The sequence below is a fragment of the Pseudomonas mangiferae genome (genome assembly GCF_007109405.1).
Taxonomy (GTDB): domain Bacteria; phylum Pseudomonadota; class Gammaproteobacteria; order Pseudomonadales; family Pseudomonadaceae; genus Pseudomonas_T; species Pseudomonas_T mangiferae.
Window position 1 is genome coordinate 1 of sequence record NZ_VJOY01000006.1, and the last position, 57671, is coordinate 57671.

Here is a 57671-nt window from a genome sequence, read left to right on the forward strand (position 1 = left end):
TGTGGATTCACGCCGAGAAGAACCAGGACATCGAGGTCGAGCACGACGAGACCCACTGGGTGGGCAACGACCGGCGCAAGACCATCGACCGTGACGAGACGACCCAGGTCAAGCGCGACCGCACCGAGACGGTGGACCGGCACGAGACCATCACGGTGCACGGCAACCGCACGGAGGAAGTGGATGGCAACGAGAAGATCACCATCCACAAGAACCGCACCGAGGAAGTGGACGGCAACGAGAAGGTGACGGTGCACCAGAACCGCACCAAGACCATCGACCGCAACGAGACCGACGACATCGGCAGGAACTGGTCCATCTCGGTCGGCCAGTTCAAGACCGAAACCGTCAAGCTCGCCTACATGCAGTCGGTGGGCATGGGCAAGATGGTCAACATCGGCCTGGGCTACAACCTCAACGTCGGCATGGCCATGGTCACCACGGTGGGCATGAGCCGTAACGACAACATCGGCCAGAACCACACCGCCTCGGTGGGCAAGGTCTACACCCTGACCGCGGGTGGGGCCAGCACGGTGGTGATGGACGACAAGAGCATCCTCCTGCAGGTGGGCAAGTCCAAGGTGGTGCTGGAAGCCGATGGCACCATCACCCTGGAAGGGGTGAAGATCGCGGTCAACGGCAAAGAGCTGGTGGACGTCGACGCCAAGAAGATCGATCTGAACTGAGCAGGGAAGTCGTCGCGTCATGACCGTTATCGTCAGTCAGTCCCTGTACCCCGTGCAGGGCTTCGAACACCGCTTCTACCATGGCAACCGCTACCACTGCCTGTCCGCCAAGGTCACCCTGCAGTGGGACACCGAGGGGCGCCTGACGCCCCTGGCGCGTCAGCCGGACCTGGTTCTCAACGACGTCTGGCTGGACGAGGAGAACCGTTCCAGCCTGCTCTATCCCAGCGACCTGATTCCCTACAAGCCCACCACCGATGTCCTGGTCACCGGCAGCGTGCGGCCGCCGGAAGACGGCCCTCTGCCCACCTGGTACGTGGCCTTGCGCATCGGCGAGCAGGAAAAGCGCCTGCGAGTGCACGGGCCTCGCCACTGGCGGCACAGCTTGCTGGGGGGCTGGAGCCTGAGCGAGCCGGAGCCCGTCTCGGCCGTGGCCCTGCTGTACGAGAATGCCTACGGCGGCACCCTCGGTCCGCTGCGCGAGCACTACGAGGAGGGCGAATTCTACCCCCCGAACCCCCTGGGGTGTGGCTTCGTCGACCGCTCCAGGGCCGACACCGCGCAGCTTTATCCCGCCGCCCAGATCGAGGCCTGGGACGCCCCCCTGGTTGCGTTCGGCCAGGATGTGGAACCCGGCGGCTTCGGCCCTCTGCCTGGCTTCGTGCCGGCCCGCCAGCAATACGCGGGCACCTATGACGAGCAATGGCGGCAGACGGTGGCGCCGAACATTCCCCAGGACATGGACATGCGCTATTGGAACACCGCCCCGGCGGACCAGCAGCCGCCGGCCTTCCTCAAGGCCGGGGACGTGATCGAGCTGGCCGGCACCCGTCCGGGACCGCCGCTGCGGCTGGTTCTGCCGCCCTTCGACGCAGCGGGCGTCGCGCACTGGGAGGACGAATCCCGGGAAACCCACGCGATGATGCTGGACACCGTGCTAATCGACCTGGACCGGGATCGCGTGACGCTGCGCTTCCACGGCCTCGTCGACTTCGACGAGCGTATCAAGCGCATCAATGTGTACTGCGCCCCCACCACCTACCCGGCAGGAAGTTGAGCCATGGGCGATCCCATCAAGGCGGAACGGACACCCAAGCATTTCGCGGCCGTGGTTTCCCCGGCACTGGCCGCCACGCCGTTCGGGACGCGCCCGGTGCCCAGTACGCCCGCGGTCAGTTTCGCGATGGCCGAAGGCGTCGCCCAGCGGACCTATGGCAACAGTGCCAACCTGTTCCTGCTGCGCTCGACGGCCATCGACAGCGGCAAGATGTTCAAGCCCACCGAGTTCCTGCCCCAGAACCCGGTGGAGGGCAGCTTCTCCACCAGCCATGGCCACGTGGGCGTCATCAGCGGCCCGAGCATTTCCCCCTGTCCCGGGGCGATCAACTGCGGCGTGCTGCCGGGGCCCAATGCCAAGTGTTCCGCCGAACTCGAAGGGCTGCTGGAAGCGCTGGCCGACCGAATGGCCAACGAGTTCATGAACAACCCGCTGTCGTTCCTGCTGGGCTTCAAGTCTGCCCACGACAAGGTGGTGGCGGACCTGGTGGTGGAAAAGGGCAAGGGCTACTGGGATTCGATCAAGGGCGGTGCGCAGTGGGTCTGGGGGGGCGTCACCAAGAGTGCCGACTACCTGGCCAACAATGACATCGGCACCATCGCCAACGATGCCAAGGAAGGGGTCGAGAAGGCCTACGACGCGTCCGTCGCCTTCACCACCGATGTGATGGAGGCCATCGACGAGCTGAGCCAGCTCAGCCTTGATGAGATCAAGGCGATCATCAAGGACTGGCTGCGCGAGCTGCTGGACGACCTGGCCTGTTCGGCTCAGGAGTTGCTGGCCAGCATGCTGGCCGATCCCAAGCCCATGGCGGAGCAACTGGGGGAGGCGGCGGGTGCGGCCGAGGTGCACGTGGCCGAAACGGTGGTGATTGCCGTGGCGACCCGGGGGGCGGGCGGTGCGGCGAGCAAGGTCGGTCAGCTGATCGGCAAGACCGGCAACCGCATCGGTGACCTCTACGAGCGGCTGAAGAGAGCGACGAAGAAGCCACGCGGCACCAAGCCGTCCCACGACCCCAAGCCCAAGCCGGTGCCGAAGAAGCCCACCCCTGAGCAGGAGCGGCCCCATGACAAGGATGGGGTGCAAGGCAAGGAAAAAGGCGAGGCCAAGCCGAACTGCCTGAACTGTGCTTTGGCCACGCCCAAACCGGTAAATGCTATTTATGGCGCTAAGCTGCTGAGCGGTGGCCAAGATCTGGATTTTGTTTTAGAGGCGCCTTTGCCATTAGCTTGGCAGCGAACTTATGCGTCGAACAATCCCAACGTTTCTTGGCTAGGGCAGGGGTGGAGCGTACCCATTGGCTTTCGCCTAGACGTAGAAAGCCAAGCTATCGTCTTCGTCGACTTACAGGGTCGGCGTACCTCGTTCCCCGATATAGCGGTGGGCGAGCGGTTCTTCTCCCGCTACGAATTCACCACCTTGCAGCGCAACCAGCGCAACCAGTACGAAGTGATCGCCCCAGACGGGTTGCGCCTGATCTTCGGCCTGGCTCCGCGGGACCAGGCTGCGCTGGGCGAGCGCGAGGTCGACGAGGCGCATCGCCAGCAGCGCGAGGCGCTGGCCTGGGAGCGGCTGCTGGCCAGCCGTGCCGCCCAGGGCGAAGAGCCGCTTGCGGCACCTGAGTCCGACCCCAAGGGCTTGCGGCCCCAGGCCGATTCGTTGGTGCTGCTGGGCTTCATCGATCCCAACCACAACCACCTGCGCCTGCATTACGCCGAGGATGGGCTGCCTTATCACCTGGACACCAGCAGCGGTCGCCGGCTGGGCTTCCTCTTCGATCGCAGCCGTCCGCGGGAACCGCGCCTGACCCATGTGGTGGAGCTGTTCGGCCAGCCCGATGCGGCGGGGCACTACCCGCGCGAGCAGCAGCAGTGGCTGGTGAAGTACTGCTACAGTGCCGAAGGCGACCTGGTAGAAGTACGCGACGGTAACGGGCAGGTCTGCCGGACCTTTGCCTGGGCCAACCACATGCTGATGGAGCACACCGAGCCGGGTGGGCTGGTGTCGCGGTACGAGTGGGATCGGCTTACGCCGAAGGGCAAGGTGCTGCGCAATACCCTCTCCAACGGCCAGCGCTGGACGTTCGTTTACGACGAGTTGGCTCGGGAAACCCAGGTTACTGACGCGGAAAATCGGGTGGTCCTGTATCGCTACGATGAAGACGACCGCCTCGTGGGCAAGGTGGATGCCTTGGGCGGAGAAAGCCGCTATGAGCTCGACCCTTACGGCAATCTGCTGGCCAGCACCGATCCAGCGGGGCGTACTACACGGTTCCAATACGATGCTCGGGGCAACCTTACCTGCCTGATCCAACCGGACGGCGCGTCCTACCGCTTCACCTGGGACGAGACTTGGCGCAAGCCGACGTCCATCACCGACCCGCTGGGCCGCACCACCCAGTACCGCTACGACACGCGCGGCAACCTGGTGGAACTGGTCGAGCCGGATGGTGGCCGCACCGATTACCGCCTGGATGCCCGTGGGCTGCCCACCGCGCTGGTGGACGCCCGGGGTGGGGTGAAGACCTTCGACTTCGATGCCCAGGGCCGGCTGCTGGGCTACACGGACTGCTCCGGCAGCCGCACCGGCTATGCCTACGACGCCCACGGCAACCTCGTCAGCGCGACCGATGCCCTGGGTCACACCACCCAGTACCGCTACACACGGGTCAACCGGCGCTTCCGCCTGAGCCACGTGCGCCACGCCGATGGGGGCGAGGAGCGCTTCGCCTACGACCCGTTGGGGCGGCTGGTGGCGCACCACGATCCCTTGGGTCGGGCGACCCGCTACCGCCTGGACGCCGAAGGCCGACCCCTGGAGCGGATCGACGCCCTGGGCCACCGGCTGGGGTATCGCTACGACCTGCACGGCCGCCTGGCGACCCTCACCAACGAGAACGGTGCGCTGTACCGCTTTGCCTGGGACCCGTTGGACCGGCTGGTGGCCGAGCAGGGCTTCGACGGCCGGCGCATCGACTACCGCTACGATGCAGCGGGGCATCTGCTGGAGAGCGCCGACGGCGTACCGCTGGGCCTGCCGCTGCTGGGCGAGGGCAGTGGAGCGCCGATCCTGCGCACCCGCTATGCCCGCGACGCCATGGGGCGGATGCTGGACAAGTACAGCCTCAAGCCAGACATCACCGGCCGGCCCCAGGTCGCCCACAGCCGCTACGCCTACGACGCTGCCGGGCAACTGGTGCGCGCACGCAACCGCCAGGCCCGGGTCGAGCTGTACTACAACCAGGGCGGTCGGTTGAGCCGGGAAGTGCTGCGCGGGCGCGGCGGGCAGTTCAGCGAACTGCAGCATCGCTACGACCTGCTGGGCAACCGCGAAGCTACAGTGCTGCCGGACGGTCGGACCCTCAACACCCTGACCTATGGCAGCGGCCACGTGCACCAGATCAACCTGGACTTCCAGACGATCTGCGACTTCGAGCGCGATGCCTTGCACCGAGAAGTGGGCCGTAGCCAGGGGGCGCTGTTCACCCAGTACAGCCTGGATCCGCTGGGGCGGTTGCTGCAGAGCCAGGCGCGGCTGCAACGTGAAGCCGCCGAGCCCCTGGTCGGGCCCGGTGCCGACAGCCCGGCGAGCCAGGGCCAGCGCATCGCCCGGCGCTACCAGTACGATCTGGCGGGCCAGCTCACCGCCCTGAGCGACCGTCGCCAGGGCGTGACCCAGTACGGCTACGACGCGTTGGGTCGGTTGCGAGCAGCGCTGTCGCCGCGCGGGGAAGAACTGTTCGCCTTCGACCCGGCCCACAACCTGATGGAGCCGGATCAGGCGCAGCGGGAAGACGTGCGGGCCCGCAAGACCCAGTGGACCGAGGAGGAATGGACGGCCTACGTGCAGGCCAACCTGCACAACCCCGACTTCAACCCACTGTTGACCCCGGCCGAGGCGGCCTCCGACCCCAGTACCTGGGGCGAGAACCGACCGAACCGGCTACGGGTGTGGCAAGAGCACCGTTACGCCTACGACCAGTGGGGTAACTGCGTCGAGAAGAAGTCCGGGCCGAACCAGGTACGGCACTTCGAGTGGGACGCCGAGCATCGGCTGAGCCGGGCGACGATCGAGACGCGCAAGGATCGCTTCGTCCACCAGGAGCGCTGGGGCTACGACTACGACCCTTTCGGGCGGCGCATCGCCAAGTACCGACTTGACCGCAATAGCAGCCGCTCGCCGCGGCCTTGGCAGGACCCCGACGCCCGCCACTTCGCCTGGGACGGCAACCGGCTGCTGATGGAGCGACAAGGGCAGCGGCAGAGCCTGTACGTGTACGAGGCACCGGACAGCTTCGTGCCCCTGGCGCTGGTGCGCAGCGAAGGCACTCTTCCGGCCCGCGAGGAGGATATCCCGCTGCCGGCGGAGTGGCTGGCCCTGAAGGACCTGCACCCGGAGCAGTGGGCGGCCACCACGGGCGCGCTGCAGCGCAAGATCGAAGCCAAGCGCCAGGCGAAGCGGGAACGGCTGGGCCGCAGTGACGACGTCGAAGCCCAAGGCGACCACGGCCCGGCGGAAATCCTCTACTTCCACACCGACCACCTGGGCACGCCGCGGGAGCTGACCGACGGAGGCGGCCGGATCGTTTGGTCGGCGACCTACAAGGCGTGGGGCAACGCTTACGTTGAGCATCCCGCGCAGCCGGTGCGGCGCGTGGTGGGCAACACCCAGCTCGAGACCTGGGAGGCGACGAGCGAGCCGGTGCAGCAAAACCTGCGCTTCCAGGGTCAGTACTTCGACGGTGAGACGGGCCTGCACTACAACCGCTTCCGGTACTACGATCCGGATATCGGGCGGTTCGTGAGCCAGGATCCAATTGGACTTTTGGGAGGAGACAACAGTTATCAATATGCTCCTAACCCAATAGGGTGGATTGACCCTCTAGGGTTAAATCGGTTTAAAAGGAGCAAATGGGGTCCTTGTCAAAAAGGGACAGGTTTAGATTATGTTGTTTTTCAACAGGATATTGACTGGGACTTGGCTGTGAAAGGTAAGACAAATTTGGAGCGGGCTGCAGAGGGCGGAGCGCCATTTATCATGAAAAATGGTTCTCCTCAGCAAGTACAGTTGCACCACTCGAGGCAGCAATCTGTTGGACCTTTGTTTGAAGTAACTACTAGTACTCACCGAGCTGGGAAAGGTAAAGGAAGGGAAGCTATGCATCCATATGGCAATAGTAAAAATCCAGAATTCCCAGTAGATAGAGATGCATTTGATATAGATAGAAAACAATATTGGAAAGATCGAGCAGCAGCAGAGAAAATAAAAAGAGCTGGAGGGTGCTAAGATGACAAACAAGTCTATAGAAGATTATATTTCAAATCTAAGTGGGGATGTGCTTCGTGATGATGTCGCTGAAGCAATTACAGCATTGAATAAGTTAGGTATTAATAAGGGTAGTGATTTTTGGGAGTTTTATGTTAAGTATCAAGGTCCTTTTATTAGTCCTAGAGATAAGCCCGAATTACTGGACCTTATAGGGCCTGAAATTCCAGCAATATTGGATCAGACCGAATATGTAAAAGATAGATATGAAATTGGTGAGGAGTTTTTAGCAATTACTTCAGATGAAAGCGAAGGTATGTATTTGTATTCAATTTCAAAGGGGGACGTTTATGATTTAGATATTTCTGATTTAAAAGATTTTTTAAATGGGAAGCTAGCACCACGGTGGGGTGACTTTGGAAGTTTCTTGATTTGGTATTTTAAATTGTAATGGGACGGCAACCGGCTGCTGATGGAGCGACAAGGCAGCGGCAGAGCCTGTACGTGTACGAGGCCGGACAGCTTCGTGCCCCTGGCGATGGTGCGCAGCGAAGGCACTCTTCCGACTCCTGAGGAGGGTAATGCTGATATCGAGCATCCGGCGCAGCCGGTACGGCGCGTAGTGGACAACACGCAGCTCGAGACCTGGGAAGGCGACGAGCGACCCGGTGCAGCAGAACCTGCGCTTCCAGGGTCAGTACTTCGACGACGAGACGGGTCTGCACTACAACCGCTTCCGGTACTACGACCCGGATATCGGGCGGTTCGTGAGCCAGGATCCCATTGGCTAGCGGGTGGAATCAATAATTACCAGTACGCGCCGAATCCGGTGGGGTGGATTGATCCGTTTGGCCTTACAGGTGCACGCGGAACTTGGAAGGGGCCTCATGTGCCAGGTGGAGTACAGACAGGTCTTAGTACTGGTGAAGGGGGTACTGGTATTACAAATCCGGCGGTTCAAGAGGCCTACGACAACGTACCAGTAGAATTAAGATCGGATCCAAGAATGCATGGTAACTGCGCTGAAGCCGAGGCGCTGAGTAAAGGAGCTAATCAGGCTGGTGTTACAAACCTTGAAGAGTTAAAAGAGATTTCTAAAAATTCAACCTTTGAAGCTCAGCGCAACGACAAAAAAGGTAAACCTATGGTTGCATGCCGCTCATGTTCTGAGGTGCAAAAGCAACTCGGAATTACAGACATTGTTGGTTGTGAAAAGAAAAGGTGAGGTATGGGGGATTTCAATAGAATAGATGTTGTAGAAGGCAAGAGGTTAGAGCGTGAGTTTGAATTAGATTCAATTAGCTATACCGATTTGCAAATGATTCATTATGAATTTGTAAAAAAAATTGTTTTTGATGAGGCACTTCTTTCCGAGAAAAAAATTTCGAAACCATTGATTCTCTACGCTATAAAAGCAAATGAGAAAATCTTACACAATATCTCGGGTGATCTTTCAGAATTAGAATTTCGTGCCGAAAAGATAAATATTTGGAAATTTCAAGAATCATTGAAGGGGGAGGAAAAGAAATTTTTGAAGATTATCCTCAACGGCTTTTCCGGGAAAGAGGATTTTGAGGAGGCTATAAATAATGATTCTGCTACGGTCTCGATGTTTCTTTCAGGTGAATTTTTTGATTCATTAGCTCTTGGAGGGAGTGAGTTTTGTAAGAAACATGCTGAATTTGTCAGGCAGCATAGGCTGCTGAAGCCTTATAAAATATTTTTTTGATTTAAATTTTTAGAAGTGGAGGCGATTTAATCAACTAAATGAAAAGCTCAGTAAGGAATTTGCTTGATCGTTTGAATTTATTAAATGAACGCGACCCAGAGCGGGGCGAGCAGAGAATATTGCCGCCAGAGAAAAAAATAAAAAAATTAGGACTTTGAAGGCGGGTCAATATAGGGAGCTATCTCCTTACCTCAAAGAAAGATTTGAATTTTGCTCTTCGTGGGTAAATGCGAGGCTAAGTCAGAATTGGTTAAGTTTAGAAGAAATAGATGATTATGAAAGTGATGGGACTCTAAAAGAGTGGATTGAAATACGTAAGGAAAATTCATTTGGCGATGAGCCGCCAGGTAAAATAGCTCCTGAAAATTGCGCAATATTTTCATATAATCCATATGAGCCCGAGGAAACCTATCTGGTTTGGCAGGACGGAAAAAAGGAGCCGCTAATATGGGAGTACTTTGGCGGAGATTTTCTAAAATTTAATGATTTTAAGAGCTATTTAGAATTCATAGTAGGAGATAAAGAATCTGACGATAGCGGGCGTTTTTGAGTTTTTCGAATTTTAATGGATGTACGTGTACGTGTACGTGTACGTGTACGTGGCGTTGGTGCACAGCGAAGGCACTGTCCGGCCCCCGAGGAAGACATTCCGCTACTGGCCCTGAAGGGCCTGCACCCGGAGCAATGGGCGGCCACCACGGGCGTGCTGCAGCGCAAGATCGACGCCAAGCGCCAAGCGCCAAGCGCCAAGCGAAGCGGCTGGGCTTTAGAGGTAAAGCCGCCCCGACCAGGACGGCTACGGCCCGGCGGAAATCCTCTACTTCCACACCGACCACCTGGGCACGCCCCGGGAGCTGACCGACGACGGCGGCCGGATCGTCTGGTCGGCCACCTACAAGGCGTGAGGCAACGCTTATGTTGAGCATCCCGCGCAGCCAGTACGGCGCGTGGCGGGCAACACCCAGCTCGAAGCCTGGGAGGCGACGAGCGGACCGGTGCAGCAAAACCTGCGTTTCCAGGGGCAGTACTTCGACGGCGAGACGGGGCTGCACTACAACCGCTTCCGGTACTACGACCCGGATATCGGGCGGTTCGTGAGCCAGGATCCCATCGGGTTAGCAGGTGGGATCAACAATTACCAGTACGTGCCTAACCCGGTGGAGTGGATTGATCCTTTAGGCTTGACCTGTAAGGTTTACAGGATGATAAGACCCGATGAGAATCCAGATAATAGTTTGAGTGCAAAAATCCGGATGCCGATTATAAGCCTGAGGGACACGTTTTACATGGGAGTCGTCCAAAATTCAAATCCCAATATATATCTGCTACCAAAAGTCTTGAAGTAGCTATGGGTTGGGCTGCGGCAACTGGTAATAGGATAGTTGAGATAGACCTGAGTAAGGTGCCTGGTCCTGTATTGGATGTGAGTGGAGGTGATTGTGGCCTTCTTAAAGGAAAACAGCAAAAATTGGGTTAATAAGTCACAAGAGGTTTTAATTTTGGGCGGCGTCCCAAACAGTGCGATGAGGGTTCTGCCATGAAAAGTATTGAAAATTTAGAATCAATAATTATGGACATTTCTTCAAATATATTCTGTGGCTTAAGAGGGCACATTTTTCCTGCAGAAAAAGATTTTGAAGATTTATTTCGCTTTATGAAAGAATTAAATGGTTTAACAAGATCTCAGGATTTTGCTAGTAAAGAACTCGCCGGGGTATATTTTGATTTATCCACTGCTATCTACTCAGCTGTCGATACGTCAGGTGAAAAGGCAGATTGGCTTATGAATATGTTCGATAAATTTTGTGATATCGCCAGAGATTATTTTTCAGTAGAAGGTTGATAAATGGCTTTAGAGCTGGCCAGTAGTCGTTAGTAGAGCAAATAAATCAACGGAGTATCCTGGGACTCCAGACGGCTCCACCTGGCATCACCATCAAAATTCTGGTTATATGCAATTAGTGCCTGAAGATATACATGATGCAGTTAGGCACGCTGGCGGGATAGCCACCTCTAAATGTAAATAGGTGAAATCATGGTTTATTTGAGCGATGGATTTGGGCCGACTTCTGAAGACCGCATTAAGGTATTTGAAGGAAAGTGGAGCATACGGTTGACTGAAGATTATAAAAATTTTCTGCTAAAGAATAATGGCGGAAAGCCAGATTTAGCTAAATTCTGTTTTTTTGATAAAAATAAAAATAAAAATAAAAATAAAGAGGATGAAAGTGTAGTTAATAATTTTTATGGGCTATGCGGAGAGAAGGAGAAGAGAAGTCATCTGAGTTTAGATTTTAAAATGAAAGTTTTTATAGATAGATTTCCCGTTAAAGCTATACCTATAGCTTCTGATGTGTTTGGGAATCAATTAATTGTTGTTTCGGAAGGTGAGAGTTATGGAAAAGTATATTTTTTTGATCATGAGTATGAGGAGAATAATTTGTATCTAGTTGCTGAGAATGTCGAAGAACTATTAAACAAACTACATTAAAAATTAAAGAGGAAATTTCGGCATAGAAAAGACTATTGGTAGGCCGATAAAAATTATTTTCAGGCTTACAAAAAAATCTTATGTTGAGTAGGTGGGTAGTGGTATCAAAGTTGATTTTTCCTCTCCCAATGCTTTTTGAAGCTATGTTAGGGTTTCATCCACTTTTAGGTGTCGTTAAAAATAAAAGCAACGATAAAAGAGAAAGAGCGTGATGCAATTAAATGAAGATAGTGTGGAAGAATGGTTGAAAGAGCTGCTTAGCAAAGATTTTCTTTCTGGTTATGATGATGAAGAGAAAGTAATTGATTGTTTAGATTCGCGTGATACTGACCCATTCGATTCAGAATGGGTCAGTGTCGATAAGCTACTATCGAATGAAATTAAAAATTCTTCTGAAAAAGATAAGATTGAGTCACTGCGTGATAGATATAGAAAGTCTTTTTTTGATAAGGTAATTCGCTCCAGCGGTTCGGCTGATCTGGCGAGCTATGTATCTGAAGATATAGAACTTATTATAGGTGTTATATTTCTCTCTATAGAAAGTGATTTTATTTATTCTATGATATGCAGCTACGCTAAGGATGTTGTGCCAGATAATGATATGGAAAGATTAAAAGGTATGCCAGAGGCTTGATTTGGGTTTTAGTAAAGATTGCATGCAAATCTTGCCGGCGTGGATGCCAAAGAAAGCTTCTTAGTTAAAGCTGTTTAGTTTTAGGGGGAGAATTGAAGACGGTGCTGAATTAAATTAGATTGCTGCTGCCAGATTGACTGCTGGAGATACCCGATGGCCTCATATTTTTCTTTCAAAGAAGAGTTGTTAAATAAGATTAATAATGTTTTATCTAAATATGCTGCAGGTGTTTCCAGGTTTGCGCTTGTTTATGATTTTGGAAATCTAGATTTTTTTCCTATTTATTTGGCAGTTCTCACTAAGAAGCAGGAAGAAAATTATAGAAATAAAATGGTTTCCGATAGTGATTTTCAGTTACTTTGGAGCCCTGAAGAATTTACTGAGTATGCTACGAAAGATTTGTCCATAAACTTGAGCGCTGAAGCGGAAGACTTTATAAAGAATATTATAGAAAGTCAGGATGATTACGAAGTTTCTATCCGTGAAGCTATATGCTCAGTTTGTTTTTCCATAAATGATGGTTTAGTGAGTTCTTTCATATATGCAGTTGATCCAGAGCTTGCTGATTTGAAAGCTAATATTGGTTTAATAAAAAATATTCCTAGGAAAGAGGCTGTTGAGTTGCCGTCATGGGCTTAATTGGTTGTGTGTTTTAATTTATTTTCATGGATTAAATTAACTGAAGGGTTGTCAGTGAAATATTTTAGGTTTTTGTGAGTAATGGAAATTGAAATATAGCGAGCAGAAAAAAATTTGTGATTTAATGAGCTCAGCCTATCGGCTCGCTCCGTTAGATGCGATCATTGGTGTAGCTGTAGAGACTTTAAATTTACGCCCTATTCATGGTGTTAGGGTAAAGCCTGAAGGAAACGAGTCTGGTTGGTACATATGGGGTGGAGATTACAGTCCTAATGACGATTTTTTCAAACCTGTGCATCAGTCTCACATGAGTGATTTACTTCCATTTTTAAATCCATATTTTGCGCTTGATTATGGGTATAAATTTATTGTCAACGAACAAGATGATTATGTGGATATTTGGTATGAAGCTGAAGAGTAATTTTTCTGGCTAATGTTATTAAGGTTCGGTATGAATTTGGCTTTATTGCTAGGTGCTTATGGTTGCAGGTAGCATGGAAACTATAAAAATCTATGCTGAAAAAACCAGCAACGGGAATATCCTGAGGGAAGAGGTTCCTGTAGAGAAATTATCCAATGACAGTTATGAGTTGTTGGCCTCTCCGGGTCTAGCGCTTAACTTGGCCAAAGGCGACCGTTTTCGATTCGTGGATGAAAATACGCCAGTTGAAGTTTTGCAACGCTCAGGTAATTTGTGCATTCAGTTTTTTAGCGATGCCATTCCTGTGGCCGCGATTCGGTCTATCGAGCGTCGGGTAGCGGAAGAGCTGAATGGCACGGTCGATGGTTATACGGAAAGGAACGTCGTCATCACGGTTTCTGTCGAGTTGGGCTTCCCCACGATTGAACAAGTGGTGGGCGAGTTGGCGATACGTTTAACCTGGAGTGGTATTAGGGAAACGTCTATGACATGGACGATGGCGTGACCCCACTCAATTGGTGGGCCTAAAGAGGATGGACAGATGTTTGGCGTGAATAAGCCTTCGGCCTGACAGGCTTAAACACGTCCTGATTTGAGGGCCAATGAGAGCACTCAAAACATTCGAATAATACTATCGATTGTAGGTCGGCTATGGATGGCCAGTGGAAGAAGGCGTGAGTAATACTAGGTCAGCTGCGCTTTCAGAGACAGTACTCCGATGGTGAGATGGGCCTACACCACAATCGCTTCCTTTACTACGACCCGGATATTGGACGGTTCGTAAGCCAGGATCCGATTGGGTTGCTTGGAGGTAAAATTTTTAATTCTTTGGGTTTTCTCCAACCTGTGGGTTTTCTCCAACCCGCTCAATCGATTCTTTGTACTCATGCGTTGGAAAAGTGTATGGAGCTTAATTTTTTTAAGAACGAAAAATGTCTGGTTTATGGTCTATTGGCTACCAATTTTGTATTTTATTTTATGTGGATAAAATGAGTGGGCGATGGTGAGAAATAGTTATGACTGATGACGAGTTGGACAGGGTGGAGAGGCTCGAATGTCTTTTGTTAAAAACAATGTATCCGTTGAGGCAATAAGCAAGCAGTATGCTGTTTTCCTGATAAATATTCTGAATAATTTGGAGCTGCCTTCACAGTTTAATAAAAAAATTGGGGGGCTAAGTAGGTTGTTAAAGGATGCTGTAGAGGTAGAGAATTTTTTTAAAGAGGCGGGTGCCCTGAGTAAAGGGCAATCTATGCTGTGGGGTATAGAAAAGGACTGTAGGGATGAATGTCCAATCCTTTCCATGATAGCTCGCAGTGCTGTGTTTTGTTACTTGAACGATATGGCTTGGGAAAAAGAAAAAACGGGGGAAGAAACTCCTCTTTATTTTATTTTTTACTCTTTGGAACAGACCGATCTGCGATGTTTCGATAGTCTTGTGAAAAGCTTTGAAAGTCTGGCGGGCGGCTGAATTACATAAGCAATAAAATCATTCAGTTAGCCCTCGGTGAAAAAACGATTAGGTTGGCTCAACTGGCCAGCTCCCCCTGCAACGCCTCCACCGCCGCTATAGCCTGCCGTTCGCGTGCTTGCCAGTCGCCTTCTATCTCCACGAAAGGCTGACCGTGCTGTACCAGCCAATCCCGGCAGGCGGCGTGGAACGCGCGGCGTTCCTGCAGGTCGGGTTGGCAACGTTGGCCGTCCGGGGTCCAGGGGACGGTGTCCGGGGATAGCAGCAGGTGATGGTCGTAGCGGCGAGCGAGGAGGGCGGGTTCGATCCAGTCGGGGCAGTCGCCGAACAGCAGGCGGCTCCAGAGCAGGTTGCTCAAGAGGTGGGTGTCCAGCAGCAGGAGGGCGGGGCGGGCCTCGCGGGCGGCGTCTTCCCCCGCCAGTTGGCCCCGGGCGATGGGGTCGATGTCCGCGTAGGTGGTGTCGCGCTGATGTTCATCGATGAACTGGCGCACGTATTCGTCTACCACCCGGCCGCCGAAGCGTGCCTGGAGGCCGGCGGCCAGCCAGCTCTTGCCGCTGGATTCCGGTCCGGTGAGCACCACGACCTTCATGCGGTCTGCCGCCCGAGCGCGGAATCCTGGCGCCAGGTGCGCCAGCCCTGGATCGCCAGCAAGGTAAACAGGGCGTACAGGGCGGCCGTGAGGTACAGGCCCTTGTAGCAGAACAGGGCGACGAACAGCGCGTCCAGCAAAGTCCAGAGTGGCCAGCATTCCAGTCGTTTCTGCGCCATCCAGACCTGCGCCACCAGGCTGAAGGCGGTGAGGCTGGCGTCCCACCAGGGCAGGGCGGCGTCGGTATGGGTGGCCATCAGGTAGCCCAGGGCCAGGCTGCCCAGGGTACCCGCCAGCAGGCCCATGGCCATCCTTGCCGGGGACAACCGGCTCACCTGGCGTCCGTCGTGACGACCGCCACCGCGGGTCCATTGCCACCAGCCATAGAGCTGCAGGCCGGCGTAGACCACCTGCAGGAGCATGTCGGAATAGAGCTTCACGTCGTAGAAGATCCACACGTAGAGCAGCACCATCACCAGGCCGATGGGCCAGCACCAGACGTTCTGCCGGATGGTCAGCCAGACGGCGATCACGCCTAGGCTGGCAGCGAAGAGTTCAAGGGGCGACACGGTGGAGACTACCTGTGGCGGGAAAAGCGGGCATTGTAGCGTCGGCTCGCATCGCTGCGGTGCGGGTAATGGCCAGAATCCGAGCGCGTCCAGGGCCAACCCGGGCGAACCCGGTGCCCGCTGCGTCAGTCGTAGCCTAGGCTCTGTACGAAACGTGACTGCTCTTGGTGAGGGCTCATTAACGCGGGTTCGGAATGCTCATCTACCGTCGTAAATTCCGCTTCTGCGCCCGGTTTTATCTCGCCTGATTGTCGCTCGACGACTTTTTTCGACAGAACCTAGAGCCGCCAGGAGGTCCCGTCGTGGAAAAACTGAAGATCGCCACCTTCAACATCAACGGTATTCGCTCGCGCCTGCCGGCGCTGCTGGACTGGCTGGAGCGGGAAGCGCCCGACGTGGTCTGCCTGCAGGAGTTGAAGGCCCCGGACAAGGCGTTCCCCATCGCCGATATCCGCGCTGCCGGCTACGGGGCGATCTGGCAGGGGCAGACGTCCTGGAATGGCGTGGCGATCCTCGCCCGTGGCATGGACCCCCTGGAAATACGGCGCGGGCTGCCCGGGGGCGAGGACGACACCCATAGCCGCTACCTGGAGGCGGCGGTGCACGGCGTCATCGTCGGCTGCCTCTACCTGCCCAACGGCAACCCGCAGCCAGGGCCCAAGTTTGAGTACAAGCTGGCCTGGTTCGAGCGTTTCATCGAGCATGCCGCCGGGCTCTTCGCCAGCGGCCATCCAGTGGTACTGGCGGGCGACTACAACGTGGTGCCCACCGACGAGGACATCTACAATCCGCGCTCGTGGCGCAAGGATGCCTTGCTCCAGCCGGAAAGCCGCGCCTGCTTCCAGCGCCTGCTGGCACAGGGCTGGACGGACGCGCTGCGGGCCCGTCACCCGGACGAGCGCATCTACACCTTCTGGGACTATTTCCGCCAGCATTGGCAGAAGAACTCGGGGCTGCGCATCGACCACCTGCTGCTCAGCGCCGACCTGGCGCCGCGCCTGCTGGACGCCGGGGTCGACCGCTGGGTGCGGGACCAGCCCCATGCCAGCGATCATGCGCCCACCTGGATTACCCTGGACCGGAGCGAGGCCGAGACGGCCGCGCCCAAGGGCCGCAGGCGCAAGGCCAAGGCAACGGATGCCTGAGGCAATCAACTGCCTGTCATGGGCGCCTGCCAGCCTGTTGGCGCCGCCCGTTCGCTTCGCTCATTGAATGAATTCAGCGAGGGCGTCGGGGGACGCCGGTCTCGCCACCCAGGAGCCGTCAACGATGTACCACGGGGAAAAATTCAACGCCTGGACCCACCTGGTGGGGGCGGTGCTGGCCTGCATCGGTGCCATCTGGCTGCTGGTGGAAGCCAGCCTGGCCGGGGAGGTGCGCAAGATCGTCGCGGTGGCCATCTACGGCATCACCCTGCTGCTGCTCTACAGCATCTCCACCGTCTATCACAGCGTGCGCGGCCGGGCGAAGGTGGTGATGCGCAAGCTGGACCACCTGTCCATCTACCTGCTGATCGCCGGCAGCTACACGCCGTTCTGCCTGGTGACCCTTCGCGGGGCCTGGGGCTGGTCGCTGTTCGGCACGGTATGGGGCCTGGGGGTTGCCGGCATGCTCCAGGAAATCAAGCCGCGCTCCGAGGCGCGGGTGCTGTCCCTGGTGATCTACGCGGTGATGGGCTGGATCGTGCTGGTGGCGGTGGACCCCTTGATCGAGGCCCTGGGCATCACCGGCTTCTACTGGCTGGCGGCCGGGGGCGTGCTCTACACCGTGGGCATCCTGTTCTTCGTGCTGGACCAGCGGCTGCGCCACGCCCATGGCATCTGGCACCTGTTCGTGATGGCCGGCAGCCTGTTGCATTTCGTGGCGATCCTGCGCTACGTGGTCTAGGCGTGTGCCTTGGCTTGCGCGGGCCGGACCGCCGCGGGGCCTCGATATTCCATATGGGGGGCGAGCAACCGCGCATCTTTCTGGAACCGCCTTGGAGGATCACCCCCGATTCAGGGCCCCGGCCCCATGCCCAACCGCGTAGAATCGCCGCGCCACTGGTTTCGGGTGTAGCGGGGCGGAAATGGATTGGGACAACCTGCGGTTCTTTCTGGAATTGTCGCGGGCCGGCAAGCTGACCGCCGCGGCCCGGCGCCTGGGCGTCGACCACACCACCGTGGCGCGCCGGGTACAGGCCCTGGAGAAACTGCTGGACCGCCAGCTGTTCATCCGCACCCGCGCCGGCTACCGACTCTCCGAGGCCGGCCGCGAGCTGCTGGCCCAGGCGGAGGCCATGGAAAGCGCGGTGATGTCCATCGAGCGGGCCAGCAGCACCGCCGACACCCTGTCCGGCCAGGTGCGCATCGGTGCGACGGAGGGCTACGGCACGGTGATGCTGGCCGGCCAGCTGGCGGCGCTGACCCAGCGCTACCCGCACCTGGGAGTGGACCTGCTGGCGGTGCCGCGCACCGTGCGGCTGGCCCGCCACGAGGCCGACATCGTGATCACCCTGGAGCGCCCCGAGCGCGGGCCCTACCTGATCACCAAGCTCACTGACTACGTGCTGCGGCTGTACGCCTCGGAACGCTACCTGGCGTCCCACCCGCCGATCCGCAGCCCGGACGACCTGCGCGGCCACGTGTTCGTCAGCTACATCGAGGACCTGCTGTACAGCAAGGAGCTGCTGTACCTAGACGAGATCGCCCGGCCGCGGCAGAGCGCCCTGCGCAGCACCAGCATCCTGGCCCAGCAGGCCGCGGTGGCGGCGGGCGCCGGGCTGGCGATCCTGCCGGCGTTTTCCGCCTGCAACGAACCGCTGCTGCAGGAAGTGCTGGTGGGGCAGGTGGAGTTCGTCCGCACCTTCTGGATGCTGATGCCTACCGAGAACAAGGAAATCGCCCGCATGCGGGTCTGCTGGGATTTCCTGCGGGACGTGGCGGCGCGCAACCAGGATCGCCTGCTGGGCCGCGCCACCTGAGGCCGCGCGGCCCGTGGCTCAGAGCGGGTAGTCGCTCAGCTGGCGGGCGATCAGCAGACGCTGGATCTCGCTGGAGCCTTCGTAGATCTGGGTGATCCGGGCATCGCGGTAGTAGCGCTCCACCGGGTAGTCCTCCAGGTAGCCGTAGCCGCCATGGATCTGCATGGCTTTGGAGCAGACGAACTCCGCCATTTCCGAGGCGAACAGCTTGGCCTGTGACGCTTCCGACAGGCACGGGTGGCCGGCGCTGCGCAGGCGTGCCGCGTGCAGGATCAGCAGCCGCGCGGCGTTCAGCCGGGTGTGCATGTCCGCCAGCAGGTTGGCGACGCTCTGGTGCTCGATGATCGGCTTGTCGAACTGCACGCGCTCCCGGGCATAGCCCAGCGCCGCTTCGAAGGCCGCCCGGGCGATGCCCAGGGCCTGGGCGGCGATACCGATACGCCCGCCTTCCAGGTTGGCGAGGGCGATGGCCAGGCCCTTGCCCCGTGGCCCCAGCAGGTTGGCCTCGGGGATGCGGCAGTTCTGCAGGGTCACCGCGCAGGTGTCCGAGGCACGGATGCCCATCTTGTGCTCGCTGCGTTCCACCACGAAGCCGGGGGTGTCGGTGGGCACCAGGAAGGCGGAAAGGCCCTTCTTGCCCAGTTCCGGGTCGGTGACCGCGAAGACGATGGCCAGCTTCGCCCGGCGGCCGTTGCTGACGAACTGCTTGGCACCGTTGAGCACCCACTGGCCATTTTCCAGCACCGCCCGGGTGCGCAGGTTGTGGGCTTCCGAGCCGGCCTGGGGCTCGGTCAGGCAAAAGCAGCCGATGGCGCGGCCGCTGGCCAGGTCCGGCAGCCAGGCGTTCTGCTGCTCCGGTGTGCCGTACTTCAGCAGCGGGCCGCAGCCCACCGAACTGTGGATGCTCATCAGCGCGCCGAGGGCGCCGTCGCCGGCGGAGATCTCCTCCACCGCCAGGGCATAGGCCACGTAGTCGATGTAGGTGCCGCCGAACTGTTCCGGCACCACCATGCCCAGCAGGCCCAGGTCGCCCAGCTGGGCCACCACCGCGTCGTCGATCCAGCCGGCCTTTTCCCAGGCCTGGGCGTGGGGGACCACTTCGGCCCGGGCGAAATCCCGGGCCATGTCGCGAATCATGCGTTGTTCGTCACTGAGTTCGATGTCGTGCATCGTCGTTCCTTGAAAAAGCGAAGGATTCAGAAATCGGCGAAGAACGCCTGCACCCGTTCGGGGCTCACGTCTGCCAGGCGAGGCGGGTTCCAGCGCGGTTGCTTGTCCTTGTCGATCAGCAGGGCGCGCACGCCTTCCATGATGTCGCCGCGGTCGAACCACTGGCGATCCAAGTGCGTTTCCAGGCGGAAGCAGTCGGCCAGGCGCAAGGTGCGGCCGCGGCGCAGAAGCTCCAGGGTCACCGCCAGGGCCAGGGGCGAGCGGCCGTCCAACTGGGCGACGGTCTCCTCGGCCCAGGGGCGCAGCGCGGGATCGGTTTCCGCCAGCAGGGATGCGCGGATGGCGGCCATATCGGGCTGGGAGAAGTGCCGGTCGATGGCCGCCTGCAGCGGCGCCAGGCGTGCGGCGGGCAGTTCCCGCCGCGCCAGCTCGTCCAGCAGTCCGGCCAGGACCTGGGCGGCGGGGCGGTCCCAGGCGAGGCTGTCCAGGCGCGCCTCCAGTTCTGCGAAGCGGGTAGAAGGCAGAACATGGTCCGCCAGGCCGGCGCGCAGGGCGTCGGCGGCGCCCACGTGGGTGCCGGTGAGGCCCAGGTAGAGGCCCAGTTCGCCGGGCAGGCGTGGCAGGAAGTAGCTGCCGCCCACGTCCGGGAAGTAGCCGATGCCGGTTTCCGGCATGCCCATGCGCACCCGCTCACCCACCACCCGCAGCGAAGCGCCCTGCACCAGTCCCATGCCGCCGCCGAGGACGAAGCCGTCCATCAGCGCCAGCACCGGCTTGGCGTAGGCGTGGATGTACTGGTCGAGGGCGTATTCCTCCTCGAAGAAGCGCAGGTGCAGGTCGCCACCGGCCTTGTGGCTGTCGTACAGGGAGCGGATATCGCCGCCGGCGCAGAAGGCCTTCTCGCCGGCCCCGCGCAGTACCACCGCCTGGATCGCCGGGTCGTCCGCCCACTGCTGCAGGTGCCGATGGAGCAGCCGCACCATCTCCAGGGTCAGGGCATTGAGCCCGGCGGGGCGGTTCAGGGTCAGGTAGCCGATGCCGTTGCGGACCTCGTGCAGGATCGGGCTGTCCGTGTCGGCCCCGCTCATGCCTCCGGCTCCTGGGCGTAAAGCTTAATGATCGAGGAGAAGTCCAGACCGCCATGGCCCTGCAGGCTGAAGGCCTGGTAGAGCTGCTGGGCCAGGGCGCCGAGGATCACCGGCTGGCGCACCTGCCTGGCCGCCTCGCTGGCCAGCCCCAGGTCCTTGAGCATCAGGTCGGTGCCGAAGCCGCCGCTGTAGCCGCGAGACGCCGGGGCGTTTTCCAGCACGCCGGGGAACGGGTTGTTCACCTCCGAGGCCCAGCAGCGGCCGCTGCTGGTATTGATGATGCCGGCCAGGACCTTGGCGTCCATGCCCAGGGCGACGCCCAGGGACATGGCCTCGGCGACACCGATCATGGAAATCCCCAGCAGCATGTTGTTGGCCACCTTCGCCACCTGGCCGTTGCCGGACGCGCCGCAGTGCACGACGTTCTTGCCCATGGCGGCGAGGATCGGCTGGGCGCGCTGGAAGTCCTCGGCAGCGCCACCGATCATGAAGGTCAGGGTGCCGGCCGCGGCTCCCACGGTGCCGCCGGACACCGGCGCGTCCAGCATCGGGTTGCCGTGGGCGGCCGCCGCCTTGGCCACGTCGCGGGCGCTCAGCGGATCGATGGTGGAGGAGTCGATCAGCAGCACGCCGGCGGGCAGGTGGGCGAGCAGGCCGTCCTCGCCCAGGTAGACCGCCTTCACGTGGGCCGCGGCGGGCAACATGGTGATCACCACGTCGACCCCGGCGCCGGCCACCGCGCCCACCGAGGCGGCCTCCCGGGCGCCGGCTTCCACCAGCCCGGCGAGGGCCGGCTTGGACAGGTCGAAGGCGGTGACCTGGTGGCCGGCCTTGAGCAGGTTGCGGGCCATCGGGCCGCCCATGTTGCCGAGTCCTAGAAATCCGATATGCATGGCCGTGTCCTTGTTGTTCTTGTGGGGAAGGGCGCCGGAGCGCCATGGCGCAGCCCGCCGCCACGGGGGCGGCGGGCGCGGCTCACTTGAGGGTGATGGTGGTGTTGATGCCGCCCACGTCGTCCTCGTCGAACCAGCGCTGGGTGACGGTCTTGGTCTGGGTGTAGAACTGCACCACCTGTTTGCCGTACGGCCCCAGGTCGCCCAGCTTGGACGCCCGCGAGCCGGTGAAGGAGAACAGCGGTACCGGCACCGGGATCGGCACGTTGATGCCCACCTGGCCCACGTCGATCTCTTCCTGGAAGTGACGGGCGGCCGCGCCGGAGCGGGTGAACAGCGCGGTGCCGTTGCCGTTGGGGTTGGCGTTGACCAGGGCGATGGCCTCGTCCAGGGTCTCGGCCTCCATCACGCAGAGCACCGGGCCGAAGACTTCCTCGCGGTAGATGCTCATCTCCGGCTTCACCTTGGCGAAGATGGTGGGGCCGACGAAGTTGCCCTTCTCGAACCCGGAGACATTGGGCTGTCGGCCATCCAGGGCCAGCTCGGCGCCTTCCTCGACGCCGCGCTGGATCAGCCCGGTGACCCGGTCCAGGGCGGCGCAGGACACCAGCGGGCCGACGTCGGTGCCCTGTTCGGTGCCGGCGTTGACCTTGAGGGTCTTGGCCTTCTCCACCAGCTCCGGCAGCCAGGCGCGTGCCTCGCCCACCAGCACCAGCACCGACAGCGCCATGCAGCGCTGGCCAGCCGCGCCGAAAGCGGCGCCCACCAGGTTGTTGAGGGTCTGCTGCTTGTTGGCATCGGGCAGGATCACCCCGTGGTTCTTCGCGCCCATCATGCACTGCACGCGTTTGCCGGCCTGGCTGGCACGGTGGTAGACGTGGGTGCCGACTTTGGTGGAGCCGACGAAGGACACCGCCTTGATGTCGGGGTGGTCGCAGATCAGGTTCACCGCGTCGGCGCCGCCGTGGATCACGTTGAGCACGCCCGCCGGAATGCCGGCCTCCAGGGCCAGCTCGGCCAGGCGCATGGTCACCATGGGGTCCTGCTCGGACGGCTTGAGGACGAAGGTGTTGCCGGTGGCGATGGCCATGGGGAACATCCACAGGGGAATCATCGCCGGGAAGTTGAACGGGGTGATACCCGCGCAGACGCCCAGGGGCTGCAGCAGGGTATAGGTGTCGACGGCGTTGGCCACGTTGTTGGCCAGTTCGCCCAGTTGCAGGTTGCCGATGCCGGCGGCGTGTTCCACCACCTCCAGGCCGCGGAACACGTCGCCCTCGGCGTCCGGCAGGGTCTTGCCCTGCTCGGCGGTGAGGATCGCCGCCAGTTCCTTCATGTTGTCCCGGATCAGCTGCTGGTACTTGAGGAAGATCCGCGCCCGGGTGCCGATGGGGGTCTTGCGCCAGGTCTGGAAGGCGCGCTTGGCGCTGGCGACGGCGGCGTTCATTTCTTCGGCGGTGGCGAACGGCACCCGCGCCAAGACTTCCTGAGTCGCCGGGTTGACCACTTCGCGCCACTGGGTGGTGGTGGACTCCACCAGCTTGCCGTCGATCAGCAGTTTGACGGTGGGGACAGCATTCGCTTGGGACATGGCAGGGCCTGCTCGATTGTTGTTGTGGGGCTGCCAGGCAGCCGGTTGCTACGATCCTAACAACGCAAATTTGCCGATATCAATGCGGCTCCGCGCATAACGGGTCTGCATGAATGCACAACGGGCGGAAAATGTCGTTGCCTGGCGGCTGGAATCCGCCGCATGACGGCGTTGGGTGGGGTGCAGGCGAGGAGGCGTCGCGGCACGACCGGCGCCACGAAAAGAAACGCGGCATCGCCCAGGGCTCGGGCGATGCCGCTGCGGTGCAGGTATCAGGCGTCCAGCAGGATCGCGCGCACCCGGGTCGCCAGCATGTCGAGGCTGAAGGGCTTGGTCAGCACGTGCATGCCGGGTTCCAGATCGCCCTGGCCGATCACCGCGCTCTCGGCGTAACCGGTGATGAACAGTACTTTCAGCGCCGGTCGCAGCTGGCGCGCGGCGTCGGCCATCTGCCGGCCATTCATGCCGCCGGGCAGGCCGACGTCGCTGATCAGCAGGTCGATGCGCTGGTCGGATTGCAGGGCGCCTAGCCCAGCGGCGCCGTCGGCGGCCTCCAGGGTGGCGTAGCCGAGTTCTTCCAGCACCTCGCCGATCAACATGCGGATGGCCGGCTCATCGTCCACCACCAGCACGGTCTGGCCAGCATCGGCCCGGGGCGCCTCGGTGAAGGCGTCCGGCACGGTTTCCTCCTCGCTGTCGCCCAGGTGCCGCGGCAGATAGAGGCAGACCCGGGTGCCGGCGCCCGGTACCGACTGGATGTTCGCCAGCCCCCCAGACTGCTTGGCGAAGCCGTAGATCATCGACAGCCCGAGGCCGGTGCCCATGCCCAGGGGCTTGGTGGTGAAGAACGGGTCGAAGGCCCGGGCTGCCACCTCGGCGCTCATCCCGGTACCGGTGTCGCTCACCGCGATGGCCACGTAGGGGCCGGCCGGCAGGTCGCCCTCGCCGAGGTGCACGTTGGCGGTCTCGATCAACAGCTGGCCGCCGTCGGGCATGGCGTCCCGGGCGTTGATGCACAGGTTGAGGAGGGCGTTCTCCAGCTGGTTCGGGTCGCAGAGGATGGTCCACAGGTCGCGGGCGGCCTCGGTGTGCAGTTCGATCTGCGGCCCGACGGTGCGGCGGATCAGCTCCTCCATCTCGTGGATCAGCGAGTTGGCGCGGGTCGGCTTGGGGTCCAGGGTCTGCCGGCGGGAAAACGCCAGCAGCCGGTGGGTCAGGGCGGCGGCGCGGTTGGCCGAGGCCAGGGCGGCATCCACGTAGCGCCCGAGGCCGTCGACCCGGCCCTGGTCGATGCGTGTGTGCAGCAGGTCGAGGCTGCCGATGATGCCGGTGAGCAGGTTGTTGAAATCGTGGGCCAGGCCGCCAGTGAGCTGGCCGACCGCTTCCATCTTCTGGCTCTGGTGCAGGCGCTCCTGGGCTTCCCGTAGGGCCGCCGCCTGTTCCTTCACCGGGGTGACGTCCCGCACCGTGGCGTAGATCAGGCCGTCCCGGGGTACCGCGTTCCAGGAGAACCAGCGGTAGCTGCCGTCGCGGTGGCGGTAGCGGTTCTCGAAGGCGGTCACCGTGGTCTCGCAGGTCAGGGCGTGCATGGCCTGCTCGGAGACCGCCAGGTCGTCCGGGTGCACCAGGGCGGAGAAGCGCTGGGCCTTGATGGTGGCCTCGTCCCAGCCCAGGGTGCGCTCCCAGGCCGGGTTGAGGGTGACGAAGTGGCCGTCCGGGCGGGCGGTGCAGAGCATGTCGGGGGAGGTCTGCCAGACCAGGTCGCGCTCCCGGGTACGAGCTTCCACCCGCTGCTCCAGGGTTTCGGCGAGCTCCCGCAACTGCGCCTCGCTGGCGCGCAGGCGCTCCTCGGCGACGATGCGCTCGGTGAGGTCCACGGTCACGGTGAGCACTGCGCGTGGTCGACCCTGCTCGTCGTCCAGGCGGCTGAGGCTGCTATGGGTCCAGACGATGCTGCCATCCGGCTGCACGTAGCGCTTCTCCATGATCACCGGGCGTTCGGAGACTAGTACCTGCTCGAAGGCGGCGGCGCTCTTGGCGAGGTCCTCGGGGTGGGTGACCTGGGCACCGGTGGCGGCCAGCACCTGCTCGTGGCTCAGGCCGAGAATCCGGCAGAGTTCGGTGTTGGCGCGCAGGAAGCGGCCGTCCAGGCTGCGTTCGGAGAGGCCCACGGCGGCCTGGGCGAAGATCGCCGCGAGGCGCGCCTCGCTTTCCCGCAGGGCGGTTTCCACCCGCACCCGCTCGGTGATGTCGCGTCCCACCGAGACCAGCTGGGCCGTCCCGTCCTCGGCGCCGGCCAGGGGCGAGATCATCAGGTCCCACCATTTCGGCGTGCCCGCCTCGGTGGGCCGGAACCCCTGGAAGCGGCCGATCCGGCCGGCCCGGGCCTCGGCCACTGCGGCGCAGGCGGCCTCGTAGTCGCGGCCTTTCCAGGTCTGCAGCCAGGAGCGGCCCACCAGCGCCTCGGGGTCGCGAATCTCCATGGCCTCCACGCCGCCGGGGCTGATGAAGCGCAGGCGCCCCTCCAGGTCCAGCACCACGATGCAGTCACGGCTGGAGCCGAGGATCAGCTGGTTCAGGCCCTGGGCTTCCTGCAGGGCCTGCTCGGCGGCGCGGGTGGCGGTGACGTTGCGGGACACCGCCAGCAGGCGCTGGGGCTGGCCGTTCGCGCCGAGGATCGGCGTGACCCGCACGTCCCACCAGCTGCTGTCGCCATCGGCGAAGCGGGCGAGCCCCTGGAACTGGCCGACCCCGCCGGCGCGGGCGGTCTCCAGGGCCTCGCGGGCGACGGCGGTGTCCTGAGGCCAGAAATCCAGCCAGGGGCGGCCGCGCAGGTCGTTGCCGGGCGCCAGCTGCAGCGCGCGCCGGCCACCCTCGCTCATGAACAGCAGGGTGCCGTCCAGCTCCAGGACCTTGATGCAGTCGTCGGATGAGGCCAGGACCCCGCGCAGGAATTCCGCGTCCGCCCGCTGGGCCTCGGTGGCCTGGCGCTGGTCGGTCTGGTCGCGGAGCACCTTGAGGAAGCCCAGGTGCCGGCCTTCGCCATCGCGCAGGGCGAGGGTCTCGCCGCTGGCCCAGAAGGGGCCGTCGTCCCGCAGGTACCAGCGTTCGCCCTGGACACGGCCCTCGTTCAAGGCGCGCTGGCACTCCTCGGCGCACCCACCGGCCTGGCGCTGTTCGAGGGGGTCGCAGAACGCCAGGGGCTGGCCCAGCAGGTCGGGAGCGGCGCGGCGGAACAGTCGCTCGGCACCGCCGTTGCAATCGACGATGGAGCCCTCGCGGTCGGTGACCAGCAGGGCCACGTCAAGGGTGTTGGCGAACAGCGCGCGGTGACGGTCGGCATCGGCCCGCAGGCGGGCGTTCTCCGTCTCCAGCGCGTCGAGTCGGCGGCGCAGGCGTTCGAGTTCTGTATCAGGCATGCGGTCTGTCCTACTTCCGGGATGGACGGGCCGGACGATACGGTCGGCCAGCGTTCGCGGTGTCGCGCCTCAGCACCGCTGAGGGCAGGTCACGAAACGAAAGTCGAGCGAGATGGAATAGTTGAGCGCGGCAGTATGGCGTGGGACGCGCGTCCTGTCACCCGACGGGCGCCGGCAGGCCAGGCACGCCGGGGCCTCCGCCGTCCTGGGGAACTGCCGGCGGTCCAGGCGGCCTGATCAGCATGACTCCGCGGCGCCCCGTCCCGGTCGGTGCCCGCTTATCCCGAGGAGGAAACCATGCAGATCGATCTGAACGGCAAGCGCGCCCTGGTGAGCGGTTCCACCGGCGGCATCGGCCTGGCCATCGCCCGCGGGCTCGCCGGTGCCGGCGCCGAGGTGGTGGTCAACGGTCGCAGCGACGAGCGCGTGCAGCAGGCCATCGCCGCCATCCGCCAGGACTGCCCCCAGGCGCGCCTGACCGGCGTCAGCGCCGACCTGGGCAGCGCCGCCGGCGCCCAGCAGCTGTTCGCCCAGGTCGCGGAGGTGGACATCCTGGTGAACAACCTGGGCATCTTCGAGCCCAAGGGCTTCTTCGAGATTCCCGACGAGGACTGGCAGCGCTTCTTCGAGGTGAACGTGATGAGCGCCGTACGCCTGTCGCGGCACTACGCGCCGAAGATGGCGGCGCGGGGCTGGGGGCGGGTGCTGTTCCTCTCCAGCGAGTCGGGCCTGCAGATTCCCACCGAGATGGTCCACTACGGCATGACCAAGACCGCCCTGCTGGCGGTGTCCCGGGGCCTCGCGGAAACCCTGGCCGGCAGCGGCGTGACGGTGAACGCGGTGCTGCCGGGGCCGACCCGCTCCGAAGGCGTGGGCGACTTCTTCGAATCCCTGGCCCAGGAAAAGGGCGTGCCGGTGTCGCAACTGGAGCAGGACTTCATCCGCGACAATCGCCCCAGCTCGGTGATCGGCCGGCTGGCCACGGTGGAGGAGGTGGCGAACATGGTGGTCTACCTGGCCTCGCCCCAGGCATCCGCCACCACCGGGGCTTCCGTGCGGGTGGACGGCGGGGTGATCCGCTCCATCGCCTGACAGCGGTTCAGGCGTTGCGCCACTCCGCGGCCAGGCGTTCCACCAGCTCGGCCGCTGGCAGCTCCCGGGCGAGGGCGGCCGCCTGGCCGGCCCAGTGCACCCCGAAGCCGCGGTTGCCGGCGGCCCGTTGCAGGGCCTTGGCGGCGTCATAGGCGATGGGGTAGTCCGGCCATGCCGGCGCGCCTGGGCGCTCCAGGTCGTGGAAGCGGTTCACCAGCCCCCGCGCCGGGCGGCCGGAAATGGCGGCGGTGATGCGGGTTTCCCCGGCCTGGCGCAGGGCGTCGCGGTAGGCGGCGTCCGCGCTGGATTCCGGGCAGAGCACGAAGGCCGTGCCTAATTGGGCGGCGCAGGCCCCCAGGTCCAGCGCGGCGGCGATGCCCTGGCCGTCCATGATGCCGCCGGCGGCGATCACCGGCAGGCGGCCGCGACGCGCCAGCAGGCGCACCAGGGCCAGGGTGCCGTAGCCGGCGTCGCCACGCGCCGGGTCGAATACCCCGCGGTGGCCGCCGGCCTCGATCCCCTGGGCCACCAGCAGGTCGACGCCGGCCGCCTCGGCCTGGGCCGCTTCGTCCGGGGTGGTGACACAGGCCCAGACCTGCAGGCCGGCGGCCTTCAACGCCTGGATGCAGGTGGCCGCCGGCAGGCCGAAATGCAGGCTGACCACGGCCGGTCGTTCTTCCAGCAGCATCTCCAGCCAGGCCTCGTCTTCGGTGAAGCTGCGGTAGGCGGCCGCCAGGGTGGCGGGCGGCGTGGCGCCCAGCTCGGCGAAGAACGGCGCCAGATGGGCCAACCAGTCCCGCTCGCGGATGGCATCCGCCGTCGCCGGGCGGTGGCAGAACAGGTTGACGTTGAATGGCCGGTCGGTGAGGGCGCGGGTCTCACGGATCGCCGTGCGCGCCTGTTCCTCCGAACTGGCGCCCAGGCCCAGGGAGCCCAGGGCGCCGGCATTGCACACCGCGGCCGCCAGTGCCGGTGTGGAGACCCCGGCCATGGGGGCCTGCACGATGGGGTGGCGCAAGCCGAGGGTGAACAACGGATCGACGATCATGGGCGGGGCTCCGAGCGAAAAGGCTTGCGGGTTTTATCTCATGTAAAGATTATTCGTTCAATTTCATTCTCGTTTGGAGAACGATTTGGACTTCACCACCCTCGCCATCTTCCGCGCGGTCGCTGAAGAAGCCAGCGTCACCCGCGCCGCCCAGCGTCTGCAGCGGGTCCAGTCCAACGTCACCACCCGCATCCGGCAGCTGGAAGACGAGTTGGGCGTGACCCTGTTTTCCCGGGACGGCAAACGCATGCTGCTGACCGAGCAGGGCCGCGCCTACCTGGCCTACGCCGAGCGCTTGCTGGCGCTGGAGGAGGAGGCCCGACAGGCGGTGCGCCCCGGTCGGCCCGAGGGGTCGCTGCGCCTGGGCAGCATGGAGAGCACCGCTGCCAGCCGCCTGCCGGCGGTACTGGCGGACTATCACCAGGCCTGGCCCGCGGTGGCCCTGGCGGTAACCACTGGCCCCACCCGAGCGCTGCTGGACGCGCTGGTGGCGCACCGCCTGGATGCGGCGCTGGTGGCGCGGGCCCTGGTCTGGCAGGACGGCGCCTGGGTGGAGACGCCCCTGCAGCCGGCCCTGGAAGGCGAGCCGGTGTTCACCGAGGACCTGCTGCTGGTCACCCCGGAAGCCCACCCGTTGGTGAGCGGCCCCCAGGACGTGACGACGCCACGGATCGCCGGCTTCGCAACGGGGTGCGCCTACCGCGACCTGCTGGCCAGCTGGTTGGCGTCGGCGGGCCGCCGATTGCCGGTACAGGAGGTAGGGTCCTACCACGCGATCCTCGCCTGCGTAGCGGCGGGGGCCTGCGTGGCGGTGATGCCGCGCAGCGTGCTGGACCTGCTGCGCGAGCCGCCCCGGCTCCGGGTCACGCCCCTGGTTTCGGTGGATACCCTGCTGGTGCGGCGCCGGGGCTACGCCAGCGCCGCGTTCGACGCCCTGCGCGACGGTCTGCTGGCGGCTCCGACCCGCTCACCCCGGTAAACCGTGCCGCGGCCGAGTGCCCTCAGGAGCGCTCCAGGGCGCGCACGAAGGCCGGCTCCCCGGCTCGGGCGCGCCGACGGTCGCGCCAGTCCCGCAGCAGTTCCTCCAGGTAGGGCAGGATCGCCAGCAGGACCATCGCGCCGAACACGCCGGCCAGGTAGCCGATAGGCAGCGGATGGGCCTTCCAATGCAGAGAGAACTCCGCCGGCGTGTTACCTAGGCCGAACAGCGACAACAGCGCCTGCCAGTGCAGCAGGGCAATCACGCTCAGGCCCATCAGCGGGATCATTTCCAGGAAACTGTGCACGTGCTGCTCCAGCGGGGTGACCTTCCGCAGGGTCACGGCATAGCTTACGTCCCACAGGGCGGTCAGCTCGTGCAGGACGAAGGCCACCAGCATCAGCAGGAATATCAGGGCATTCACTTGCAGGAACATGGCCGCCAGCAACGGCACCGCGATCTCCAGCAGCATCAGCAGGTGGATCAAGGTTTCCTTGATGCCGGTGGTGGTGCTGATCCCGCTGCGCCGGTGGCAGAGCCAGTCGGCGAAGCCGGCCAGCAGCCAGACCGGCAACAGGAAGTACATGAGGTAGGCGGTGGCGAGGGTTTCGTCAGGCATGGTCACGGTCTCTCCCGGTCCTTGGTGGGAAGGTTGCCCGCTCTGCGCCGCGGGTTTGCGCACGCGGCGGGGTGTTCATGGGAAAACACCGGGGCGCATCGAGTTCAGAAGGAGCGCAAAAGACACGCGGGGGGCTGTCAAGGTGGCTGAAATATTCAGAACGAATTTCCTGGGCGGCGCCTCCAACCCCTACGAACCCCTGGCCTGGAAACGTCGTACATGCCGCTTGCGTTCCGTTCCACACCGGTCGTCACCGGTGCGTTGTTGGTGCTGTCGGGACTGGCGTTCGCCGTGGGCGGCGCCTGGTTGCTGGCCCTCGGCGGCAGCGTCTACTACCTGCTGGCGGGACTCGGCCTGGTGGCCGTGGGCGTTCTGCTGCTGAAGGGCCGTCGCCAGGCGCTCTGGCTGTATGGCCTGCTCTGGGTCGCCACCTTGGCCTGGTCGCTATGGGAAGTGGGGCCGGACCCTTGGGCGCTGGAGCCGCGCCTGCTGCTGCCAACCCTGCTGGGCCTGTACCTGCTGATGCCCGGGGTGCGGCGCAAGCTGGACGGTAGACGTCCGGTCGGCCGGCGCGGCGCCTGGGTGTTGCCGCTGCTGGGTGTGCTGCTGGTGGGGTCGCTGTTCTTCGCTCACCCGCGCCCGCAGCCGGCGCCTGACCTGGCGCGGGTGGAGGCGCCGGTGTCCGACGGCGTGGCGGAAGCCGACTGGCCGTTCTACGGCCGTACGCCCCGGGGCGAGCGCTGGTCGCCCCTGGAGCAGATCACCCCCGGCAACGTCACCCAATTGGAGAATGCCTGGACCTACCGCACCGGTGACCAGGCCCGGGACGGCGAGAACGAGCACGGCTACGAATTCAACGTCGAGGTCACGCCGATCAAGGTGGGCGACCTGCTGTACATCTGCACGCCCCACAGTCAGGTCATCGCCCTCGACCCGGACACCGGCGTCGAGCGCTGGCGCTTCGATCCCAAGCCGCAGACCGGCAACAACGCCTACCTGGCCTGCCGTGGCGTGTCCTACTACGAGGCCCCGGCCGGCACGCCCTGCGCCCAGCGCATCATCGCCCCGGTGGCGGACGCCCGGCTGATGGCCCTGGATGCCCATACCGGCCAGCTCTGCGACGGCTTTGGCGAGCACGGCTACGTGTCCCTCCGGCGCCACCTGGGCGCGGTGCCCGAAGGGTTCCACTTCGTCACCTCGCCGCCCCTGGTGGCCCAGGACCGGGTGATCCTCGGTGGCTGGATCTACGACGGCCAGGCGACCCACGAGCCCTCCGGCGCGGTGCGCGCCTTCGATCCGGTCACGGGCGAGATCGCCTGGGCCTGGGACGTGGGCCGGCCCGATTCGCCGGTGGTACATCCGGCTGCCAGCGAGACCTTCACCCGCGGCACGCCAAACGCCTGGGGCGTCTACACCGCCGACGTCGAGCGGGGCCTGGTCTACCTGCCCACCGGCAATGCCGTGCCGGACTACTACGGGGCGAAGCGCCGGCCCTTCGACGAGCGCTATTCCAGTTCGGTGGTGGCCTTGGATATCCGCAGCGGTGCGCCTCGCTGGACCTTCCAGACGCTGCACCACGACCTGTGGGACATGGACGTGCCCATCGGCCCGACCCTGGTGGACCTGCCGCAGCCGAACGGCGCCAGCGTCCCGGCGCTGGTGCAGACCACCAAGCGCGGCGAGCTGTTCCTGTTGAACCGCGAGACCGGCGAGCCCCTGGCGGACGTGGAAGAGCGCCCCGCGCCCCAGGGCGGCCTGCCCGAGGAAACGGTGGCACCGACCCAGCCCTACTCGGTGCGCATGCCCTCGTTCGCGCCGCCGCCGGTGCGAGAGCAGGACACCTGGGGCGTGACCCCCTTCGACCAGATGCTCTGCCGCATCCAGTTCCGACGGATGAACTACCAGGGCGCCTTCACCCCCTTCGTGCAGGACAAACCGACGCTGGTCTACCCGGCCTTCGACGGCGTGATCGACTGGCAGGGTGCGTCCCTCGACCCCCTGCACCGGCGGCTCTACGCCAATCTCAGCTACATCCCCTTCGTCGCCGAGGTATATGCCCGGGAGGATGCGGAGCGCCGCGGCCTAGTGGAGCCGTGGGACGGCAAGGGCACGCCGCCGCGACCCAAGGACTTCGCCATCAACCCCCAGTACGGCACACCCTACGTGGTGAAGGTGGAGCCCTGGCTGGGGATCTTGCAGGCGCCGTGCAAGGCGCCGCCCTGGGGCCAGCTGGCGGCCGTCGACCTGGACAGCCGGCGGATCGCCTGGCAGCACGACGTGGGCACCACCCGCGACACCGGTCCGTTCGGCCTGCACCTGAACCTGCCGTTCCCCACCGGCATCTTCAACATCGGCGGCAACCTCAACACCCGCTCGGGCCTGATCTTCATGGGCGCCACGGCCGACGACTACCTGCGGGCCTTCGAGGCCAGCAGTGGCCGGGAACTCTGGAAAACCCGGCTGCCCGCCGGCGGGCAGGCCACCCCGATGACCTACCTGGGCAAGGATGGCCGCCAATACGTGGTGATCGCCGCCGGTGGCCACGGCGGTCTGAAGACTCGGTCGGGGGATTACCTGAAGGCCTACGCGCTGCCGGCCCAGGGGCGCTGACCGGCTGTGACGATTTCGGCGATGGGGCCTGCGCGATACCCGTCGCGGTTTGAGCCGTGCTGGGCGGGGGCGGACCCGGGCAAGGGCCCGGCAGCGCACGGCGGCCATGGGCGTGGCGTGTTCCGGTTCGGTCTGGCAATTCTCGTCGAGGGGGTCAGCCCGCGCGGCGCGAGCGGCCGGACAGCACCAGGGCAATTCCGCCCAGTACCAGCAGGCCCGACAGCACCCACTGCAACGAGGGCAGCTCCGCCAGCAGCAGCGCCCCGCCCAGGGCCGTGAGCAGCGGCACGCTCAGTTGCACCGAGGCCGCTTGCAGACCGCCCAGGCCGCCCAGGGCAGCGTACCAGAGGGCATAGCCCAGCCCGGAGGCGAGCCCGCCGGAGAGCACCGCATAGACCACCCCGTGGACGTCGGCTTCCAGCCGGTTTGCCTGGACCAGGCACAGGGCCAAGGCGAAGGGCACGGCCCGCAGGAAATTCCCTGCGGTGGCCGCCAGCGGGTCGCCCCGGCGGCGCGAGGGCAGGCTGTAGAACGCCCAGGCCAGCCCGGCGGCGATCATCAGCAGGGCGGCGAACGGCTCCGGTGAACGGGCGCCGGGCAGCAGCAGGTAGACCACGCCGGCCAAGGCCAGCCCCAGCCCGACCGATTGCCGGCCACCGGGACGCTCGCCCTGGCGCCAGGCGGCCAGGAACATCCCGGCCTGCACGCCGCCGAACAGCAGCAGGGCACCGGTGGCCGCGCCCAGGTCGCGGTAGGCGTAGGAAAAGCCGCCGGCGTAGGCGAACAGTGCGAGCGCGCCGGGCCAGTCGCCGGCGAACGGCTGGCGCTGGCGCAGGCGGACCAGCACGGCCAGCACCAACGCCCCGGCGAGCAGGCGCAGCAGGGTGAAGCTGGCGGCATCCAAGGCGGTGTCCCGCAAGGCCAGGCGGCATAGCAAGGAGTTGCCGGCGAAGGCCAGCATCGCCAGCAGGGTGAACAGCAGGATTCGGGAACGAGGCATCGTGTCCTCGGCGCTTAGGAAGGGGTTTCACTATGGGCGAACTCGGCTGCGGACCCAACCCTTCGGTTATGAGCCATGCCTTTTCAATCTAAATGGGCGACGAAGGCGGCTGTTACCATCCCGGACCTTGCACGTTCGTGCAGACCCTTCTTGCGACGGCAGCGTATGGCGCTGCCGTCGTGCATTTCCAGCGGAGAAAAAGGATGAACATGCCGCTCGTTTTGAATATCGCGGGCTTCCTGGCCCTGTTGCTGGTCCTGGCGCGCAGCGGGGCTCATTGGAGCCTGTCGCGCAAGGTACTGGTCGGCCTGCTCTTGGGCGCGGGCTACGGCCTGGTCCTGCAACTGCTCCATGGCGAGAACGCTGCGGTACTGAAGACCTCCGTCGCCTGGTTCGACATCGTCGGCAGCGGCTACGTGAAGCTGCTGCAGATGCTGGTGATGCCCCTGGTCTTTGTGTCCATCCTCGGTGCCGTCGCCCGCCTGCGGGATGCGGCTTCCCTGGGGCGGATCAGCGTGGCGGTGCTGGGCGTACTGCTGTTCACCACCGCCATCGCCGCCCTGGTGGGGGTATTCGTCACCCGCCTGTTCGGCCTCACCGCCGAGGGCCTGGTGCAGGGCGACCAGGAAAGCGCGCGCCTGTCCCTCATCCAGAGCCACTACGCGGGCCAGGTAGCAGACCTCAGTGTGCCGCAGCTGCTGCTGTCGCTGTTGCCGCAGAACCCGTTCGCCGACCTCGCCGGCGCCAATCCCACCTCCATCATCAGCGTGGTGATCTTCGCTGCGTTCCTCGGCGTGGCGGCCCTGGGCCTGCTTAAGGAGGACGAGGTTCGCGGTCGCCGCGTGCTGGCGGCCATCGACGCGCTGCAGGCCTGGGTGATGAAGCTGGTGCGCCTGGTGATGAGGCTGACGCCCTACGGCGTACTGGCGCTGATGACCAAGGTGGTGGCGGGCTCCAACCTGCAGGACATCCTCAAGCTGGGCGGCTTCCTGCTGGCGTCCTACCTGGGGCTGGCGATCATGTTCGGGGTGCATGCGCTGCTGCTGTCGGTCAACGGCATCAACCCGCTGCGGTTCTTCCAGAGGGTCTGGCCGGTGCTCACCTTCGCCTTCACCAGCCGCTCCAGCGCGGCGACCATCCCCCTCAACGTGGAGACCCAGGTACGGCGCCTGGGGGTGCCGGAGTCCATCGCCAGTTTCTCCGCCTCCTTCGGCGCCACCATCGGTCAGAACGGCTGCGCCGGCCTCTACCCGGCGATGCTGGCGGCGATGGTGGCGCCCACCCTGGGCATCGACCCCCTGGACCCGGTGTGGGTCGCCACCCTGGTAGGCATCGTCACCCTGAGTTCGGCAGGGGTGGCCGGGGTCGGCGGCGGTGCCACCTTCGCCGCGCTGCTGGTGCTGCCGGCCATGGGCCTGCCGGTGACCCTGGTGGCGTTGCTGATTTCCATCGAGCCGCTGATCGACATGGGCCGCACCGCCCTCAACGTCAACGGTTCCCTCACCGCGGGTACCCTCACCAGCCGCTGGTTCGGCGCCGGCGAACGCGCGTCGTCGGCCGAGGACGGGCAGGCCGAGCCGGTGCACGGCTGAGGCCTGGTGCGTGACGAAGAAAGCCGGTTCGCCGGCTTTTTTCATGGGCGGCCGATGGGGGCTACGAACCCTGCTGACGCTTCGCGGGGCGGGTGTCGATTCCCACGTCACGCCGTACGCGGCACAGGCTTTTGCTCGCTGGCCCGACACCACGACCGGCTCGTTCATGGCAGGGCGACAGTGCCTCACCCGGCACGGCCGAAGCACCAGTCCCGCTGACCAGTCAGCCAGGAACAGGCGCCTGCTCGCTGATTTTTAGGCGAGGCGAAGACAAGGAATGGTCCGGCCTTGATGCCGGTCAATGAGCCCCGGCCTTCCTGCGGGGATGCTTGCGCCATACCCCCATCCGCGGGGAAAGGAGCGTCCCATGAATCGTATGAAACACACTGTTCTCGCCGTTGCGATCGGCGTGGCGAGCCTGTTCGCGGCCCTGCCCTCGGTCGAGGCCGCCTCTGCCCAGGAAATCATGGCGGCGAGCCGCGACCAGGCGCCCGACCTGTCCAAGCTGCCCCACGAGCGGGTGCAACTGGTCCGCCCGCCGTTCATCCACGCCCACGAGCAGGTGGCCAAGGGCGGGCCGAAGGTGGTGCAGTTCACTCTGCCGATCCAGGAGAAGGACCTGGTGCTGGACGCCCGAGGTACCACGATCCACGCCATGACCTTCGGCGGCTCCGTGCCCGGGCCGATGCTGGTGGTGCACGAGGGCGACTACGTGGAAGTCACCCTGGTCAACCTGGCCAGCAACACCATGCCCCACAACATCGACTTCCATGCCGCTACCGGCGCCATGGGCGGTGGCGACTTCACCCACGTTTCCCCCGGCCAGCAGGTGACCCTGCGCTGGAAGGCCACCCGCCCCGGCACCTTCGTCTACCACTGCGCCCCCGGCGGCTCCATGACCCCCTGGCACCTGGTGCAGGGCATGCAGGGCGCGGTGATGGTATTGCCCCGCGATGGGTTGAAGGACGAGAAAGGCCAGCCACTGAACTACGACCGCGCCTACTACATCGGCGAATCCGAGTTCTATGTGCCCAAGGATGCCCAGGGAGCCTTCAAGCGCTACCCGTCCCTGGGAGCGTCGATGCCTGACACGCTGCAGGCCATGCGCGGCCTGATTCCCACCCACGTGGTGTTCAACGGCGCCGTGGGCGCCCTCACTGGCGAGCACGCCCTGCGCGCCAAGGTGGGCGAGCGGGTCCTGTTCGTCCATTCCCAGGCCAACCGCGACAGCCGTCCGCACCTGATCGGCGGTCACGGCGACTACGTCTGGGAGGAGGGCAAGTTCAACAACCCGCCGCTGCGTGACCTGGAAACCTGGTTCATCCGGGGCGGCTCCGCCGGTGCCGCGCTGTACAGCTTCCGCCAGCCGGGCACCTACGTGTACCTCAACCACAACCTGATCGAGGCCATCGAACTGGGCGCCGCCGCCCAGGTGGTGGTGGACGGCGATCGCTGGGATCACGACCTGATGACCCAGCCGAGCCCGGTCGGGCCGATCCAGGCCGACACCGACCTGACCCTGCCGGTGGAGGCCGCGGCTACCGCGCCCTGACCTGCAGAACGTCCTCTCACCCGAGCCCGGCATTCGCCGGGCTCTTCGTTTGGGCGAGCGGTATGAAGGTCGGCCGCTCCTGCCTGGTCGTGCCCAACCGTCCGTCCGGTGTTTTTTTCGCCACGAAACGCGCGCCGTTCCGCTGGAGGCCACGGTCCATCGAAGGTCGCCGAAAAAAGGTCGGAAACCCCCGTTCCAGGCGGCCTCCAGGGCCATGCCGTTGGTCCGCCCCGACCTCAAGCCGATACCGTAGCCGACGATAGCTTGGCCGACGCCGCACCAGGATCTGCGCGCGCCTACCATGCCTGCCCGGAATGAGGATCGTCGAGGGCAGCACCAGAAGTGCCTACCGATGATCGATCTCTCCGTTTGGAACCTCACGCTTCCCGAACAGGTCCCGCTGCGGACCATCCAGACCCCGCAGATGCAGTCGGGCTACAACAGCAAGTATTTCTATCGCAACGGTGAGTCGTTCGTCTTCTGGGCGCCGGTCACCGGGACCGCCACCGGCAACAGCGACTTCCCCCGCAGCGAACTGCGGGAGGTCTACCCCGACGGCAAGGCGCGCAACTGGCAGTACAGCGAGGGCAACCACACCCTCAGCGCCCGCCTGGCGGTGAACAAAGTGCCGTCCACCGGCCAGATCGTCATCGGCCAGGTGCACGCCAAGGACAACCTCACGCCCTACGTGAAACTGATCTACAGCCAAGTGAAGGGCGTCGGGTACGTCCAGGTCTACCTGCGCCAACGACCCAACGACGTGAAGAGCCCGCTGGTCATGACCTACAAGAGCATGCCCCTGGACTACTTCTTCAACTACACCATCACCATCACCCGGGCCGGCCAGCTGATGATCGACATCGCCGGTCAGCAGTACGTCAACCGCATCGACCCCAGCTGGGCCAGCAAGCATTTCTACTTCAAGGCGGGCGTCTACACCCTGGACAACCAGGGCCCCGCCACCGAAGGCGGCCAGGCCGAGTTCGCCGAACTCAACGTGGTGCACCAGAAGTAGTGCGGCGGCTGCGATGACGCTGAGGTCGGCGTGAGCACGATCCGATCGTGACGAATGAAAAAGCCCGGCGCAGGCCGGGCTTTTTTTAGTGAGACGAATGATTGCATCGAGCACCTGAGCAGTGCGCTATTTCAACTTGTCTCTACCCACATATAGCCCCACAACAACGCCCAGGATTACACACATGGGAAAACCAACGATCAATATGAGGGTATTCAGAGACATCTGGTCCTCCCCCTGAACTGGCCCTACGAACAGCCTCGCTACTGTAGGGAATGCCAAGAGCATCGCTCCGCCACCCAATACGCCGCCCAGTAAGGCACAGATTGCGTTCTTGATTTTCGTCATAGGACTTTCCAGAACCAGACTTCCCTGGCCTCGAAGAAACTGCTCATGAAACCTTCCCAACTCACTCCCCACTGTATTCGAAAGTAACTCGTGCTCGTGGTGAGCCGATACCCGTTCCAGAGATCGATATGGTCGCCTGTGCGGTTTAGATAACTTTCACCGCCCCTGCGCCAATAATCCTTGAAGAAGATGATTCCTGTCTTTTCCCTGAGCGCTTCCTCGAAATTTTTCGGATCGATGCGCTGGGCCGGAAACACATCTGGAATCGCTGCTTTCTTGAGCGCTTTCGCCAGTTCCTCAGCCCTCAATACATGCCCGGCGCGTTTTGGATGTAGCCAGCAGAATTCGGCGTTTAATTTCGTTACATCGTACCCACATCGTGCAAGTGCCGTTCCTATTCGGATAGCGCATTGGTCATCGAAAGCCTTTTCTCCGTCCTTACGGCGGCAAGGATGCTCATCGCCATTCACTTCCGGATGTGCATTCCATAGTTCCTCGAATCGCATGGTTCTTCCTTGAAACGAATAGCGCGGGATGGACGTCAACCGCCCGTTCCGCGGGAGTCAGATTGGGTCCAGATCCCCCACGTTATCCGGGGTCGATGAGTTAACGGTGGAAGCGCGTCTCAAGATTTCAATTTCCCGGCGCATCCGCGCGGTCTCGTGGTCGTCGAGGGGGCGTTCGGCGTATTCACGGCTGAGGAAAAGGATGACGTCGTTGCCGTCGGGGTCGTCGGCGTAGGCCGGGTGGGCCGCCACCTCCGCCAGCAGGCGCGCGCTCACCGGCACCACGTGGAAGTGGACGCTGAAGCCTGGCGAGAAGCCCAGCTTGTAGACGATCACCTTGCGCGGCGCGTAGGCGCGGTGCAGCAGTCGTTCCGTGCGTTGCAGCACCGGGCCCAGCGCCTGCAGGGCATCGGCGGGGAGCTGGTGCAGTTCCGCGGCAGCGGCTCGGGCCGAGACGATCAGGTAGCCGGGGTAGCGCGCGTCGCGCCGGTGGCTGATGTCCCAGTGCTCGGTCGCGACGATCAGGTGCTCATTCATGGCTCAGGTGCGCTTGGGGAAAGGCTTTCTCCGGACAGCGGAGGCCAGCTGGACCACCGACGCTCGTCCATCGATCGATCATCCGGCCTGGCGCTGGGCCCGGCGGAATTCGCCGGGCGTGGCGCCGCTCCAGCGTTTGAAGGCGCGCTGGAAGGCTTCCGCTGAGGCGAAGCCCAGCAAGTAGGCGATCTCGCCGAAGGCCAGGTCGGTGTCGCGGATGTAGCTGATGGCCAGGTCGTGGCGGGTATCGGCGAGCAGGGTGCGGAACGAGCTGCCTTCCTCGGCGAGCTTGCGGCGCAGGGTCCAGGCCGGCAGGTGCAGGCGGGCGGCGATGTCTTCCAGGGCCGGTTCGCGGCCGTGGAGCAGGGGGCCGAGCAACTGGGTGACCCGTTCCCGCAGGCTGCGGGTGCGGGTGAGCTGGTCCAGTTCCCGCTCGCAGAGGTCGCGCAACTGGTTCCAGGTGCTGGGGCAGTGGCCCGGGCAGGGCAGGGCGAGGGTCTCGGCGGACAGCCGCACTTGGTTGCCGCTGGCGCCGAACTCCACCGGGCAGCCGAAGGCGTCGGCGTAGCGCTCGGCGTAGACAGGCGCCTCGAATTCGATGTCCACCCGCTCCACTGGCAGGGGGTGGCCCACCAGGGCGCCCAGTTGCGCGATCCAGCCCGCCAGCACCGAATCCACCACAAAGCGGTTGTAGCGGTTGTACGGGCTGATGGAATAGAAGCGCAGCCAGGCGCCCTCTGCGTCTTCCTGGAAGCTGGACTGGCCCCGGTAGTTATGGGCGTAGAGCGGCTCGAAACGGGTCAGGGTGCGGGCCGCCTCGCCCAGGGTCGGGGCCTGGGCGGCGGTGACCCCGGCCAGGCCGGCCTGGCCGAGGCGGCTGTGGCGACCCATGGCCAGGCCCAGGCTTTCGTCCCCGGTCAGTTCGATGGCGGCGTGGCCCAGGCGCATGTAGCGGGGGATGGACAGGCGGGCGCGGGCTTCGCCGCGGCGCCGGGCATCCAGGCCGTATTGCAGCAGCAGGGGCTGCGGGTCCTGCGCGTGTTCGCGCAGGGCCGCGGCCAGGCTGTCGATGAAGCCGACGGAAAGGTCGCCCAGGCGGACCCGGGCCGGGCGCGGCGGCGTCACAGCCAGAGGTTGATCAGGCGGGCGCCGCGGCCGTCGTCCACCGGGCGCGGTCCATCCTGGGCGAGTACCAGGCTGCGGCCGGCGCTGCCCAGGTTCCACAGGCGGCCACGCATGAACACGGCGATGCCGGCCTGGGCACCGCTGGCCTGCAGGCGGCTGGCGGAGGCCACCGTGGTGAGGGCGGGCGGCGTCGGGCAGGCGCTGGGCGGCAGCGGCGCGGGTTGCAGCAGGCGGTCGGCCTCGTCCCGGTGGCGTTCGCCGACGAAGGCCGGTACCGCCAGCAACTGGGCGCCATGGCGGGCCAGTTCGGCGTGGCTGGCGGCATCGGTGCTGTCGGCATAGAACAGCACCCCCAGGCGACCGGCGGGGGTGTCCACCACCTCCAGCTCATCGTGGCGGGCGGCACCGGTGACCCGGCGCTCGCCGCCGTCGGCGGCGACCTTGCGCTGGGGCTGGCCGAGGGGGTGGCCGTCGGGGGCGAAGACCTGGCTGACGTTGTACAGCGGGCCGTCGCCGACCTTCAGCGACGTGCCTTCGACCCGCGGCTCGGGCAGCACGATAGAGCCGGCCACCAGGGTCACGCCATAGGCCCTGGCGAGCCCGCCGAACAGGGTCTGGTAGTCGGCGGCCATGCGCTCGGCCTTCATCCGCAGCAGGGCGTCCCCGAGGCGGTCCTCGCCTTCTGCGTGCCACAGGGCCTTGAGGGTATCCAGCGGGTTGCCCAGGGCCAGCCAGGCCATGGCGCCGGCCAGGGTACGGGCGTCGTACACCTGGTCCTTCTCGCCGGTGGCCACCAGCCAGGTCCCGATGTGCTCGGGCAGCACCACCACGGTCTTGTCGTTGAGCAGGCCTTCCGCCCGGGCCTTGTCCAGGTAGGCGGCGAGCTTCAGGTGGAGGCGCTCGACGCTCTGGTAGTCGGAGGGGAACAGTTCGGGCTGGATGCCCAGCAGGTTGCCGCGGCCGCTGGCATGGCCCTGACTGAAGTCCAGACGGCTGCGCAGGTCGGCCAGGTAGTGCACCGGCGCCCGCTCGCCGGACCATACGGCGTAGACGGCGAGGCCGGCCACCAGCAGCAGGCTGGCGAGGGTGCCGGTCAGGAGGAAGAACAGCTTGCGCATGGTGGGTCGGTCGCGATCGGCCATGACGATCGACCGAGGGTAAGCGGCGAACGACCGCTTGCCAACCCTCGGGCTGTGCATTTCGATCAGTAACTTGTCGTTTTCGATCATTGAGCGCGGGCGGAGCGCTCTTTTATCGTTCGGCCCCATAACGACCGGCGCCCCTGGAGGCGCCGGCATGTCCACCGTGACGCATCGCCCGATGCCGGAGAACCGCCATGACCGCCCCCTATCCGCACCTGCTTGCGCCCCTCGACCTGGGGTTCACCGTGCTGCGCAACCGCACCCTGATGGGCTCGATGCACACCGGCCTCGAGGAGAAGCCGGACGGCTTCGAGCGCATGGCCGCCTATTTCGCCGAGCGCGCCCGGGGCGGCGTCGGCCTGATGGTCACTGGCGGCATCGGGCCCAACGTGGAAGGCGGGGTCTATTCCGGGGCGGCCAAGCTGACCACCGAGGACGAGGCCGCCCAGCACCGCATCGTCACTTCGGCGGTGCACGAGGCGGGCGGCAAGATCTGCATGCAGATCCTGCATGCCGGGCGCTACGCCTACAGCCCCAAATCGGTGGCGCCCAGCGCGATCCAGGCGCCGATCAACCCGTTCAAGCCCCACGAGCTGGACGAGGCGGGCATCGAGAAGCAGATCGCCGACTTCGTCACCTGCGCCGCCCTGGCCCAGCAAGCCGAGTACGACGGCGTCGAGATCATGGGGTCGGAGGGGTACTTCATCAACCAGTTCCTCGCCGCCCACACCAACCAGCGCACCGACCGCTGGGGCGGCAGCTACGAGAACCGCATGCGCCTGCCGGTGGAGATCGTCCGCCGGGTGCGCGAGGCGGTGGGACCGAACTTCATCATCATCTATCGCTTGTCCATGCTCGACCTGGTGGAAGGCGGCAGCGACTGGGCGGAGATCGTCACCCTGGCCCAGGCCATCGAGGCGGCCGGCGCCACCCTGATCAACACCGGCATCGGCTGGCACGAGGCGCGCATCCCCACCATCGCCACCAAGGTGCCGCGCGCGGCTTTCACCCAGGTCACCGCCAAGCTGCGCGGCGCGGTGAAGATCCCGCTGATCACCACCAACCGTATCAACACCCCGGAGGTGGCGGAGCAGGTACTGGCCGCCGGCGACGCCGATATGGTGTCCATGGCGCGGCCGTTCCTCGCCGACTCCCAGTTCGTCGTCAAGGCGGCCGCCGGGCGCGCCGACGAGATCAACACCTGCATCGGCTGCAACCAGGCGTGTCTCGACCACACCTTCGGCGGCAAGCTGACCACCTGCCTGGTCAACCCGCGGGCCTGCTACGAGACCGAGCTGAACTACCTGCCCACCACCCAGCCCAAGCGCATCGCCGTGGTGGGCGCCGGCCCGGCCGGGCTGGCGGCGGCCACCGTCGCCGCCGAGCGCGGCCACCGGGTCACCCTGTTCGAGGCGGGCGCGGAGATCGGCGGGCAGTTCAACGTGGCCAAGCGCATCCCCGGCAAGGAAGAATTCCACGAGACCCTGCGTTATTTCCGCCGCAAGCTGGAGACCACCGGCGTCGAGCTGCGCCTGAACCGAGTGGCCACCGTCGACACGCTGGTGGGGGAAGGCTTCGACGAGATCGTCCTGGCCAGCGGCGTGGTGCCGCGCACCCCGGAAATCCCCGGCATCGACCATCCCAAGGTGATCGGTTACCTGGACGCCCTGCTGGAGCGCAAGCCGGTGGGCCAGCGGGTGGCGGTGATCGGCGCCGGCGGGATCGGCTTCGACGTGTCCGAGTTCATCACCCACAGCGGGCCGTCCACCAGCCTGGATCGCGAGGCGTTCTGGCGCGAGTGGGGCATCGACACGCGGCTGCAGGCCCGGGGCGGTGTCGCCGGCCTGCACCCGCAGCCGCAACCGGCGGCCCGCGAGGTCTGGCTGCTGCAGCGCAAGAAATCCAAGGTGGGCGACGGCCTCGGCAAGACCACCGGCTGGATCCACCGCGCCGGCCTGAAGATGAAGCACGTGCAGATGCTCAACTGCGTGCAGTACCTGAAGGTGGACGACGAGGGCCTGCACATCCGCATCGGCGAGGACGAGCCGCGGGTGCTGGCGGTGGACACCGTGATCGTCTGCGCCGGCCAGGACCCGCTGCGGGAGCTGCAGGCCGGGCTGGAAGCGGCGGGGCAACGGGTGCACCTGATCGGTGGCGCCGATGTGGCTGCCGAGCTGGATGCCAAGCGCGCCATCGGCCAGGGTTCGCGCCTCGCCGCAGAATTGTGAGGAGGGCGGGAACTTTTTTCCCGCTACCAACCGGTTCACAGTTTCCCCCGAGAGTTCCCGCCAGGGAGGGCGGCGGTGCGGCACAGTGCCAACCGAGTCACATTGTTGGCGGTTCCATTCCCCTAGACTGGCCGAAAAACACGTGCCGGCCTCCCCGCGGGAGCGTCCGCAGTTCCCGCCCGGGACGCACCCTGTTGGCTGGAGGGAAACCCGATGAGCATGCAGAGCAAACCCCGCATGGTCGAAGCCGTGATGTTCTTCAACGAGCGCGGCATCTGCAAGGAAATGCTCTTCGCCGAATTCGAGGCCATGCTCGACGGGGTGGTGAACCTCCCCGAGTTCGCCGACCAGCAGATGCGCGTCGCCTACGTGCTGATCAACCCCCGCCTGCTGCTGCGCTCCGTGGTGTTCTTCTACCTGGACTTCGACGAGAAGGGCCAGGCCGACGGTGGCTGGAACATGCCCCTGCGGCACCTGGCCGAGCGCGCCGGCCGCGGTCCCGACCTGGGCGCCGGGCCGATCCGCCTGGCCTGCCGCAGCCAGTGCCCGGTGTCCTGGCACCAGATGCACATGTGGGACCCCAGCCTGTCCCCGGGGCAGAACGACCTGGTGCTGCTGCGGGACGCGGCCAAGCGCAACACCTTGGGCATCCTGGTGGAAGAAGACGCTCCGCCGGTGGAGCCCCAGCGCCTGCAGATGGCCCCGGAAGACACGTGGTACGCCGCCGATCCGTCCCGGGACGTGGCGGAGAAGCTCGCCGCCCAGATGGACAGCGAGCACCGCCTGAAGACCGCGCAACTGATCAAGCAGCAGCGCCTGCGCATCCACAGCCTGACCCAGCAGCACGAGGACGAACTGGCCCGCAGCAAGCTGGCCGCCGAGGAGCAGCAGAAGCTCCTGTTGGCGGAAATCCAGGCCCTGCGCCAGACCCTCAAGCAGCAGGAAGAGCGCCACTCCGCCCTCAAGAGCCAGCTCGCCGCCCAGGCCGACAGCTTCCAGAAGGGCCGCGAGGAAATGACCCGCCAGTTGCGCGCCCTGGAGCGCCACGGGCGGACCGAGGCGGACATCCTCCGCGCCCAGTTCGACGGCGAGCTGCAGGCGAAGGTCGCCGCAGCGGTGGTGGAGCACAAGGAACAGATCGCTATCCGCGACGTGGAACTGGCCTACCGCAACGAACTGGACAGCCAGATGCAGGCGGAGATCGAGCGCCTGCGCCAGGAGCGCGACCGCCTGGCCAGTGCCAGCGGCGACCAGATCCTCGAGCGCCTGGCCAAGCTGGGCGTGGTGTTCGTGGTCTACCACCCCGGCGCCGGCCACCTGACCATTCCCCTGCAGGACATCGCCCGCTACCAGGACAACCCCCTGGCCTACGCCGCGGCCAAGTGCTTCGTCTCCGAGGCCCAGTACCGCCAATGGCTCGGCCACTACCAGCAGCCCACCTGCGAATCGCGCCTGCCCAGTGGCGAGCGCTGCGCGACACCGGTGGAACGGGTGGATTCGCCGAGCCGCTTCGTCGCCGGCGAAAGCAACTGCTGCGCCCGCCACAAGGCCAGCAACCGGCTGCGCACTGTCAGCTGACCTTGCCCCTCGTTCCGCCGGACTGGCGCCCCCTCGCGCCGCTGCAGCCCGTCGCCACCGACTGGCTGGCGCGGGCCGGCGTGGGCCTCGCCCTGCTGCGCCTTGACCTCATCGACCCGCAGCTGTCCGGTAACAAGTGGTTCAAGCTGGCACCCCACCTGGCCCGTGCCGCGGCCGAGGGCGCCGAAGGTCTGATCAGCCTGGGCGGCGCCCATTCCAATCATTTGCACGCCCTGGCCGCCGCCGGCCAGCGCTTCGGCTTCGCCACCGCCGGGCTGCTGCGCGGCACTCCCCAGGACACTCCCACCGTACGTGACCTGCAGGCCTGGGGCATGACCCTGCACTGGCTGGGCTACGCCGGCTACCGGGCCCGCCACCAGGCGGGGTTCTGGGCGCCCTGGCGCGACGCCTACCCCGGGCTGCTGCCGGTGGCCGAGGGCGGGGGCGGCCTGTCGGGCGCCCTTGGCTGCGCGGTGCTGGTGGAGCAGGTCCGCGCCGGGCTGCCAAGCCTGGGCTGGGACGACTACGATGCGCTGTGGGTGGCGGCCGGCACCGGGACCACCCTGGCGGGACTGGTAATGGGGGAGGAGGGCCGCCATCCGGTGCAGGGCGCGCTGGCGGTGCCCGCCGACCACGGGGTGGCCGGGCAGGTGCGCGCGCTGCTGCAGGCGGCGGGGCGCCCCGACACGGGCTATCGCCTGCTGGACGCCAGCCGTGGCGGGTTCGCGCGGCTGGATGCCGACCTAGCGAGGTTCCTCTTCGCCTGGGAAGCCAAGACCGGCATCGCGCTGGACCCGCTGTACACCACCAAGGCCCTGCTGGCGCTGCACGGCGAGGTGGCGGCGGGCCGGGTGGCCCGGGGCTCGCGCCTGGTGCTGGTGCACACGGGCGGCCTGCAAGGGCGTCGCGCCAGCCTGGACCGCCTTAGGGCGCTGGCTGGCTACACTCAGGGCGATGGTCCGCGGGAGGCACCATGAGCGAATCGCTGAACCCCGAACAATTGCGCAGCCTGACGCCGCTCAACCGCTTGTCCGAGCAGCAATGGCGGGAGCTGCGCGGGCAACTGGTGCCGCAACCGCTGCTGGCCGGCCAGTCGCTGTTCCGCCGGGGCGACCACGCCCGCCTGACCTACTACCTGCTCTCCGGTGAGTTGCTGCTGCGGGATGCCGAGGGTCGCGAAGAGCGGCTGGTGGCCGGCAGCGAGGCCAGCTGCCACCCCCTGGCGCCCAGCCTGCCGCGCCTGCAGGAAGCCCTGGCGCTGACCGAGGTGAGCGTGCTGGCTCTGGACAGCGCCACCCTGGCGCGCCTGGTGACCTGGCGCTCGGCCTACCAGGACCTGCTGCTGGAACTGGGTCAGGAGGGCGAGGACGTCGAGTGGCTGGAGCGTCTGCTGGAAAACCCCCTGTTCGCCAAGGTGCCGCCGGGCAATGTGCGCACCATGTTCCGTCGCCTGCGGCGCCTGGAGCTGCTGGCGGGCCATACCGTGCTGCGGGAAGGCGAGGCGGGCGACTGCTGCTACTTCCTCAAGAGCGGCCGCGCCGAAGTGATCCGCGGCGTGGACAGCCAGCATCAGGTGCTGGCCGAACTGGAAGTGGGGGCCTGCTTCGGCGAGGAGGCGCTGCTGTCGGACCGCCCGCGCAATGCCACGGTGACCCTGCTGGAAGAGGGCGTGGTGCTGCAGCTGGACCGCCAGGATTTCTTCGCGCTGCTCAAGGCCCCGGTGGTGGACGAAGTCTCCCTGGGTGAGGCGGCGCGCCTGCTGGACCGCGGCGCCCAGTGGCTGGACGTGCGCTTCCTCGACGAATACCAGCGCGGCCATGCCCGCGAGGCGCTGAACATGCCGCTGCACCTGCTGCGGCTGAAGGCGCGGCTGCTGGACCCGGCGCGGCTCTACCTGTGCTATTGCGACAGCGGCAAGCGCAGCGCCAGCGCGGTCTTCCTGCTGTCCCAGTTGGGCTTCAAGGCCTATGTCCTGCGGGATGGTGTCGACGGCCTGCCCGCCGTGCAGCGCGACGGCCTGCTGTGCGAGACCGGCTCCGGCTACCTGGCCCGCTCCGGGGGGCGCGTCGAGCGCAGCAGCTGAGGGCGTGTGGCCTCCCTTGCTCGTTGGCGTGAATGCTTGATCTCATGGCTCGCCCGGACCGGTAAGTGCAGGCGGCGGGCATGACCTGACACGGAATGAGCGGTTGCCGGATCGGGTTAAGGTTGCCGTCCGACCATGACTTCTGGCCGAGGGCGTTCGCACCCCCGCCGCGAGAGGCTTTGCAAACGCGCATTCGGTGGCGCAGACATTTCGTTAGTCTTTCTGTCCGCACGCGCGGCCCAGGGCCAGCCCGCCACCGCAAGCTCGCCGTCAGGCGGACCGGCCCGACCAGTCGTCATCCACCAGGAACACCCGTTCCACCTCGTTCCATGGGTGGCCATCGGCCGAGGTCAGGCGGGCCAGCAGCCTCGGCGGTGCCGGCTGCGAGGCCGCATCCAGCTCCGGTTCCGGCAGGAAGCGGCCTTCCAGGCGTCCGTCCGTGCTGAAAACGCCCTGGGCCGGGGCGAGCCAGGCCAGGCGTGGCAACTCCACCCAGCGACTCGCGGGTGCTTGGGCCCGCAGGGCCGGCCAATCGCTGCGGCGCAGCCAGCGCCCTCGCAGGTGGGCCGGGTTGGCACCGGGCGGCGCATCGAAGCCAGCGTGCGCGGGGTGGAACAGGTAGCCGGTGAGCCAGTAGCGGGAGCGGGGCGCCCCGAGGCCCCGGCCCGCCAGCAGGGCGAGGGTATCCGGATGGCGGCCCAGGGGCAGCTGGTGCTCCAGCAGGTGGGCCCGCTTGAGGTCCAGACGGTCGCGGCGATCAGGCCCCAGCCAGTCCCGGCCTGGCAGCGCGGCGGGGTCGCCCAGGTAGAACTTCACCGCCAGTTCGATGTGCTGCAGGCCTTCGTCGTCCTCCAGCAGCAGGTCCAGCTCGCCGACGGTGCGCCCGCCCCGGCGCACTGCCAGGTTGCCGGCGTGCAGGCGCACCCCTGGCGCCCGCTCCAGGGCGAAGCGCCAGAGCCGTTCGGAATAGCGACCCAGGCGCCGCTCCGGCACTTGCAGCCACCGTTCCAGCGGAGCGGGGTCCCGCTGCAGCGCCAGCAGCCAGTCCGCCAGGCGTTGCGGGTCCGCCGCCCAGGCGCTGGCGACCAGGGGGTGGCGTTGCTCGCGGGCGTCGTTCAGCAGCGGCGGCGAGACCAGCGTCCAGGCCAGGTCTCGGACGGCGGGCGGGTGCAACCGGCGGGGCAGGTCGAGGAGGGCGAAGAAGGGCGTCATGGCCGCCAGCATAGCCGCTGCGGGCCGCCGCGCGGTTTGCCGCTGCGTCGGGCTTTCGCCCATAATCGAGGCTCCCGCCCGCTGCAGAGAGCCCCATGGAGCAGTTCCGCAATATCGGCATCATCGGTCGTCTGGGCAGCGCCCAGGTCCTCGATACCATCCGCCGGCTCAAGCGCTTCCTGCTGGACCGGCACCTGCACGTGATCCTCGAAGAGACCATCGCCGATGCGCTGCCCGGCCACGGCCTGCAGATTTCCTCGCGCAAGAACCTCGGCGAAGTCTGCGACCTGGTGATCGTGGTGGGCGGCGATGGCAGCATGCTCGGTGCGGCCCGCGCCCTGGCGCGGCACAAGGTGCCGGTGCTGGGGATCAACCGCGGCAGCCTGGGCTTTCTCACCGACATCAAGCCGGACGAGCTGGAAGTGAAGGTGGCGGAAGTGCTCGACGGCGAGTACATCGTCGAGAGCCGCTTCCTGCTGGAGGCCGAGGTGCGCCGCAACGGCGAGGCCATCGGCCAGGGCGACGCCCTCAACGACGTGGTGCTGCACCCCGGCAAGTCCACCAAGATGATCGAGTTCGAGATGCACATCGACGGCCAGTTCGTCTGCACCCAGAAGGCCGACGGGCTGATCGTGGCGACGCCCACCGGTTCCACCGCCTACGCCCTGTCCGCCGGCGGGCCGATCATGCACCCCAAGCTGGACGCCATCGTCATCGTGCCGATGTGCCCCCATACCCTGTCCAGCCGGCCGATCGTGGTGGACAGCAACAGCGAGCTGAAGATCGTCGTCTCGCCGGCCCTGCAGATCTACCCGCTGGTGTCCTGCGACGGGCAGAACCACTTCACCTGCGCCCCGGGCGACGCCATCACGGTGAACAAGAAGTCGCAGAAGCTGCGGCTGATCCACCCCATCGACCACAACTACTACGAGATCTGCCGCACCAAGCTGGGCTGGGGCAGCCGGCTGGGCGGAGTCGACTGATGCACCTGGACCCGCGGCGCGGCTACGACCTGATCGGCGATATCCACGGGTGTGCCCATACCCTCGAACGCCTGCTGGTGGAGCTGGACTACCGGCCCGAAGGCGGCGTCTGGCGGCACAAGCGGCGCATGGCGCTGTTCCTCGGCGACCTCATCGACCGGGGCCCGCGCATCCGCGAGGCGCTGCACCTGGTGCACGGCATGGTGGAGGCCGGCCAGGCCGCCTGCATCATGGGCAACCACGAATTCAGCGCCCTGGGCTGGCACACCCCGGCCCCGGCCGGCAGCGGCCGCCAGTTCGTCCATGAGCACACCCCGCGCCACGCCCGGCTGCTGCAGGAAACCCAGGCGCAGTTCGAGCGCTACCCGGAAGAATGGCGCGACTTCCTCGGCTGGTTCCACCGCCTGCCGCTGTTCATCGACGCCGGGCGCTTCCGCCTGGTGCACGCCTGCTGGGACGCCGAACTGATCGACGGGGTACGGGCCATCCACCCCGACGGCTGCATCGACGAGGCCTTCGTCCGCGAGTCGGCGGTACCCGGCAGCCTGGCCGCCCGGGCTGCCGCCCGCCTGCTGCGCGGTACCGACATGCCGCTGCCCCAGGGCGTCGCCCTCACCGGGCGCGACGGCCTGACCCGCACTGCGTTCCGCACCAAGTTCTGGGAGGAAGACCCCCAGACCTACGGCGACGTGGTGTTCCAGCCCGATGCCCTGCCCGAGCACATCGCCGAGCGCCCCCTGAGCACGGCGCAGAAGGCCAACCTGCTGCTGTACGGCCCCCACGAGCCGCTGCTGTTCGTCGGCCACTACTGGCGGCGTGGCCGCCCGGCGCCGATCCGCGCCAACCTGGCCTGCCTTGACTACAGCGCGGTGATGCACGGCAAGCTGGTGGCCTACCGGCTGGACGACGAAACCCGCCTCGACCCCCACAAGTTCGTCTGGGTCGAGGTGCAGCCACCGGGAGATGCGGGATGAAGCCGGTGGTCGCCCTGCGCCTGCCGCTGGGCCAGGATCTGCGGGGCTTCATCGCCCTGCTGGAGCGCCTGAAGGTGCCCTGCCGGGTCAGCGAGGACGCCGGCGAGCAGGTGCTCTGGGTGCCGGACGGGCACTGGGCGGAAGAGGTGCGTAGCCTCTACGCGCGGCTGCCGGCGGGTGCCCCCGAGCCGCTGCTGGCGGGCACGCCGGCTCCCGCGGGCGAGAGTGCCTGGCGCCGCGCGCGGTCCAGCCCGGTGACCCTGCTGGTGCTGCTGGCCGCGCTGCTGGTGTCGCTGGTCACCCTGATGGGCGAGAACCTCGCCCTGGTGCGCTGGTTCACCTTCCTCGACTTCCACGTCCAGGGTGACTACCTCTGGTTCGCGCCCCTTTCGGACACCCTGTCCGGCCAGTGGTGGCGGCTGTTCTCGCCGATCCTGCTGCATTTCTGGATTCCCGGGATGGGACCGCTGCACTTGGTGTTCAACGCCCTGTGGTACTGGGAACTGGGGCGGCGCATCGAGGCGCGCCAGGGCGGGCTGATGCTGGTGCTGCTGACCCTGGTCTTCGGGCTGGCCTCCAACGTGGCGCAGTACGTCTACGGCGGGCCGGGCCTGTTCGGTGGCCTCTCCGGCGTGCTCTACGGGTTGCTCGGGTATTGCTGGCTGTACCAGTGGCTGGCGCCCCACCCGGCGTTCCGCCTGCCCCGCGGCGTGCTGGCGATGATGCTCGGCTGGCTGCTGCTGTGCCTGACCGGGGTGTTCTCCCTGGGCGGGGTGGCGGTGGCCAACGCGGCCCATGTCGGCGGCCTGCTGGCCGGCTGCGCCAGCGGGCTACTGGGCGGTGCCTTGGCGCGCTGGCGCCGCTAGGCCTCGGCAACAGACGGGAAGAGCGGCGAGGCAGCGCCGGAAGGTCGTCGCCCGGCCCGGCCTTTCCTCGACGGAGGGCCGTGCAGCCCCTAGAATGCCGTCCTTTTCCGCTGTCGCGTTTACCGGGAGATCCTCCATGTCCTCGTTCGCCCACCTGATCAGCACCCTCACCCCGGATGTCTACGAAAGCCTCAAGCTGGCGGTGGAAACCGGCAAGTGGGCCGACGGCCGCAAGCTCACCCAGGAGCAGAAGGAGCTGAGCCTGCAGGCGATGATCGCCTACGAGGCGCAGCACCTGCCGGAAGACCAGCGCACCGGCTACATGGGCGACCAGCACTGCGCCTCCAAGTCCCAGACGATCCCCAACCTCCTGCACGCCTCGGACGCCATCCATTGACCGAGCTGGGCCGCGGCACCCTGAGCAAGCTGTCGGTACAACTCGAATCCCCGGTGCGCTACAGCCTGCGCCTGGGGGAGCAGGACCTGGCGGTGAACCCGTTGATCGGCCGCCGGTTGCGCCTGGAATACCTGGGCGAGATCCACTGCAGCCACTGCGGCCGGCGCACCCGCAAGAGCTTCGCCCAGGGCTACTGCTACCCGTGCTTCACCCGCCTGCCCCAGTGCGACCTGTGCATCGTCAGCCCGGAGCGCTGCCACCACGCGCTGGGCACCTGCCGCGACCCCGACTGGGGCGAGCGCTTCTGCATGACCGACCACGTGGTCTACCTGGCCAATTCCTCCGGGGTGAAGGTGGGCATCACCCGCGCTTCGCAGATCCCGACCCGCTGGATCGACCAGGGCGCCATCCAGGCGCTGCCGATCCTGCGGGTGGCCACCCGGCAGCAGTCCGGGCTGGTGGAAGACCTGCTGCGCAGCCAGGTCACCGACCGCACCAACTGGCGCGCGCTGCTCAAGGGGGACGCCACGCCTCTGGACCTGCCGGCCCTGCGCGACCAGATACTGGATCGCTGCGCCGAGGGCCTGCTGGCCCTGCAGCAGCGCTTCGGCCTGCAGGCGATCCAGCCGGTGACCGACCTGGCGCCGGTGGAGATCCGCTACCCGGTGGAGGGCTATCCGACGAAGGTGGTCAGCCTCGATCTGGACAAGACACCGGTGGTGGACGGTACCCTGCACGGCATCAAGGGCCAGTATCTGATCCTGGATACCGGCGTGATCAATATCCGCAAGTACACGGCCTACCAGCTGGCCGTGCACGCTCACTAGAGGCAAGAAGCCCATGCGTACCGAACAGCCGAAGATGATCTACCTGAAGGACTATCAGGCGCCGGACTACCTGATCGACGAAACCCACCTGACCTTCGAGCTGTTCGAGGACCACACCCTGGTCCATGCCCAACTGGTGATGCGCCGCAACCCCGAGCGGGTGCACGAGGCCGCGGGCGCGCTGCCGCCGCTGGTGCTGCACGGCCAGGAGCTGGAGCTGCTGTCCCTGTCCCTGGACGACCAGGCGCTGGAGGCGGGGGACTACCGCCTGGACGACAACCAGCTGAGCCTGCAGCCGCGGCAGGCGCGCTTCGTCCTGGACAGCAGCGTGCGCATCCACCCGGAACGCAACACCGCCCTGGAGGGGCTGTACAAGTCCGGCAAGATGTTCTGCACCCAGTGCGAGGCCGAGGGTTTCCGCAAGATCACCTACTACCTCGACCGCCCCGACGTGATGAGCCGCTTCACCACCACCCTCAGCGCCGACAAGCAGCGCTACCCGGTGCTGCTCTCCAACGGCAACCCGCTGGCCACCGGCAGCGAGGAGGGCGGTCGTCACTGGGCCACCTGGGAAGACCCGTTCAAGAAGCCGGCCTACCTGTTCGCCCTGGTGGCGGGCGACCTCTGGTGCGTCGAGGACGCATTCAGGACCCACAGTGGCCGCGACGTCGCCCTGCGCATCTACGTGGAGCCGGAGAACATCGACAAGTGCCAGCACGCCATGGACAGCCTGAAGAAGTCCATGCGCTGGGACGAAGAGGTCTACGGCCGCGAGTACGACCTGGACATCTTCATGATCGTCGCGGTGAACGACTTCAACATGGGCGCCATGGAGAACAAGGGCCTCAACATCTTCAACTCCAGCGCGGTGCTGGCCAAGGCCGAGACCGCCACCGACGCCGCTCACCAGCGGGTCGAGGCGATCGTCGCCCACGAGTATTTTCACAACTGGTCGGGCAACCGGGTCACCTGCCGCGACTGGTTCCAGCTGTCCCTGAAGGAAGGCTTCACGGTGTTCCGCGACGCCGAGTTCTCCGCCGACATGAATTCCCGCACGGTGAAGCGGGTGGAGGACGTCGCCTACCTGCGCACCCACCAGTTCGCCGAGGACGCCGGCCCCATGGCCCACCCGGTGCGCCCGGACGCCTTCATCGAGATTTCCAACTTCTACACCCTGACGGTGTACGAGAAGGGCTCGGAAGTGGTGCGGATGATCCACACCCTGCTGGGGGCCGAGGGCTTCCGCAAGGGGACCGACCTGTACTTCGAGCGGCATGACGGCCAGGCGGTGACCTGCGACGACTTCGTCAAGGCCATGGAGGACGCCAACGGCGTCGACCTGACCCAGTTCAAGCGCTGGTACAGCCAGTCCGGCACGCCGCGCCTGGAGGTGAACGAGCGCTACGACACCGAGGCCCGGCGCTACAGCCTGACCTTCCGCCAGAGCTGCCCGGCCACCCCCGGCCAACCGCAGAAGCAGCCGTTCGTGATCCCGGTGGAGCTGGGCCTGCTGGACCCGGCCGGCCACCCGCTGCCGCTGCGCCTGGAAGGCGAGGCGACCGCCGCTGGCAGCAACCGGGTGATCCAGGTGACCGAGGCGGAGCAGACCTTCACCTTCCTCGACGTCCCGGCGAAGCCGCTGCCGTCCCTGCTGCGGGGCTTCTCCGCGCCGGTGAAGCTGAGCTTCCCCTACGGTCGCGACCAACTGATGTTCCTCATGCAGCACGACAGCGACGGGTTCAACCGCTGGGACGCGGCGCAGCAGCTGTCGGTACAGGTGCTGCAGGAGCTGATCGAGGCCCATCGCCGCGGCGACGCCCTGGTGCTGGACCCGCGTCTGCCGGAGGCCCTGCGCAGCGTGCTGGCCGACGACAGCCTGGACCAGGCCATGGTGGCCGAGATGCTCTCGCTGCCCGGCGAAGCCTACCTGGCGGAGATCAGCGAGGTGGCGGACGTGGAGGCCATCCACGCAGCCCGGGAATTCGCCCGCCGCGCCATCGCCGAGGCGCTGTACGAGCCGCTGCTGGCCCGCTACCGGGCCAACCGCGCCGAGTCCCAGCGGGTCGCCTATGCCGTCCAGGCCGACCAGATCGCCCGCCGCAGCCTGCAGAACATCGCGCTGTCCTACCTGATGCTGAGCGCGCGGCCGGAGATCCTCGAGGCCTGCCTCGACCAGTACCAGCACTGCGACAACATGACCGAGCGCCTGACCGCCCTGGCGGTGCTGGTGCAGTCGCCGTTCGAGGACGACAAGGCGCGGGCCCTGGAGGCCTTCGCCGAGCACTTCAAGGACAACCCGCTGGTCATGGACCAGTGGTTCAGCGTCCAGGCCGGCAACCCGCTGCCGGGCGGCCTGGAGCGGGTGCAGGCGCTGATGGGCCACCCGGCCTTCACCCTGAAGAACCCCAACAAGGTGCGCGCCCTGATCGGCGCCTTTGCCAACCAGAACCTGGTGAACTTCCACCGGGCGGACGGCGCCGGCTACCGTTTCCTCGCCGACCAGGTGATCGCCCTCAACGCCCTGAACCCGCAGATCGCGTCCCGCCAGCTGACCCCGCTGACCCGCTGGCGCAAGTACGACGAGGCCCGCCAGGGCCTGATGCGCGGCGAGCTGGAGCGCATCCTGGCCTCCGGCCCGCTGTCCAGCGACGTGTACGAAGTGGTGAGCAAGAGCCTCGCCTGAGGTTCATCGGGGCCGGTTCCCGGCCCCCTCGTTCCTTCCTTTCGCCGGCGCCCGCCGTCGGTGTCCCAGCGGACTCGCCCCGCAGGGCGGGTCGCCGCGCGGCGCCTCCCGCTCCCGTCTTCCTGGCGGCCGCCCGTCGCCGTCCATCATTCAGCCAGTTGCTTTTGCGAGATTCACGCCCCGATGAGCCGTCAAGCACGCGGGTTTCGGCGTAACAAAACATAACGTCCGGTCGATTGTCAGGGCTTCCGAAATCTGGCTAGCATGGGGCCCCTGCCCTGGGCAGTATCACTAATAACAATAAGAGGAATGTGTATGCGTGAGCCCGTTTCGTGGCGCACTCAGTCCGACGTGCTTGAGCAGTGCCCGTCCGCCGCGACGTTCCGCTTCCGCGCTTCACTGGGCAAGGCGTTCTGCTTGTACGCCGCACTGGCCGCCTGTCCCCTGGCGGCGTTTCCCGTATCCCTCCTGGCGGCCGAGCCCGCCGCCGTCTACGCCATCGAATCCCCGCGCGCGGTCCACGGGCTGCTGATCGACGTCGTTCATGCCGGTAGCCGGCTGGTGGCGGTGGGGGAACGCGGCCACATCCTCTATTCCGACGACGACGGCGCCCACTGGACGCAGGCCAAGGTGCCGACCCGGCAGTTGCTCACCGCCGTCTACTTCATCAATGACCGCCATGGCTGGGCGGTGGGCCACGACGCCCAGATCCTCGCCAGCGAGGACGGTGGCGCCACCTGGACCCTGCAGTTCGAGGACCTCAAGCGCGAGGCGCCGCTGCTGGATATCTGGTTCAAGGACGCCCAGGTGGGCTACGCCGTGGGCGCCTACGGGGCGCTGCTGGAGACCACTGACGGCGGCCACGACTGGCAAGACGTCAGCGACCGCCTGGACAACGAAGACCAGTACCACCTCAACGCCATCGCCGCGGTGAAGGACGCCGGGCTGTTCGTGGTGGGCGAGATGGGCAGCATGTTCCGCTCCGCCGACGGCGGCGCCACCTGGGAGAAGATCGAGGGCCCGTACCAGGGCTCGCTGTTCGGCGTCACCGGCACTGCCCAGCCGGGCACTCTGGTGGCCTACGGCCTGCGCGGCAACCTCTACCGCTCCACGGACTTCGGCGCCAGCTGGACGGCGGTCGCCCTGAAGAACGCCAGCGGCGGCACCCTGGAGTTCGGCCTGGCCGGCGGCGCGCTGCTGGCCGATGACTCGCTGGTCGTGGTGGGCCACGGCGGCAGCGTGCTGGTCAGTCACGATGACGGCGCCTCGTTCGCCGTGCTCAACCGGCCCGACCGGCTGTCCCTGTCGGCGGCCACCGCCGATGCCAAGGGCAATCTGATCCTGGTGGGGCAGGGCGGCATTCGCGTCGCCACGCCGACCGGCAGCGACCCCCAACGATAACGCCGGAGCCGAGTCATGAGCATCGTCAGCACCCATCACCAGGACAAGGCGAGCCTGCTGGAACGCCTGATCTTCAACAACCGGCCGGCGGTCATCGTCATCTGCCTGCTGGTCAGCCTGTTCCTGTTCTACCAGGCCCTGCACATCCGCCCGTCCACCAGCTTCGAGAAGATGATCCCGCTCCACCATCCCTACATCGAGAAGATGATGGAGCACCGCAACGACCTGGCCAACCTGGGCAACACCGTGCGCATCTCGGTGGAAGCGCGGGACGGCGACATCTTCAGCAAGGACTACATGGAGACCCTGCGGCAGATCAACGACGAGGTGTTCTACATCCCCGGCGTCGACCGCTCCGGCCTCAAGTCCCTGTGGAGCCCCAGCGTGCGCTGGACCGAGGTCACCGAGGAAGGCTTCGCCGGCGGCGAGGTGATCCCGCAGACCTACGACGGCTCCCCGGCCAGCCTCGACGAGCTGCGCAACAACGTGCTCAAGTCCGGGCAGATCGGTCGCCTGGTGGCCAACGACTTCGGGTCCAGCATCATCGACGTGCCGCTGCTGGAGTCCTACCCGGACCCCGAGGACCAGGGCCACCTG

The 57671-nt window shown here is 65.0% G+C and carries 51 protein-coding genes and 4 pseudogenes (1 of these 55 running past the window's edge); 39 read left to right on the forward strand and 16 right to left on the reverse strand.

Annotated elements, in window-relative coordinates; all coding sequences use genetic code 11:
- The 18 genes and pseudogenes from FM069_RS09470 to FM069_RS09575 all read left to right on the forward strand — a co-directional run.
- Positions 1–686, forward strand: a 686-nt coding sequence (locus tag FM069_RS09470) for a bacteriophage T4 gp5 trimerisation domain-containing protein (RefSeq protein ID WP_407681571.1), incomplete at its 5' end; no start/stop codon positions are given.
- A 19-nt stretch (positions 687–705) separates the two neighbouring features.
- Positions 706–1743: a DUF2169 family type VI secretion system accessory protein gene (locus FM069_RS09475; protein WP_143488070.1), complete on the forward strand. Its 1038-nt coding sequence runs from the start codon at positions 706–708 to the stop codon at positions 1741–1743.
- Between the two features lie 3 nt (positions 1744–1746).
- The gene (locus FM069_RS21595; RefSeq protein WP_178106705.1) at positions 1747–7029 is read left to right on the forward strand and encodes an RHS repeat-associated core domain-containing protein; all 5283 of its coding nucleotides are present in this window, start codon (positions 1747–1749) and stop codon (positions 7027–7029) included.
- 1 nt (position 7030) lies between these two features.
- Positions 7031–7459, forward strand: coding sequence for an SMI1/KNR4 family protein (locus tag FM069_RS09505; protein ID WP_143488071.1), 429 nt, complete (start codon positions 7031–7033; stop codon positions 7457–7459).
- A gap of 217 nt (positions 7460–7676) precedes the next feature.
- Positions 7677–7867, forward strand: a pseudogene (locus FM069_RS09510) (RHS repeat-associated core domain-containing protein); the annotation flags it as partial.
- Positions 7868–7897: 30 nt separating this feature from the next.
- Positions 7898–8233, forward strand: coding sequence for a YwqJ-related putative deaminase (locus FM069_RS09515; protein WP_143488319.1), 336 nt, complete (start codon positions 7898–7900; stop codon positions 8231–8233).
- A gap of 3 nt (positions 8234–8236) precedes the next feature.
- Entirely contained in the window at positions 8237–8737 is a 501-nt protein-coding gene (locus tag FM069_RS09520; protein ID WP_143488072.1) for a hypothetical protein, read from the forward strand.
- A gap of 154 nt (positions 8738–8891) precedes the next feature.
- Positions 8892–9287 (forward strand): hypothetical protein, encoded by a 396-nt coding sequence (locus tag FM069_RS09525; protein ID WP_143488073.1) that lies wholly within the window; start codon positions 8892–8894, stop codon positions 9285–9287.
- Positions 9288–9528: 241 nt separating this feature from the next.
- Positions 9529–9927 (forward strand): annotated as a pseudogene (locus FM069_RS21845) (RHS repeat-associated core domain-containing protein); the annotation flags it as partial.
- 347 nt (positions 9928–10274) lie between these two features.
- Entirely contained in the window at positions 10275–10580 is a 306-nt protein-coding gene (locus FM069_RS09535; RefSeq protein WP_143488074.1) for a hypothetical protein, read from the forward strand.
- Between the two features lie 64 nt (positions 10581–10644).
- Positions 10645–10764 (forward strand): annotated as a pseudogene (locus FM069_RS22285) (HNH endonuclease); the annotation flags it as partial.
- An 8-nt stretch (positions 10765–10772) separates the two neighbouring features.
- Positions 10773–11228 (forward strand): SMI1/KNR4 family protein, encoded by a 456-nt coding sequence (locus tag FM069_RS09545; protein WP_143488075.1) that lies wholly within the window; start codon positions 10773–10775, stop codon positions 11226–11228.
- Between the two features lie 208 nt (positions 11229–11436).
- Positions 11437–11862, forward strand: coding sequence for a hypothetical protein (locus FM069_RS09550; protein ID WP_143488076.1), 426 nt, complete (start codon positions 11437–11439; stop codon positions 11860–11862).
- Between the two features lie 153 nt (positions 11863–12015).
- Complete coding sequence (locus FM069_RS09555; RefSeq protein ID WP_143488077.1) at positions 12016–12501, forward strand: hypothetical protein; 486 nt, start codon at positions 12016–12018, stop codon at positions 12499–12501.
- 88 nt (positions 12502–12589) lie between these two features.
- Positions 12590–12922 (forward strand): immunity protein Imm33 domain-containing protein, encoded by a 333-nt coding sequence (locus tag FM069_RS09560; RefSeq protein WP_143488078.1) that lies wholly within the window; start codon positions 12590–12592, stop codon positions 12920–12922.
- A gap of 73 nt (positions 12923–12995) precedes the next feature.
- Entirely contained in the window at positions 12996–13427 is a 432-nt protein-coding gene (locus FM069_RS09565) for a DUF4265 domain-containing protein (RefSeq protein WP_178106707.1), read from the forward strand.
- 188 nt (positions 13428–13615) lie between these two features.
- Positions 13616–13915, forward strand: coding sequence for an RHS repeat domain-containing protein (locus tag FM069_RS09570; protein ID WP_267904183.1), 300 nt, complete (start codon positions 13616–13618; stop codon positions 13913–13915).
- Positions 13916–13976: 61 nt separating this feature from the next.
- Positions 13977–14393: a hypothetical protein gene (locus FM069_RS09575; RefSeq protein WP_143488081.1), complete on the forward strand. Its 417-nt coding sequence runs from the start codon at positions 13977–13979 to the stop codon at positions 14391–14393.
- Positions 14394–14451: 58 nt separating this feature from the next.
- Here the strand turns inward: FM069_RS09575 and FM069_RS09580 are convergent, their stop codons facing one another.
- Together FM069_RS09580 and pnuC are read right to left on the reverse strand one after the other, a co-directional pair.
- Complete coding sequence (locus tag FM069_RS09580; protein WP_143488082.1) at positions 14452–14985, reverse strand: AAA family ATPase; 534 nt, start codon at positions 14983–14985, stop codon at positions 14452–14454.
- On the reverse strand, positions 14982–15554 hold the full coding sequence (gene pnuC, locus FM069_RS09585; protein WP_143488083.1) for a nicotinamide riboside transporter PnuC: 573 nt from the start codon (positions 15552–15554) through the stop codon (positions 14982–14984). Before pnuC ends, FM069_RS09580 begins: the two co-directional genes overlap by 4 nt.
- Positions 15555–15856: 302 nt before the next feature.
- Here pnuC and FM069_RS09590 point away from each other — a divergent pair, with 302 nt between their 5' ends.
- From FM069_RS09590 to FM069_RS09600, 3 genes are all read left to right on the forward strand, one after another.
- A complete protein-coding gene (locus FM069_RS09590) occupies positions 15857–16699 on the forward strand; it encodes an exodeoxyribonuclease III (protein ID WP_143488084.1) in 843 nt (280 codons plus the stop codon).
- Between the two features lie 124 nt (positions 16700–16823).
- The gene (gene trhA / locus FM069_RS09595; RefSeq protein ID WP_143488085.1) at positions 16824–17441 is read left to right on the forward strand and encodes a PAQR family membrane homeostasis protein TrhA; all 618 of its coding nucleotides are present in this window, start codon (positions 16824–16826) and stop codon (positions 17439–17441) included.
- 181 nt (positions 17442–17622) lie between these two features.
- Positions 17623–18516 carry a LysR family transcriptional regulator gene (locus tag FM069_RS09600; protein WP_143488086.1) on the forward strand — a complete coding sequence of 298 codons (894 nt, stop codon included), beginning with the start codon at positions 17623–17625 and terminating at the stop codon, positions 18514–18516.
- An 18-nt stretch (positions 18517–18534) separates the two neighbouring features.
- On the opposite strand, the gene FM069_RS09605 is transcribed toward FM069_RS09600, so the two are convergent.
- The 6 genes and pseudogenes from FM069_RS09605 to FM069_RS22445 all read right to left on the reverse strand — a co-directional run.
- Positions 18535–19686: an acyl-CoA dehydrogenase family protein gene (locus FM069_RS09605; RefSeq protein ID WP_143488087.1), complete on the reverse strand. Its 1152-nt coding sequence runs from the start codon at positions 19684–19686 to the stop codon at positions 18535–18537.
- Between the two features lie 26 nt (positions 19687–19712).
- Complete coding sequence (locus tag FM069_RS09610; protein ID WP_143488088.1) at positions 19713–20774, reverse strand: enoyl-CoA hydratase/isomerase family protein; 1062 nt, start codon at positions 20772–20774, stop codon at positions 19713–19715.
- Complete coding sequence (gene mmsB, locus FM069_RS09615; RefSeq protein WP_143488089.1) at positions 20771–21667, reverse strand: 3-hydroxyisobutyrate dehydrogenase; 897 nt, start codon at positions 21665–21667, stop codon at positions 20771–20773. The genes FM069_RS09610 and mmsB overlap by 4 nt, the downstream gene beginning before the upstream one ends.
- A gap of 82 nt (positions 21668–21749) precedes the next feature.
- Positions 21750–23258, reverse strand: a complete 1509-nt coding sequence (locus FM069_RS09620) for a CoA-acylating methylmalonate-semialdehyde dehydrogenase (protein ID WP_143488090.1) — start codon at positions 23256–23258, stop codon at positions 21750–21752.
- Positions 23259–23530: 272 nt separating this feature from the next.
- On the reverse strand, positions 23531–25135 hold the full coding sequence (locus FM069_RS22440) for a response regulator (RefSeq protein ID WP_456107173.1): 1605 nt from the start codon (positions 25133–25135) through the stop codon (positions 23531–23533).
- Positions 25109–26677, reverse strand: a pseudogene (locus FM069_RS22445) (PAS domain-containing protein); the annotation flags it as partial. The pseudogene FM069_RS22445 and the gene FM069_RS22440, both read right to left, overlap by 27 nt.
- Before the next feature lie 297 nt (positions 26678–26974).
- Between FM069_RS22445 and FM069_RS09630 the strand changes: the two are divergent.
- Positions 26975–27769 (forward strand): SDR family NAD(P)-dependent oxidoreductase, encoded by a 795-nt coding sequence (locus tag FM069_RS09630; RefSeq protein WP_143488092.1) that lies wholly within the window; start codon positions 26975–26977, stop codon positions 27767–27769.
- Positions 27770–27776: 7 nt separating this feature from the next.
- Here FM069_RS09630 and FM069_RS09635 read toward each other — a convergent pair whose 3' ends face one another.
- Positions 27777–28817, reverse strand: a complete 1041-nt coding sequence (locus FM069_RS09635) for an NAD(P)H-dependent flavin oxidoreductase (RefSeq protein ID WP_143488093.1) — start codon at positions 28815–28817, stop codon at positions 27777–27779.
- An 85-nt stretch (positions 28818–28902) separates the two neighbouring features.
- Between FM069_RS09635 and FM069_RS09640 the strand changes: the two genes are divergently transcribed.
- Positions 28903–29796 carry a LysR family transcriptional regulator gene (locus FM069_RS09640; protein WP_143488094.1) on the forward strand — a complete coding sequence of 298 codons (894 nt, stop codon included), beginning with the start codon at positions 28903–28905 and terminating at the stop codon, positions 29794–29796.
- Positions 29797–29818: 22 nt separating this feature from the next.
- Here FM069_RS09640 and FM069_RS09645 read toward each other — a convergent pair whose 3' ends face one another.
- Positions 29819–30415: a diguanylate cyclase gene (locus FM069_RS09645; RefSeq protein WP_143488320.1), complete on the reverse strand. Its 597-nt coding sequence runs from the start codon at positions 30413–30415 to the stop codon at positions 29819–29821.
- A gap of 219 nt (positions 30416–30634) precedes the next feature.
- On the opposite strand from FM069_RS09645, the gene FM069_RS09650 reads away from it, so the two are divergent.
- Positions 30635–33025: a membrane-bound PQQ-dependent dehydrogenase, glucose/quinate/shikimate family gene (locus FM069_RS09650; protein ID WP_143488095.1), complete on the forward strand. Its 2391-nt coding sequence runs from the start codon at positions 30635–30637 to the stop codon at positions 33023–33025.
- Between the two features lie 154 nt (positions 33026–33179).
- Here FM069_RS09650 and FM069_RS09655 read toward each other — a convergent pair whose 3' ends face one another.
- Positions 33180–34025, reverse strand: a complete 846-nt coding sequence (locus FM069_RS09655; protein ID WP_143488096.1) for a DMT family transporter — start codon at positions 34023–34025, stop codon at positions 33180–33182.
- Positions 34026–34228: 203 nt separating this feature from the next.
- Here FM069_RS09655 and FM069_RS09660 point away from each other — a divergent pair, with 203 nt between their 5' ends.
- The 3 genes from FM069_RS09660 (at position 34229) to FM069_RS09670 (ending at position 38184) form a co-directional block, all read left to right on the forward strand.
- On the forward strand, positions 34229–35617 hold the full coding sequence (locus tag FM069_RS09660; protein ID WP_143488097.1) for an L-cystine transporter: 1389 nt from the start codon (positions 34229–34231) through the stop codon (positions 35615–35617).
- A 466-nt stretch (positions 35618–36083) separates the two neighbouring features.
- On the forward strand, positions 36084–37169 hold the full coding sequence (gene nirK, locus FM069_RS09665) for a copper-containing nitrite reductase (protein WP_143488321.1): 1086 nt from the start codon (positions 36084–36086) through the stop codon (positions 37167–37169).
- A gap of 352 nt (positions 37170–37521) precedes the next feature.
- On the forward strand, positions 37522–38184 hold the full coding sequence (locus tag FM069_RS09670) for a polysaccharide lyase family 7 protein (RefSeq protein ID WP_143488098.1): 663 nt from the start codon (positions 37522–37524) through the stop codon (positions 38182–38184).
- A 344-nt stretch (positions 38185–38528) separates the two neighbouring features.
- On the opposite strand, the gene FM069_RS09680 is transcribed toward FM069_RS09670, so the two are convergent.
- From FM069_RS09680 to FM069_RS09695, 4 genes are all read right to left on the reverse strand, one after another.
- Positions 38529–39038 (reverse strand): T6SS effector amidase Tae4 family protein, encoded by a 510-nt coding sequence (locus tag FM069_RS09680; protein ID WP_143488100.1) that lies wholly within the window; start codon positions 39036–39038, stop codon positions 38529–38531.
- Between the two features lie 57 nt (positions 39039–39095).
- On the reverse strand, positions 39096–39575 hold the full coding sequence (locus tag FM069_RS09685; RefSeq protein ID WP_233282015.1) for an HIT family protein: 480 nt from the start codon (positions 39573–39575) through the stop codon (positions 39096–39098).
- A gap of 78 nt (positions 39576–39653) precedes the next feature.
- Entirely contained in the window at positions 39654–40700 is a 1047-nt protein-coding gene (locus FM069_RS09690; protein WP_407681572.1) for an AraC family transcriptional regulator, read from the reverse strand.
- On the reverse strand, positions 40697–41818 hold the full coding sequence (locus FM069_RS09695; RefSeq protein ID WP_143488323.1) for a carbon-nitrogen hydrolase family protein: 1122 nt from the start codon (positions 41816–41818) through the stop codon (positions 40697–40699). Before FM069_RS09695 ends, FM069_RS09690 begins: the two co-directional genes overlap by 4 nt.
- A gap of 218 nt (positions 41819–42036) precedes the next feature.
- On the opposite strand from FM069_RS09695, the gene FM069_RS09700 reads away from it, so the two are divergent.
- The 4 genes from FM069_RS09700 (at position 42037) to FM069_RS09715 (ending at position 47731) form a co-directional block, all read left to right on the forward strand.
- On the forward strand, positions 42037–44070 hold the full coding sequence (locus FM069_RS09700; RefSeq protein ID WP_143488101.1) for an NADPH-dependent 2,4-dienoyl-CoA reductase: 2034 nt from the start codon (positions 42037–42039) through the stop codon (positions 44068–44070).
- Between the two features lie 213 nt (positions 44071–44283).
- Positions 44284–45648 carry a chromosome partitioning protein ParA gene (locus FM069_RS09705; protein ID WP_143488102.1) on the forward strand — a complete coding sequence of 455 codons (1365 nt, stop codon included), beginning with the start codon at positions 44284–44286 and terminating at the stop codon, positions 45646–45648.
- A gap of 2 nt (positions 45649–45650) precedes the next feature.
- The gene (locus tag FM069_RS09710; protein ID WP_407681573.1) at positions 45651–46625 is read left to right on the forward strand and encodes a 1-aminocyclopropane-1-carboxylate deaminase/D-cysteine desulfhydrase; all 975 of its coding nucleotides are present in this window, start codon (positions 45651–45653) and stop codon (positions 46623–46625) included.
- On the forward strand, positions 46622–47731 hold the full coding sequence (locus tag FM069_RS09715; RefSeq protein WP_143488103.1) for a cyclic nucleotide-binding domain-containing protein: 1110 nt from the start codon (positions 46622–46624) through the stop codon (positions 47729–47731). Before FM069_RS09710 ends, FM069_RS09715 begins: the two co-directional genes overlap by 4 nt.
- A 270-nt stretch (positions 47732–48001) precedes the next feature.
- Here FM069_RS09715 and FM069_RS09720 read toward each other — a convergent pair whose 3' ends face one another.
- Positions 48002–49006, reverse strand: coding sequence for a DUF1853 family protein (locus FM069_RS09720; protein ID WP_143488104.1), 1005 nt, complete (start codon positions 49004–49006; stop codon positions 48002–48004).
- Between the two features lie 32 nt (positions 49007–49038).
- Between FM069_RS09720 and FM069_RS09725 the strand changes: the two genes are divergently transcribed.
- The 8 genes from FM069_RS09725 to FM069_RS09760 all read left to right on the forward strand — a co-directional run.
- Entirely contained in the window at positions 49039–49926 is an 888-nt protein-coding gene (locus tag FM069_RS09725) for an NAD(+) kinase (RefSeq protein WP_143488105.1), read from the forward strand.
- The gene (locus FM069_RS09730) at positions 49926–50900 is read left to right on the forward strand and encodes a metallophosphoesterase (RefSeq protein ID WP_143488106.1); all 975 of its coding nucleotides are present in this window, start codon (positions 49926–49928) and stop codon (positions 50898–50900) included. The genes FM069_RS09725 and FM069_RS09730 overlap by 1 nt, the downstream gene beginning before the upstream one ends.
- Complete coding sequence (locus FM069_RS09735; RefSeq protein ID WP_143488107.1) at positions 50897–51766, forward strand: rhomboid family intramembrane serine protease; 870 nt, start codon at positions 50897–50899, stop codon at positions 51764–51766. The genes FM069_RS09730 and FM069_RS09735 overlap by 4 nt, the downstream gene beginning before the upstream one ends.
- A gap of 136 nt (positions 51767–51902) precedes the next feature.
- Positions 51903–52163, forward strand: a complete 261-nt coding sequence (locus FM069_RS09740; protein ID WP_143488108.1) for a YeaC family protein — start codon at positions 51903–51905, stop codon at positions 52161–52163.
- Positions 52160–52990 (forward strand): DUF2797 domain-containing protein, encoded by an 831-nt coding sequence (locus FM069_RS09745; RefSeq protein ID WP_143488109.1) that lies wholly within the window; start codon positions 52160–52162, stop codon positions 52988–52990. Before FM069_RS09740 ends, FM069_RS09745 begins: the two co-directional genes overlap by 4 nt.
- A 13-nt stretch (positions 52991–53003) precedes the next feature.
- On the forward strand, positions 53004–55673 hold the full coding sequence (pepN, locus tag FM069_RS09750) for an aminopeptidase N (RefSeq protein ID WP_143488110.1): 2670 nt from the start codon (positions 53004–53006) through the stop codon (positions 55671–55673).
- 315 nt (positions 55674–55988) lie between these two features.
- Entirely contained in the window at positions 55989–57074 is a 1086-nt protein-coding gene (locus tag FM069_RS09755; protein ID WP_143488111.1) for a WD40/YVTN/BNR-like repeat-containing protein, read from the forward strand.
- A 15-nt stretch (positions 57075–57089) separates the two neighbouring features.
- Positions 57090–57671: the 5' end (the start) of an efflux RND transporter permease subunit gene (locus FM069_RS09760; protein WP_143488112.1), read on the forward strand. Its footprint extends 1806 nt past the window's final position; only the first 582 of its 2388 coding nucleotides appear in the window; its start codon is at positions 57090–57092; its stop codon lies off the right edge, out of view.

Bases quoted from the DNA above. Each gene is read 5' to 3' on its own strand.
- FM069_RS09575 (WP_143488081.1), top strand. From the start codon at position 13,977: ATGTCTTTTGTTAAAAACAATGTATCCGTTGAGGCAATAAGCAAGCAG.
- nirK (WP_143488321.1), top strand. From the start codon at position 36,084: ATGGCGGCGAGCCGCGACCAGGCGCCCGACCTGTCCAAGCTGCCCCAC.
- FM069_RS09660 (WP_143488097.1), top strand. From the start codon at position 34,229: ATGAACATGCCGCTCGTTTTGAATATCGCGGGCTTCCTGGCCCTGTTG.
- FM069_RS09700 (WP_143488101.1), top strand. From the start codon at position 42,037: ATGACCGCCCCCTATCCGCACCTGCTTGCGCCCCTCGACCTGGGGTTC.
- pepN (WP_143488110.1), top strand. From the start codon at position 53,004: ATGCGTACCGAACAGCCGAAGATGATCTACCTGAAGGACTATCAGGCG.
- FM069_RS09505 (WP_143488071.1), top strand. From the start codon at position 7,031: ATGACAAACAAGTCTATAGAAGATTATATTTCAAATCTAAGTGGGGAT.
- FM069_RS09605 (WP_143488087.1), bottom strand. From the start codon at position 19,686: ATGCACGACATCGAACTCAGTGACGAACAACGCATGATTCGCGACATG.
- FM069_RS09475 (WP_143488070.1), top strand. From the start codon at position 706: ATGACCGTTATCGTCAGTCAGTCCCTGTACCCCGTGCAGGGCTTCGAA.
- FM069_RS09725 (WP_143488105.1), top strand. From the start codon at position 49,039: ATGGAGCAGTTCCGCAATATCGGCATCATCGGTCGTCTGGGCAGCGCC.
- mmsB (WP_143488089.1), bottom strand. From the start codon at position 21,667: ATGCATATCGGATTTCTAGGACTCGGCAACATGGGCGGCCCGATGGCC.
- FM069_RS09655 (WP_143488096.1), bottom strand. From the start codon at position 34,025: ATGCCTCGTTCCCGAATCCTGCTGTTCACCCTGCTGGCGATGCTGGCC.
- FM069_RS09545 (WP_143488075.1), top strand. From the start codon at position 10,773: ATGGTTTATTTGAGCGATGGATTTGGGCCGACTTCTGAAGACCGCATT.
- FM069_RS09695 (WP_143488323.1), bottom strand. From the start codon at position 41,818: ATGCGCAAGCTGTTCTTCCTCCTGACCGGCACCCTCGCCAGCCTGCTG.
- FM069_RS09580 (WP_143488082.1), bottom strand. From the start codon at position 14,985: ATGAAGGTCGTGGTGCTCACCGGACCGGAATCCAGCGGCAAGAGCTGG.
- FM069_RS09735 (WP_143488107.1), top strand. From the start codon at position 50,897: ATGAAGCCGGTGGTCGCCCTGCGCCTGCCGCTGGGCCAGGATCTGCGG.
- FM069_RS09520 (WP_143488072.1), top strand. From the start codon at position 8,237: ATGGGGGATTTCAATAGAATAGATGTTGTAGAAGGCAAGAGGTTAGAG.
- FM069_RS09565 (WP_178106707.1), top strand. From the start codon at position 12,996: ATGGAAACTATAAAAATCTATGCTGAAAAAACCAGCAACGGGAATATC.
- FM069_RS09755 (WP_143488111.1), top strand. From the start codon at position 55,989: ATGCGTGAGCCCGTTTCGTGGCGCACTCAGTCCGACGTGCTTGAGCAG.
- FM069_RS09715 (WP_143488103.1), top strand. From the start codon at position 46,622: ATGAGCGAATCGCTGAACCCCGAACAATTGCGCAGCCTGACGCCGCTC.
- trhA (WP_143488085.1), top strand. From the start codon at position 16,824: ATGTACCACGGGGAAAAATTCAACGCCTGGACCCACCTGGTGGGGGCG.
- FM069_RS09680 (WP_143488100.1), bottom strand. From the start codon at position 39,038: ATGCGATTCGAGGAACTATGGAATGCACATCCGGAAGTGAATGGCGAT.
- FM069_RS09670 (WP_143488098.1), top strand. From the start codon at position 37,522: ATGATCGATCTCTCCGTTTGGAACCTCACGCTTCCCGAACAGGTCCCG.
- FM069_RS09705 (WP_143488102.1), top strand. From the start codon at position 44,284: ATGAGCATGCAGAGCAAACCCCGCATGGTCGAAGCCGTGATGTTCTTC.
- FM069_RS09730 (WP_143488106.1), top strand. From the start codon at position 49,926: ATGCACCTGGACCCGCGGCGCGGCTACGACCTGATCGGCGATATCCAC.
- FM069_RS09650 (WP_143488095.1), top strand. From the start codon at position 30,635: ATGCCGCTTGCGTTCCGTTCCACACCGGTCGTCACCGGTGCGTTGTTG.
- FM069_RS09740 (WP_143488108.1), top strand. From the start codon at position 51,903: ATGTCCTCGTTCGCCCACCTGATCAGCACCCTCACCCCGGATGTCTAC.
- FM069_RS21595 (WP_178106705.1), top strand. From the start codon at position 1,747: ATGGGCGATCCCATCAAGGCGGAACGGACACCCAAGCATTTCGCGGCC.
- FM069_RS09610 (WP_143488088.1), bottom strand. From the start codon at position 20,774: ATGAGCGGGGCCGACACGGACAGCCCGATCCTGCACGAGGTCCGCAAC.
- FM069_RS09645 (WP_143488320.1), bottom strand. From the start codon at position 30,415: ATGCCTGACGAAACCCTCGCCACCGCCTACCTCATGTACTTCCTGTTG.
- FM069_RS09630 (WP_143488092.1), top strand. From the start codon at position 26,975: ATGCAGATCGATCTGAACGGCAAGCGCGCCCTGGTGAGCGGTTCCACC.
- FM069_RS09535 (WP_143488074.1), top strand. From the start codon at position 10,275: ATGAAAAGTATTGAAAATTTAGAATCAATAATTATGGACATTTCTTCA.
- FM069_RS09620 (WP_143488090.1), bottom strand. From the start codon at position 23,258: ATGTCCCAAGCGAATGCTGTCCCCACCGTCAAACTGCTGATCGACGGC.
- FM069_RS09685 (WP_233282015.1), bottom strand. From the start codon at position 39,575: ATGAATGAGCACCTGATCGTCGCGACCGAGCACTGGGACATCAGCCAC.
- FM069_RS09555 (WP_143488077.1), top strand. From the start codon at position 12,016: ATGGCCTCATATTTTTCTTTCAAAGAAGAGTTGTTAAATAAGATTAAT.
- FM069_RS09635 (WP_143488093.1), bottom strand. From the start codon at position 28,817: ATGATCGTCGATCCGTTGTTCACCCTCGGCTTGCGCCACCCCATCGTG.
- FM069_RS09720 (WP_143488104.1), bottom strand. From the start codon at position 49,006: ATGGGCGAAAGCCCGACGCAGCGGCAAACCGCGCGGCGGCCCGCAGCG.
- FM069_RS09600 (WP_143488086.1), top strand. From the start codon at position 17,623: ATGGATTGGGACAACCTGCGGTTCTTTCTGGAATTGTCGCGGGCCGGC.